This window comes from Arthrobacter sp. HY1533 (assembly GCF_027568515.1).
GTDB lineage: Bacteria > Actinomycetota > Actinomycetes > Actinomycetales > Micrococcaceae > Specibacter.
Genome location: NZ_JANKZF010000008.1, coordinates 113,440 through 170,984, shown reverse-complemented (window position 1 = coordinate 170,984; position 57,545 = coordinate 113,440). Strand labels below are relative to the sequence as shown.

Genomic DNA, 57,545 nt, shown 5'->3' with positions numbered 1-57,545 from the left:
CTCCAGCACCTGCACAAACGGCAGGACGGGGTGCGCCACCTGGCCGTCGATAACGAAGGTGCGCGCCGGGATGCCAAACGGGATGCCCGAACCGTAGATCTTCATGGCTCCACAGTATCCGGGTGCGTTCCCACAGACGGACCATCAGGGCTGCGAGCGCCAGCCGGCCAGGATCTCCTCGGTGGCGGGGTCCAGCCTTCCACCGTAGAAGCGGCCAAGCACCTCACCAAAGACGTGCCCATCCGGCGCCACAGCCTGGAACAGCGTCATGCAGGAACGCAGCTTCTGTTCGTCCGTGTGCCCGAAAATCTGCCCGGCGCTGCGGCCCGAGGTTCCCAGCAGCAGGCGGCAGCATTCCCTCAAACGGGCACCCAGGACTGGGTGTTCGGCATACGCCGCTGCTTCCTCCAGCGAACCAATCCCGTAGTACCTGGCGGTGCCACTCCGGCCCAGGCCCCCAGCCTGCGGGAACACGAACCACATCCAGTGCGTGGTCTTCAGCCCCGCGCCCAGCTCGTTCTGGACGTCGTCGTAGACGCCATCCTGCGCCACCAGAAAACGGTCCAGGTCAAAGCTCACTGTGCACCATCAGCTTCCAACATGGCCGTGGCGGCCCTGTCCAAGAACTCGGCCACCTCTCGCGGGCGCGAGATCATTGGGGCGTGGCTGGAATCGAGCTCGGTGACGGCAGCACCCATGCGGGCGGCCATCTCGCCCTGCAACACCGGCGGGACGCAGCGGTCCTGCGTTGCCACAAGATAGTGGGCCGGCAAGTCCAGCCAGGCGGGCGGGCCCACCTTGACGCGGTCGACGCCGATGCGCACCAGGCGCTGCGTGGCCGCGGCAACGGCAATGTCTGCGGGCGCGGCATCGGCGGCGAGCACTTCACCGAAATGGTCCCTGTGTATATAGGTGTAGTTTCCAGCCACCACCACGTGTTCACCCACCAGGCTGCCGGGGTATTTGCGGGACAGCCCGCTGACGGACTCCCCCTCGGCGGGCGCGAACGCTGCCACGTAGGCCAGCGCCTTCACGGAGTCAACGCCCAGGGCAGCCTCGCCCACCACCGCCCCTCCGTAGGACCAGCCGGCCAACAGCACCGGACCATCCACGGTGGCGAGGGTGCGCCGGACGGAGGCAACGTCGTCGTCCATGGTTTCCAGTGACAGCTGGGCGGCGACGGGCTCGTGGCCCATGGCGCGCAGCTCCGAGATGACCTTGGCCCAGCTTGACCCGTCGGACCACAGCCCGTGCACCAAAACCATTGCCACCATGCCAGCCTCCTCGCCATTTTGCCCCAATGTATCAGGTGGAAAACGCACTACCTGGCCGGGGCCGCCCGCACGTGCATGCGTTCGCCCTGCGGGCCAAAGAGCGTCAGGAACTCGGCGCTTTCCGTGGTGGCCCGGCCAAACCAGTGCGGCGTGCGGGTGTCGAACTCCGCCGCCTCGCCCTGCTTGAGCACAAAGTCCCGCTCCCCCAGCACCAGCCGGAGGCTTCCGCGCAGCACATACATCCACTCGTGCCCCTCGTGGACCTGGGGATCGGGCTGCGGCAGCGAAGGTCCGCCCGGCAACATGATCTTAAAGGCCTGCAGCCCGCCCGCACCACTGCCCAGCGGCACATACGTCTGCCCGTTGCGCTTGACGGGGCGCAGGTGGATCCGCGGATCGCCCGTGGCCGGGGCGCCCACCAACTCATCCAAGGGCACGGCGTGCGCGCGGGCCAGCGGCAGCAGCTGTTCCAGGTTGGGCCGCCGCTGGCCTGACTCCAGCCGCGACAGCGTGCTGAGCGAAATTCCCGTGGCCTCGGCCAGCTCCGCCAAGGTGCGCCCGCGTTGCAGGCGCAGGGCCCTCAGCCTGGGTCCAACACCGGAGAGCACCTGTTCAGTTTCATCAGCCATGGCCCCAGTTTGCCATTCCGGCAACAAAGATTGCCAGTGCCGCGGCCCGGCGCGCACGCTGGAAGCACCCCATAAACACGAACAGCAAGGTGGACACCATGCAAGACGCAATCATCATTGGCGGCGGCGCGGCCGGACTCAGCGCGGCCCTCCAGCTGGGACGCTCACGCCGCACCGTGACAGTGGTCGACGCCGGCAAGCCCCGCAATGCGCCCTCGCCGGCCGCACACGGATTCCTGACGCGCGACGGCGTTGCTCCCCACGAGCTGACCCGGCTGGGACGGGCGGACCTGGAACTCTACGACGTACGCGTCATTGACGGGACGGTGGTTTCCGCCGAGAAAATGGACGGTGTTTTTCACGTTGCCCTGGCCGATGGAACCTCCATCGAGGCGCCCCGGCTGCTGGTCACGACCGGCGTGGTGGATGAACTGCCCGCCATTCCCGGACTGGCCGAGCGCTGGGGCCACGACCTGGTGCACTGCCCCTACTGCCACGGCTGGGAAATCCGCGACCATGCCATCGGGGTCATCGGCAGCAGCTCCATGGCTGTCCACCAGGCCCTGCTGTTCCGCCAGTGGTCGCCCAACATCACGCTGTTCCTGAACAGCGCACCCGAACCGGCTGCCACGGAACGCCGGCAACTGGCGGCCCGCGGCGTCCGGCTGGTGGAAGGCGCGGTGGCCCGGATCCACAGCACGGACGGCGCCGTATCGGGAGTTGAGCTCGCCGACGGTTCACTGCACCGCGTTGACGCACTGACCGCACAGTCGCGGGTCGTGGCGAGGGCTTCCTTCCTCACCACCTTGGGGCTGGCACCCGTACCCGGCGAGTTTGGCGAGCTGCTCCAGGTGGACGGCAACGGCCTGACCGCCATTCCCGGCGTGTGGGCCGCCGGCAACGTGGCAGACATGCGGGCAACCGTGCTGGCCGCCGCCTACGCCGGCGCCATGGCAGGGGTTGCCATCAACATGGACATGATCGCGGCGGAGCTGGCCGCCGACGTGGCCGCCTTCGACGCGGCGGAGCCTCTTGTGGCTACGGGCTGAGCAGGCGGTAGACGCCCTCCGCATCCTGGGCACACAGTCCCCTGGCCACGCAGCGGTACAGGGACTTGCTCACGGCGGCCTGGATCTCCGGCCCGCTGCGGGACCAGGAGAAGACGCGGCGCAGGGCGGCTAGGACCTGGTCCGCGGAGGCGCCCATGGAATCGCGGAGCACCAGCTCCACGGCTGCATCGAACTCCTCCGGCGGAATGGCGCCGGCCCGGCGCGACACCCCGCCCGGTCCGGTGCGGCGCACGGCCACGGCACCGGGCGGGCCCAGCCGAATGAAGGAATCGTTGTCGAGGCGTGCAAATACGCCGTCGACGCTCGTGCGGCCCAGGGCCTCCAGCAGATTGGCCCGGATCCGGGTGCCGATGCTGCCAACACCCCAGGTGTCGCGCAGCCGGGCCTGCAGCGTGTCCAGGTGGAGCGGCGCCTCGAGCCCGATCACACTGGTGCAAAAATCGATGAGTTCCGGCAGGGCGGCGGGCGATCCCGGCTGGTGGGTGCCGGTGCGCGTGAATTGTGCCTGCCGGTATTCCACCGTCCAGTCGGGGGCGCCAAACAGGTCCACGTCCTCGAAGTCCAGAGCTGGCGCACCCTGCGTCTGCACGGAATCCGGGCGGACGGCGGCCGTTGTCCCGGCCAGTGCCTGTTCCAGTGCGTCCTTGAGCAGTGCGCGCTGCCCTGCGGGGTCGCGGTACCAGGCCAGGCCCCACACACGGAGCATGTTCCAGCCCAGGTTGCCCAGCACGGCGGCCCGCAGGCGGTCGCGGTCCCGTGTGGACTTGGCGGAACTGTACGTCCCGCCGTCGCACTCCACACCGAGCAGGAAGGTGCCGGGCTGGTGCGGGTGCTTCACGCCAATATCCACGCGGTAGCCGGCCGAGCCGACGCGCGGCACGGTTTCATAGCCCAGTTCTTCAATGGCCGCGCGGACCTGGGACTCCAGCAGGAAGCCGTCCTCCCCCGCGCCGTCGGCTGCAGCGTCCAGCCCAAGCGCCACGCTGCCGCGGGCGGCAAAGTCCAGGTAGTTCTTCAGGTGGCGGTTGCCTTCCGAGGTGCCCTCGCGGATCTGGGCTGCGTGGAAGGAACTGACGATCTCCACGCGGCGGCGGGCACGGGTGATGGCCACGTTGAGCCGGCGCTGCCCGCCCCTGCGTGTCAGCGGGCCGAAGTTCATGGCGAAGGTGCCGTTTTCGTCCGGGCCGTAGCCCACGCTGAAGATGATGATGTCGCGCTCATCGCCCTGCACGGATTCCAGGTTCTTGACGAAGAATCCGTGCAGGCGGTCCCTGTCATCCAGCAGCCCGGCCAGCGCCGGTTCCGCCAAGGCGCGGCGCTCAATGGCGTCGAAGATGGCGTCGGCCTGGGCGGTGGAGAAGGTGACAACACCCAGAGACAGCGAGGGGTTCTGGGTGCGGTGCGCGATGACGCGGTCCACCACGCGTTCGGCCTCGATGGGGTTTTTGGCCCCGGCGCCGCGCAGGTACACCCCGTCCACGTATTCGTGGTGCACGCCCAGCTCCGGCGATTCCTGCACCGCGCCCGGGAAGGTGTTGAGCCGCCCCTCGTAGAAGCCGTAGTTGGAGTAGGTGATGAGGTCCTCGTGCAGGCTGCGGTAGTGCCAGGCCAGGGGCAGCGAAGTGATGGCGCCGGAGGCCTTGCACAGGTCAAGGACGCTGTCGAAGGTGTCGGGTGCCTCCTCGTCCTCACCCTCGCCGGCGACCGTGGTGAAGAACGCCGTGGGCGGCAGCTGTTTTTGGTCTCCGGCCACGATGAGCTGGCTGCCGCGGTAGATGCAGTTGACGGCGTCGGCCGGCATGACCTGGGACGCTTCGTCGAAAATTACGACGTCGAAGCGCATGTTCCCGGGCAGGTACTGGGACACCGAGAGCGGGCTCATCATGAAGCAGGGCTTGAGCGCCTGGGCCACGTCGCCAGCCTGTTCCAGGATGGTGCGGATGGGCTTGTGCCGGGTCTTCTTCTCCGCCTCGCGCACAATGACGGCCGCAGCGCCAATGCTGGTCCGCGGGCGGCGGGCGGCGCAGGCCTGCACCACCGAGCTGTAGGCGGAGCGGATGAGCTTTTCATCCAGCGCGCGGAATTCCGCCACCAATGCGTCACGGTTTCCGGAGCGGTACTCGGCCAGCCTGCCATCGGCGGCGACGACCGATTCCGCCCATGGCTCCAGGGCCGCCCGCTCGAGCGCCCCGGGCACATCCTCGGCAGTGGCCCCGGCAGCCTCCAGCCCGGCGACCGCGTCACCGAGGCCGTGCGCCACGGCCCAATCCCGGAGCCGCTTGAACTCAAACCACGCGTCGATGTCCGTTGCCGCGGATTGGTGCATGGCCTGTGCCAGCTCCACGGTCTCCGGCAGGTCCCGGCCCAGTTCCGCAGCCAGGCCCGCGTGGCGTTCCGGTTCAAAGTGTCCCGCGAGCCGTTCCAGCCCTGAGTCCCATGCGGCGGCGGCCGTTGCCAGGCCGGGCCCGACGCCGGTGAACCCGCCCAGGATGCCCAGGGCGGTTGCGTCCAGCGGTGCCTGCAGGTTGCGTCGTGCCTCCCGGCACCAGGCCAGGTCATGCTCCAGCGCGGCCCAGTCGGTGGCCAGCCCGGCGAAGCGGTGGCCCAGCAGCGCGGAGTCGGCGGCAGCACAGGCGCGGTTCCTAGCATCCAGCTCCGCGAGCCGGCCGATCGAGTCCAGCGCGCCGACGGCTTCGGTGAGTGTCAGGGGCGCGGCACCCATGGCGGTGAGGCGGGCCAGGGCGGAGTCCGCAGCGGCCAGCCGGGTAGCGAAGTCCCCCGTGTGGTGCGTGAGTTCGGCCAGCGTTGCATTCGGGGCCCAGCCGCGGAAGTCGGGGCCAAGGCTGGCACCCATGAGCCGTTCGATCCGGTCAAGGCGCTCCGTGATGGCGTTGGCGATGGGCATGAGCAGGCGGTCGGGCTCGGTGTTGGTGGAGAGCTGTGCGGCCAGGCCGTCCAGCCCCACGTCGTCCCCGGCCACCACAGACGCCTCCCGGGCCAGGTCGATGGCCTGGCGGATGCGGCCAAAGTCGGTGTGCAGGCCCTGGTAGTAGCTCTTGAGCCTCGGCCCGTACGTGCGCTCGGCGGCGTACAGCTCCTGCAGGGCATCGCGCCAGGCCATGGCGGCCGGCAGGGCGTCGATGACCTCGCGGTTGACGGTGCCGCGCGGGGTGGCGGCGCGCAGGGTGTTGCGGTCGGCGCGGGCGGCGGCGGACCAGCGGCTGAAGAAGCCGTCGTGGACGTGGGCGAAACGGTCAGCCAGCCCTTCGAGGTCGAGGTTGAGGACGTCCGGGGTGAAGGTGGCCCGGAGCTGCTGTTCGAAGCGGAGCACCTTGGCCGTGGCACCGCCGAGCACCAGCACGCCCTCCTCGAGCGAGGCGTGGACGGAGGTGTCCAGCCAGTCTGCCTCGGGGCGGTTGCCGGCCTGGCTCATGGCTGCGAGCGCGCACAGCACCCGGAGCTTGCGCATGCCCAGCGCTGCCGCCTCGGTGCGGAACAGCAAGGCGATCTGTGCCGCGTCAGCTTCCAATGCCTGGATTTCCGCGGTGATGGGGCGGATTTCCTGCTGCAGTGCAGTTGCCCGCGCCACCGTGGCCTGGCCAATGCCGCCGGGCACGGGGACCGTTTCGGTGTTGCGGATGGCGAGCTTGAGTTCCGCGGCCATGGCGTGGTCCGCCGGGGTCCATGCCGTGAAGGAGGTGCCGATGGTGGTTGCCAGCTGCTTCCTCAGCTCGACGCTGTCCAGCCACCCGCGCACGCGGGATTCGACGGCGTCGAAGTCGCCGCCCAGCCACCCGTCAGGTGTCTGCGGGCGGCGGGCCAGCAGGTCCAGCACGGCGAGGCGCTGCTCCACGCCGGAGCGGCTGAGCGGAACGTCAAGGAATGGCAGCCGGCTGTCCAGGTTCAGGGCCTGGTCGTTGAGCTCTTGTGACAAATCCGCCATGTCCAGGGCGGCGCCGGCAGCGTCGCGGATCCCGCCGGCGTCGGGCTGGTCCCCGGCCAGGCCGCGCCAGGTGAAGTCTGCACCCTCCGCGGCGGGCCGCCAGGCACGGGACAGCTCCCCGGCCCTGCGCTGGATCATGCCCAGAAGCTCCGCATCGAGGGTGGCGAAGCGGGCCTGCTCCCCCGTGGGAATCTGCCCATGCACGGAGAGCTGCACCAACCGGCCCAGGACACTGTGCAGGCTGCGGCCCAGCGGCTGCCGCACCTCATTCATGGCGGCGGCGTATCCGCTCAACTCCTCCCGGGCGCTTTCCAGCCGGGAACGGTCGGTGGGGTCAAGGGTGTGCCGGCCCACAGGGCGCTGCGACAGTTCCCTGCTGAGCGCCTGCACCACGTGCTTGCGGGTGGCCTTGTGGCTGTGGAGTTCCAGCAGGAAGGGGCTGAGGTTTTGCGCCGCCAGGCGGTCCCGGACCACATCCAGTGCGGCGGCCTTCTCGCTGACAAACAGGACCGTCTTCCCCACCGCCATCAGTTCGGCGATGATGTTGGCGATGGTCTGGCTCTTGCCCGTGCCGGGAGGGCCGTCCATGACAAAGCTGCGGCCCTCCCGGGCGGCAATGATGCATTTTCGCTGGCTGGAGTCGGCGTCCAGGATGCTGTGCAGCGTTTCGGGCGGCACCAGATTGTCCAGGGACGCGTCGTCGGCCAGTTCGAAGGCAAGGTTTTCTTCCTGCCCGGCGTCGGGGCCCAGCGCCATGGCCTGGATCAGCGGGCTGGCCAGGATTTGCGCCTCGTTGTCCGCCAGGTCCTTGTACATGGCCTCCTTGTGGAAGGTGAATGTCATCAGGATGCTGCGGGCGTCGATGGACCAGTCCGGCTCGCCGGCAATGGCGTCCCGGAGCAGCGTGGTGAGTTCCTGCACGGTGAAGTCGGGATCTTCAAAGGCCGGCAGCTCGATGCCGAAGTCGCGCTGCATCTTCAGCGCGAGCGCCGAGTTCACCTGGGCCTCGTCGCGGGTGCGGTGCAGCGCGAAGGTGCTGCCTGTGCGTTCCAGCCGCACGGGCACCAGCTTCAGTGGGCTGCCGGCGGGCTTGCCGTCGGCGGGGTCAACCCAATTGAGCATGCCCAGGCCAACGTAGAGGATCCAGACGCCGCGGTCTGCGTACTCCTGTTCGGAGCGCTGGTGCAGGCGTCGGCAGGTGGCCTGCAGCGCGGCGTCGTCCTTGTCCAGGACGGTCGCGGTGCGGCTCTTGGCGGCCTTGGCCGGCTGCGCGGTTCCGGGTTCGGGTGCTGCGGGCTGGAGGTGGACGCGGCCGCGCTCCAGCCAGCGTTCGATCTCGCCCATCGCGGGCAGCACGAACTCCAGCGAACCCACCTTGGGGTGCTGGAAATACAGGAGCTTCTGGCGCCGGTCGAGCGCCAACAGGTCCTCGCGCCACGCCTTCATCTGGCTGTGCAGCCGCCCCGGCGCCGTCTGCCCGTCAACTGCAAGATCCACTGCGCTCCCCTTTGCACCGCCTTCGATGCGGCCACCCCATGCCTCTGCCGGCACGTCCGTTCAATTCTCGCACCGTGCGCCATCCGCTCTGAACTCCAGCGCACGACGCCGGGCACCCGCCGCGGGTGCCCGGGCTATCCTCCCGTGATGGCCGGGAAGAAGCGCACGACCACTGACAGGGCAACAACTACATAGATTGCCGCCACGATGGTTCCGGCCCAGGTGGTGGCGAAGGCAGTCACGGCTTTCGGGGCGGGGATGACGCCGTGGACCAGGTTGCGCACCGTGAGCAGCACCAGCAGCGGAACCATGGCCGCCCAGACCACCATGCAGTACAGGCACAGGACGTAGATTTCGAAGAGCGCCTGGCTCCACAGCCACACGGCGAACACTGCCCCGAGCACCACGCCCGCCTGCAGCCCGAGCCAGTACCACCGGGCAAGGTCTGCACCGGCGAGGACGGCCATGGCCGTGGCCAGCACAATGGCAAAGGCCACGATCCCAATCAGCGGGTTGGGGAAGCCAAACAACTGCGATTGCCAGGTGCCCATGACGCGTCCGCAGGACACCCAGGGGTTGACGTCGCAACTGGTGACGTGGCCCGGATTCTTGTACATGGCGAACCGCTCGAGGACCAGGATGGCCGAGGCCACCCAGCCCACGGCGCCCGTGACCAGCAGGACGAGGCCGAAGGCCCGTTGTTGGGCAAAGCGGGGCACGGTCAGGCCCTAGTTCGCCGCGGTTGCGGCAACGGCGGCATCGAACTGTTCCAGGCTCTGGACCTTCAGGAGCTCCCCGTCCAGGAAGAACGTGGGGGTTCCGGTGACGCCCAGGGCCTGGCCGTCTGCCTTGTCGAACTCCACGCGGGCCTTGGTGGCGGGGTCGGCCACGGCCCTGTCAAAGGCGGCCATGTCCAGGCCGAGCTCCTCGGCGTAGCCGCGGAACACGGCGCTCTTGTTGTCCGCCGATTCACCCCACTGGGACTGGGTTTCAAACATCTTCTTGTACATGGCCTCATGTGAGCCCTGCTGGGCCGCGGCTTCCACGGCCACGGCGGAGTTCATCGAGTTCAAGTGGCCGGGCAGCGGGAAGTAGCGCTGGACGAACGTGACATTCTCCCCGTACTTGCTGCGCAGTTCCTCCACAAAGGGGTAGGCCGCACCGCAGGACTCGCATTCAAAGTCCAGGAATTCGACCAGGACGGCCTTTTCGTCCTTGGCCTGGGACAGGATGTGGCTGTTCTCGCGCACCACCAAAGAGGCCTGTGAGGCTGTACCTTCCGGCGCCGCGTTGGCACTGTCGCTGGCCTTGGGGCCCGACTGGGCCATGATCACGGCAACCACGGCGGCGATGATGACGGCTGCGAGCAGGGACCAAACGATGATCTTGGACGTCTTCAGCCCGGATTCGGCCTTGGCGTTGTCTTTCACGTGGCATTCCATTCTGTGGCTGTCGCGTGGACAGGGATTCATGCACCGGTTCTTTGGCGGCCCGGTCACGGGTCACCGGATACTACCAAATGAACTTTGCAATTTGCCGGGGATGGAAACATAACCGCCGGCCGAGCGCCGTCGTGCTTTCCGGTGCAGTGGATCTCGACAGGCTCGATCACCGGCCCGGTGATTGAGCCTGTCGAAATCACGGTTTCGACAGGCTCAACCACTGGAACTACAGGCGCATGTCCCCGGTTTCGATGTAGCGCTGGTGCCAGGACAGGGCCTCGCCCATCAGGTGCGGGGTGTGCTTGCCGTAGGACTCGCGGGAGGCCCGCTCGAAGTAGTCCTCCAGCATGGGCTTGTAGTCCGGGTGCGCGCACTTCTCGGTGACCAGGCGGGCGCGCTGCTTGGGCGCGAGGCCGCGCATGTCGGCCAGGCCCTGCTCGGTGATCAGGAGCATGGTGTCGTGCTCGGTGTGGTCCACGTGGCTGGCCATGGGCACGATGCCGGAGATGCGGCCGCCCTTTGCCGTGGACGGGGACATGAAGGCGCCGAGGAAGCCGTTGCGGGCGAAGTCGCCGGAGCCGCCGATGCCGTTCATGACGTGCGATCCCACCACATGCGTGGAGTTGACGTTGCCGTAAATGTCGGCCTCGATCATGCCGTTGAGGGCAATGCAGCCCAGGCGGCGGATGAGCTCGGGGTGGTTGGAGATTTCCTGGGTGCGCAGCACAATGCGGTCGCGGTAGAAGTCCACGTTGCGGTTGAACTCCTCGATGCCGGCCTCGGACAGGGAGAAGGAGGTGGCGGAGGCGAACTCGATGGTGCCGTCCTTGATCAAGTCCAGCATGCCGTCCTGGATGACCTCGGTGTAGGCCTTGAGCCCGCGGTAGCCGCCGCGCGACAGCCCTGCCAGCACGGCGTTGGCAATGTTACCCACGCCCGACTGCAGCGGCAGCAGCTTGTCGGTCATGCGGCCGGCCTTGATTTCGCCGTCCAGGAAGTCCAGCAGGTGCTGGGCGATCATGTTGGAGGCCTCGTCCGGGGCGGCGAAGGCGGAGAGCCTGTCCGGGGCGTCAGTCTCGACGACCGCGATGACCTTGTCCACGTCCACGTTCAGGTAGGGCTGGCCGATCCTGTCCTCGGGCGAGGTCAGCATGATGGGCTGGCGGTGCGGCGGCAGGGCCGTGCCGTAGTAGACGTCGTGCATGCCTTCCATGAGCTCGGACTGCTGCGTGTTGACCTCGAGGATCACGGCGTCGGCCATGTCCAGCCAGGTCTTGTTGTTTCCCACGGACGACGATGGAATCAGGGTGCCGTCCTCGCGGATGCCCACAACCTCGATGATGGCAATGTTGATGCCGCCGTAGAAGCCAAACCAGGTGTGCTGGGCAACATGGCTCAGGTGGATGTCCATGTAGTCGAGCTCGCCGTCGTTGATCCGCTTGCGCAGCGCGGGATCGGACATGTACGGCAGGCGCAGCTCCATGCCGCCCACCTTGGCGAGCACGCCGTCGAGCTCGGGTGCGGTGGACGCGCCGGTGAGGACCTTGATCTTGAACGAATCACCCTGTGCGTGCGACTTTTCCATCTGCGCGGCCAACGCCTGCGGCACCGCCTTCGGGTAGCCTGCACCGGTGAAGCCGCTCATGGCCACGGTCATCCCGGGCTTGATCAGCGCAGCGGCCGCCTCAGCTGACATGCGCTTCTCCAACAACCCCGCATGGCGAATTCGATCGTGCACTGTGCTCCTCTTTCAAGATTAGTCATGGGACATCCCACCAATGTCGCCCAGGCCACTATAGGCGGTGACGCAAGCTACACCCAGTCGGGGATGCGGTCCACAGTTTTCCTGGACATTGAGCACGACGGCGGCACGCGGCTTGGCAGCGCAGCGGGACTTCCCGACGCGGACCGCCGTGCAACGAACTGATCATTCCCGGACATTGCTGGTAGAAATAGAGCATGACCGACACTCCCAGCCCGTCCACCCCGCACGGCGAAAAACTGCAGGCGCAGGGCTCGCAGCTCGCGGGCTCCCTTGCCGCATTGGCCGGCTGGGCCATTGCGTTTGTCCCGTTCATCCTGCTGACGCTCATGATCCTGACCGCTGTCCTGGATCCCAGCCGCAGCATCGCCGACATCCGCAACATCGCGATCATGGTCGGTGGCGCGCTGCTGCTGTTCTGCATGATTGCCGCCCCGCACCTGCTGGGCCAGGCAGTGCGGTTCAAGGAGCGGGCCATGTGGCGGGCGACGATCATCACCGGCATTCCGGCCGCGTGCGTGGTTGGGTACTTCGTTTTCCGTTTTCTGAGCAACCTGGGCTAATTCCCAAGCTGGCCCGCTGGTCGAGCCTGTCGAGACCCGGTGGTCGAGCCTGTCGAGACCCGGTGGTCGAGCCGTCCCCGGTGGTCGAGCCTGTCGAGACCATCCCCGGGCCGCCAGATAGGCTATTATCCATTCGTTGGAATAACTAGCTTCGAAGACGGGTCGACAACTCCATGTCCCAATCCATGCAGGAACCCCTGGACCAGCAAGCCGGTTCAAACGCTTCCCCAGCCACCCAGGACAAGCCCGGAAATCCCTATTTGGGCCTGTTCATAGCGGTCGGTGGCTACGCGGTGGGTGCGATTCCGATTCTGGGCATGGCCCTGCTTGGCCTCCTCAGCTGGTTCGGAGGCCCCGGCCCTTACGATTCCGGCGGCAACGGTTTTGGCGCGTTCATGTGCGTTGTCGGCATCCTGGGTCTGCTGAGCGCACCGGCACTGCTGGCGATCGCATCCACGGCTCGAAGCACCAAGATGTGGACAATCGCCACGTGTGCAGCCATTCCCGCCGTCATCGCGGCTTTCGTGGTCTACGGAACCATCGCGGGGGCCGTGGCCTAGCCAAGGCCCTGCCTGGGGGCATCCTCCGCCCTTCAGAATGTCGCGCGCTTAGAAGTTTTTCAGGCTTGCGTGGCAGGATATTTCCATGCCCCGACCCCACCGCGAGATCCCGTCCCAGCGCCTGGCCGTCGCGCGCACCAGTCTGCCCGGCGCTGCCCCGAAACCGCAACGCTCCAAGTGGTGGGCGGTCGGCATCACCCTTGCCGGCTGGGCACTCCTGGCATATCCGGCATTCCTGCTGGCCATGCTTCTGTTGATCATTGTGAGCGACTCCTCCGGCGGCGCAGAGGCGGCCCAATCAATTGCCGTCGGCTCAGCCGGATTCCTGATGGTTGCGGCCATGGCCACATTCCCGCCGCTGCTCGGTTTCGCCGTGAAGACGCGACGCCGGGCGCTCTGGATCTGGGCCATCACCACCGGGGCGCTGTCGCTGGCCGCATTCGCCTACGTGCTGTTCGGCTGGATCATCCCGTTCGCATAGGGACCCCGGCACCGGTGGTCGAGCCTGTCGAGACCCCGGAACCGATGGTCGAGCCTGTCGAGACCCCGGAACCGATGGTCGAGCCTGTCGAGACCCCGGAACCGATGGTCGAGCCTGTCGAGACCCCGGAACCGATGGTCGAGCCTGTCGAGACCCCGGCACCGGCGGTCGAGCCTGTCGAGACCCCGGCACCGGTGGTCGAGCCTGTCGAGACCCCGGCACCGGTGGTCAAGCCTGTCGAGACCCCGGCACCGGTGGTCGAGCCTGTCGAGACCCTGGCACCACTTAACTCAAACGTGCTTTATGAACGTCACTGTGTCCTGGTCCAGACGCGTGCGCATGACCTCGATCGCCTCGGGGTTCTGGTCAACCATGACGAATCGGCGCTCCAGCTCCAACGCGGCGGCGCCCGTGGTTCCGCTGCCGCCGAAGAAGTCCAGGACCCAGTCGCCGGGCTCGGTGCTCGCCTGGATGATGCGGCGCAGGATGCCGAGTGGTTTCTGGGTGGGGTAGCCGGTTTTTTCCTTGCCCATGGGAGACACGATCGTGTGCCACCAGGTGTCGGTGGGCAGCTTGCCGAGCGCCACCTTCTCGGGTGTGACCAGGCCGGGTGCCATGTACGGCTCGCGGTCCACTTCCTCGCTGTTGAAGTAGTACGTCTTGGGGTTCTTGACGTAGACAAGGATGTTGTCGTGCTTGGCCGGCCACTTCTTTTTGGCCCGGGCGCCGTAGTCGTAGGCCCAGATGATCTCGTTCAGGAAGCATTCGCGGCCGAACAACGCATCGAGCAACACCTTGGCGTAGTGGACCTCGCGGTAGTCAAGGTGCACGTAGAGGGTGCCGTCGTCGGCGAGCAGGCGCCATGCTTCCTCGAGGCGAGGTTCCAGAAACTCCCAGTAGTCACCGAACGAGTCGTTGTAGCTGAGCGTGAGGCCCTTGATGGTCTCGTAGCTGCGGCCCTGGAACCCCACGCGGGAACCGGTCTCGCTGCGCACGTTCGTCATGTTCTGGCGGGCTTGGACCTTGCCAGTGTTGAAAGGCGGGTCAATGTAGATCAGCCGGAAGCTTTCATCCGGGAGCGTGCGCAGGAAGCTGAGGTTGTCCCCCTCTGCCACCAGGTTGCCGCCATCCGGCTGCCAGGCTGCGGCCGGGGCAGCGCTCAGGGGGGCATCGCCCGCGTCCAGTGTCATGCTCCAAGGTTAACGGGGCGGCTGGCAAGCGACTAAACCAACCGCCCCTGCGCGCTTAGATGTCGGCGCGCAGCACGTCCTTGGTGGCGTGGTTGTAGTGGAAGGTGACGGGTCCGCCGTCGTGCGAGAACTCGTGGTTGGCGCCGTCGGCAATGCCAAACGCGCCGTAGTTTTCATCCCACGACCCGTTCACCACGGCCTTGTAGCTGTACTGCCCGGCGGGGAGGTCGGCCGTGAGCTTCCAGGTGCCGAGCGTGGAATCGAGCTGCATCTGGACATTGCCGTGGCTGTGGTCCCAGTCTTCGAGGGCGCCCAGAAGCGTGCCGAAGTCACCGGCGAGGGCAACGGTTGCCGGCTGCTCCCCCAGCACGACGGCGGGAGCTTCCGCCCCAGCCTTGGCCGCGGCCTTGGCGGTGCTCGCCTTGGCGGCAGTCTTCTTCGCAGCGGGCTTCTTGGCGGGGGCCTTCTTGGCCGCAGGCTTCTTGGCCGGATTGTCGGCAGGCTTTTCGGGCAGCGGCGTCTCTGCCGGAATCAAGGTTCCGTTGCTGAGGGCATCGGCAAGGGTGTCCACGGTGTTGAAGGCGACGGTGGCGCGGAGTCCATTGTCGGTGATTTCCCAGCCGGCCCGGCCCTTGGTGATCCAGCCGGCCTTGACCAGGTCTGCAGTGGCCTTGGTGAGGTTCTTGTGCCCGCGGGGAATGCCTCCGGAGAGGAGCTCGGACTCTTCCTTGGTGAACGGGACACGCTTGGCAGCTTCCGCCAGGACTTCGCCCCCGTTTGGCTTCTCATCCAGCCACGACCCCGCGGCCATGATGTCCAGAACTTCCTTGAGCCGACGGTTGGTGTTGTCTCGAATGGTCACAGTGGTCCTCCTGTAGCAGCGGGTACGGATCCACTGTGGCATGCGGGATTGTTACTGCGCAGTACGTGACGAACCGCGCAGGTTGTATACGCCAATTGACCGAGCCCCCGATGACCGCACGGATTGGGCCTTCAAGAGGTATCAACTGCTAGCCTGGTCGATTATGACAAGTCACGATTCGAACCCCAAACCCAAGAAGCGCATCAATGTTGTAGGGGCTGTTTTAGTGGACGGCGAAACTATTCTTGCTGCAAAACGTGGAAAGTCCATGTCTCTCCCTGGCATGTGGGAGTTTCCCGGCGGCAAGATCGAAGTTGGGGAATCCCCACAAGACGCCCTCCGCAGGGAGCTCAAAGAGGAGCTCCTGTGCACCGCAGAGATCGGTGATCATCTCGAGACTACTGAATACGAGTACGACTTCGGCATTGTCATCCTGACCACCTATTTTTGTCACCTGATTGAGGGCGTCCCGCAGCTGACAGAGCACGAAGACATCCGATGGGTTCCTGTACCCGACCTTCCCACGCTGGAATGGGCACCCGCTGATATTCCCGCCGTCGACCGGCTTGTAAGGGAACACGGCCAATGAGTTTCAGTTTGGCCGGTGGCGTGCGGGCTGACACCGCTTTTGGCTTCATTGACTCGGCTACCGAATCCAAACAGTTGTTCCACCCAGTCCTCATCTCAAACGAAGATGAGAACACCATGCTGCGTGCCATCCGTCAGGAACTGCAGCGCTCCGAACACTTCGTCGTCTCAGTGGCATTTGTGACAACTGGAGCCATCGCACTGTTGAAGCAGGCATTGCTGGACTTCCAGGGCTCCGGTGTCATAGTCACCTCGACGTACCTGGACTTCAATTCCCCAGAAATGTTCCGGGAACTGCTCACACTCAACAACGTTGACGTGTACATCCACCCTGGATCGCCTGGCGGATTTCACGCCAAGGGATACGTCTTTAGTCAAACAGACGCGACCACGGCAATCGTCGGGAGTTCGAACCTCACTTCCAAAGCCCTACTCAAGAACCTGGAATGGAATCTCCGGTTCTCGGCACTCCCCGGCGGCGACATCGTTGAGCAACTCCACGGTGCCATTAGGCGCCAAATCGACACCTCACAAACACTCACGGAATCATGGATTGATACATACGAAGAATCGTATGTTCAAAACTCGCAGACCCTTGCAGAGGACCACCCAACTGCGCTGGAACCCGATGTAAAACTCGGCCTACAAAAGATTTTTCCCAACACCATGCAAATGGAGGCCCTGGAGGCAATCAGCGAGGTTCGTGAGACTGGGGAACGCCGTGCCGTGGTCATCTCTGCAACAGGCACCGGTAAAACCATCCTCGCTGCCCTCGATGTTCGCGCAGTCAATCCGCAGCGAATGCTCTTTGTCGTCCACCGTGAGCAGATCCTGGACCGGGCCATGGAAGAATTTCAGCGAGTCCTTGGCGTCGACGAAACCCAGTTTGGAAAGTTCGTTGGGGCCAGACGCGAAATAGACCGGCAATACGTCTTCGCAACGATCCAGTCTCTGTCCAAGCCGGAGACCCTGGAAAGCATCAACAAGGATCATTTCGACTACATCTTGATTGACGAGGTCCACCGGGCCGGCGCCGACAGCTATCGTCGAATGATTGACTGGTTTCGCCCAAATTTCTTGTTGGGTCTGACTGCCACGCCAGAACGAACTGATGAGTTCAATGTGTTCGACCTATTCGACTACAACGTCCCCTACGAAATTCGGTTGCAGGCGGCGCTCGAAGCAGAGATGCTCGTACCGTTCCACTATTACGGCGTAACCGACTATGTGGAAGCGGACGGCACAACTGTCGATGAGACTTCCAACCTTTCGCGGCTTGTGGCACCTGAAAGAGTTGCATATTTGATCCAAGCCATCAAGACCTATGGTCATGTCGGTCCAACCCGTGGATTAATGTTCTGCAGTCGCCGCGATGAAGCGCACGAACTGTCCCGTCTACTGAACGAATACTTCGTCAATGGCGCCAAATTGCGCACACAAGTCCTGACGGGCAAAGACTCGGTCGAATTCCGAAACGAAACGGTCGAACGCCTGGAAGCAGGCGGTCTCGACTACATCCTGACAGTCGACATCTTCAATGAAGGCATCGACATTCCATCGGTCAACCAAGTGGTCATGCTGCGGCAAACACAATCAAGCATCATCTTCACACAGCAATTGGGACGTGGTCTCCGCAAAGCACCTGGCAAAGACCATCTTCGCGTTATCGACTTCATAGGAAACTACGCAAACAACTTTCTCATTCCTATTGCCTTGGTTGGCGACAGCTCGCTCAACAAGGATGTAATCCGCAAGAAGTTGATAAACGCTGACCAAGCCGGCACGATTTCCGGGCTTTCCAGCGTTAACTTCGACAAAGTTTCGCGGGATCGGGTACTTCAGTCGCTGGCCATCACATCATTGGACAGCATGGCCAATCTCAAGTCTGCCTTCGTTGCCCTCAAGCATCGGCTGGGACGCCCACCCATGCTGCACGACTTTGCCCGGTTCGACAGCGCCGATCCCGTAGTGGTTGCCACTAAAAGTAAGAACTACTGGATCCTCCAGAACAAGTTCAAAGAGGAAGCCACACTTCCCACAGAACCTGAAGCGGCGCTCCTAAACTTCCTGTCTTCAGAGCTTCTGAACGGCAAGCGCGCACACGAGCTATTGCTGCTTGAACACCTGATCCGAACCGCACACATCAGTCGCGACGACTATCGAGATCTTCTGCACTCGAAGGGTTGCACCCACGATGACGCGACCATTGATTCGGTCCAGCGCATCATGTCCCTCGAATTCTTCACGGCAGCTGAACGAAGCAAGTACGGTGCGGGACCCGTCGTTGTGACCGAAAACGGCGTCTTCAGCTTGTCTGATAGCGCCCGCTCATTGCTTCGAGGATCGAAGAAGCTCAGAACACACATCGACGACTTGGTGTCCACGGGCTTGTACCTTTCCCGCCACCGCTACCATCCATCAGGCCGCCTGCAAATTGGCAAAATGTACTCCCGCAAGGATGTTTGCCGACTCCTGAACTGGAAAGCCAACGAATACAGCACCATGTATGGCTACAAGGTAGACGCATTCTCCCAGACCTGCCCGATCTTCGTTACCTACCACAAAGCCGATCACGTTACCGAGAGCACCAAGTACGAAGACGAATTTGTGGATGCTTCAACTCTCAAGTGGTTCACGAGGAGCAAACGCACGCTTAAGAGCGGAGAAGTTCGTTCCATCGTCGACGGCGAGGTTCCACTACACGTATTCGTCAAGAAAGACGATGCAGAAGGATCCGACTTCTACTATCTAGGTCAGGCCGGCTCCAGGGATGCGGTGCAAACCACGATGTTAGGTGATGGCGGCAAGGAACTGGACGTCGTCACAATGAGTCTGGATTTCGTGAGTCCCATCGAAGACGGACTCTTTGAGTACATCGCCGCAGCACTCTAGGCTTTATGCGAGTACTTGATATCGATGCCATTAAGGAACAGCATGACGACAGCTACAGATGCGAAGTACGCGACGAGGTCTGTAAAGACGGTTCGCGGACTGGAATCAAGGATCAGGACCAAGCTGGAGAACGAGGGCTGGGAATTCGTATCTCAGACCCAAGGGAAAGTGAGGTCGGAGCTGATATTCCGGCGCCGGAAACCAGAGATCCCGTGGAAACTGGTCGGCATCGGCGGTGGACTACTTGCACTCTTGGCCATCATGATCACCATCATCACTGCACTCGGGGGCGGTGACAGCTCGGGCAATGCTGCAGAGCCCGTACCGACGCAATCTGCAACCCAAGCCGTGGTACCTGAAGCAGCTACGCCATCAGCTGTGCTGCCTGAAGCAGCCACGCCATCAGCCGCGTCAACAATTGTCTCCCCCAAAATCACAACCATTACAGTCGATGACCTGCTGGACAAACTCAACTCCGCCAAGTTGGGCGGGATCAAGAACGGGGACCAGTTTCAACTGACTGGCGAACTGTTCATGTCCGACCTTTGGACGACCGGCGTGACCGGAGAGTTCTCAGTATTGCTAAAGGCTCAAGGGGGAGCCCAGGATCTTAGAGTGTTCGTTGACAAGTCTGAGACCTCCGAGTGGCGCGACGGCACGAAGGTCCATATGGTGCTGGAGAGCGGTGAAGCGACGATCAACGGCGAGACTACAGATGGCTGGCTCCGAGCCGTGTCTGTGGAGACGATCCCGTAACCCACGCGATCTCATCCGTGTCGTGGCCAAGTTGATTGGCGACTTGGTGACCGAGGTTGTTGTCATTGGCGACAAGTCACTCAACCAGGGCAACATCACTGTGCGGATGAACGGCAAGGATTACAAGGTCAAGCCCACCAAGCCGGGCCACAAGACCAAGCCATTCTCGCCGAGCTAAAGCTGCGAGCATGTAGCCGCCGCAGAAGCGGCTGAAGGCCGGACCCGCCATGAACGTGGCGGGTCCGGCTCTTCCTTTTGCCGATCGGGTCTCGACAGGCTCGACCACCGACTGTCAGGTCTAGACGGGCTCGACCACCGGAGTGTCGGGTCTCGACGGGCTCGACCACCGAACCTTGTCAAGTTGTGACAAGCGAAAGTTTTGTAAGTCGCGGCATTCCTGCCCTTTCGGATCATCTCCCAGCACGGCGTAGACATCCGATGTTAGCCATGCCAAAATTGGCTTCGTGTCGCGCGGGTCACACTAGATCCGCACAATATGCAGTACAGACACCAGACCAATGCAGCTCAGGAGTTTCCATGTCCTTCGCATCACCCAGCCGCCGCAACTTCCTCAAGCTTGGAGGAGCGCTGGCCCTCACGCCCCTCGCCACACAGATCATTGCCCGGTCCGCCTCCGCTGCACCGCTGCAGCCCACGGCCGTCCTTGCACCCCACCCCGCCTTGTCCACCCACGCGCTCTGGTACCAGCAGCCTGCCACGGTCTGGGAATCCGGGGCACTGCCCGTGGGCAACGGCCGCCTCGGCGCCATGTTCTACGGCGACCCCACCCGCGACCGGATCCAGTTCAACGAAGAGAGCCTCTGGGGCGGCGTCAACAACTACGACAACGCCCTGGCCGGCCAGCCCGACGGCGCCTACGACACCAGCGTCACCGGCTTCGGTTCCTACCGGAACTTCGGCAACGTGGTGGTCACCCTCGGCGAACAGGCCGCCCCGCCCGTGGTCACCGCCCCCGGGGGCCCCTACAAGATCTGGGGCGCCGAGGACGTTGACGCCTCCGTGGACAACAACACGGGCACCAAGTGGTGCATCGACGGCCCGCCCTCCACGGTGACGTGGCAGATGAAGCTGTCCACCGCCGTCGTGGTTTCCCGGTACACCCTCACCAGCGCCAACGACGTCCCCGCCCGAGACCCCCAGAAATGGACGTTCTCCGGTTCACAGGACGGGACCACCTGGACCGCTTTGGACAGCCGCGAACAGGGCCCGTTCGAGAACCGCAAGCAGGCCAAGGAATTCACCGCCGCCAACACCACCGCGTACCCCTTCTACAAGTTCGATTTCTCCCCCAAGGCCGGCGTCAGCCACTTCCAGGTCTCGGAGATCTCGCTGGGCGGCGTCAGCATGGGCGCACAGTCGGCCCTGTACGTCTCCTCCCCCACCGGCCATTCCGACGGCGACGGCACGGGCAGCGACATCCTGCGCACCCTGGACGGCTCCGCTGCAACCGCCTGGGTGGCACCCAAGGCGGGTGACGGCGTCGTATGGCAGGCAGATCTGGGCAAGGCCGTGGCCCTGACCTCCTACGCATTGACCTCGGCCGCGGACAACGCCGGCGAGGACCCCACCTCATGGGTCCTGGAAGGCTCCAAGGACCGCCGCAACTGGACTGCGCTGGACAGCCGCTCCCCCGGCAAGCCCTTCGCAACGCGCGGCGAAACCGCCAGCTTCCCGCTCCCCGGCGGCTCCTACAGCTCCTACCGCCTCACCCTGCGCGGACCCTCCACACGCCTGCGCATCGCCGAAGTGGTCCTGCTGGGCAACGGCTTCGATTCCCGTGCAACCTCGGCCGTGGCCGACTACAGGCGCGCACTGGACCCCTCGATCGGCCTCCACCTGACCCAGTTCGGCACCACCGGCAACCGCGTGCTGCGTGAAGGCTTCGCCAGCAAGCTCGCAGACGTGATCGTGCTCCGCTACGAGACCGAACGCCCCGGCGGGCTCAACGGCACCTTGGGCATGACCTCCGGACAGGACGGCGTCACCACCACTGCCGACGCCGCCGCCAAGTCGGTCCGCTTCTCAGGCGAAATGGCCAACAAGCTCAAGCACGCCGCAACCCTGAGCATCGTCGACACCGACGGCAGCGTCACTGGCGAAGGTGCCACCCTGCGCGTCTCCGGCGCCTCCTTCATGACGCTCATCCTGGATGCACGCACCAACTACAAGATGGACGCCGCGGCCGGCTGGCGCAGCACCGATCCCGAACCCCGGATCACCGCCGCCATTGCCGCGGCCGGCCGCCGCAGCTACAAGGAACTGCGCGACGAACACCAGGGCGAGCTTTCCGCACTGATGCAGCGCGTGTCCGTGGATTGGGGCACGACGCCGGATGCGGTCGCCAAGGTGCCCACCGACCTCCGACTGGCAGCCTACGGCGCGGGCCAGGACGACCCGAGCCTGGAACAGACCCTGTTTGCCTACGGCCGCTACCTGCTCCTGGGCTCCTCCCGCCAGGGCGGGCTGCCAGCCAACCTGCAGGGTGTGTGGAACGAAAGCAACACTCCCCCGTGGGCTTCGGACTACCACACCAACATCAACGTCCAGATGAACTACTGGGGCGCGGAAACCACCAACATGTCCGAAAGCCACCTGCCCTTGGTTGAGTACGTGAAGCAGGTCGCCGTGCCCTCGAGGGTTGCCACGCGCAACGCCTTCGGCGCCGAGACCCGCGGCTGGACGGCCCGCACCAGCCAGAGCATCTTCGGCGGCAACTCCTGGGAATGGAACGTTGTCTCCAGCGCCTGGTACGCCCAGCACATCTACGAGCACTGGGCCTTCTCACAGGACGAGAAGTACCTGCGCGAGACCGCGCTGCCCATGATCAAGGAGATCTGCCAGTTCTGGGAAGACCGCCTGGTCGAAGACACCAACGGCAAGCTGGTGTCGCCGAAGGGTTGGTCGCCCGAGCACGGCCCCACCGAAGATGGGGTCATGTACGACCAGCAGATCATTTGGGACCTGTTCCAGAACTACATTGACCTGGAGGACGCCGCCCAGTCCGACCCCTCCTACCGGGCCACGGTCAAGGACATGCAGTCACGCCTGGCCCCGAACAAGATCGGCAAGTGGGGCCAGCTGCAGGAATGGCAGACGGACCGGGATGATCCCAACGACATCCACCGCCACACCTCGCACCTGTTCGCCGTGTACCCGGGACGCCAGATCAACCTGAAGGAAAACCCCGAGCTGGCAGCCGCGGCCCTGGTGTCTTTGAAGGCCCGATGCGGCGAGCGCGAAGGCGTGCCGTTCACGGAGGCCTCGGTGTCCGGCGACAGCCGCCGCTCGTGGACCTGGCCGTGGCGCGTTGGCCTGTTCGCCCGCTTGGGTGATGCCGAGCGTGCCCAGTACATGCTCCGCGGACTGCTGCGTTTCAACACCATGCCCAACATGTTCACCACCCACACGCCGTTCCAGATTGACGGCAACCTGGGCATCACCGGCGGCGTGGCGGAAATGCTCATCCAGAGCCACACGGGCAAGATCGAGCTGCTGCCCGCCCTGCCCGCTGGCTGGAAGGACGGCTCCTTCAAGGGCCTGCGCGCCCGCGGCGGCTACGAGCTGAACTGCACCTGGAAGGACGGGAAAGTCACGTCCGTTGAGGTCATCGGCGACAAGTCCCCCAACCAGGGCAACATCACCGTGGCCATGAACGGCAAGGATTACAAGGTCAAGCCCACCAAGCCGGGCCACAAGACCAAGCCGTTCTCACCGAGCTAGCGGTTGGGGGGACACTGATCCCCTGCTTGAACTGACGGGCCGGGCCTGCCACGCAAGTGGCAAGCCCGGCCCGTTAGCGTCCCACCTCAACGCCGCATCACCTCCTGCGCCTTTTCGGCCAACGCCGCATCACCTTGGGAGCGGGTTGCCAGCCCGTGCCCCTATTGTTGGGAGTGTCCCCGTCCGGGGTCTTGCCCAGAGCCTTGGAGGCCCGCACATGACGATGAATTCAGGCACCGCCAGCGGAATCGTGTTGATTGGCGACTTCGTCAATGTGGATGCGGCCGGCAAGGTCAACATTGTGGGCGGCGGCATCCAGTTCCTGGGCGGCGACCCCGAAACCGGGATGACGGCCCCGTTTGCCGTCTTCGTGAATGTCACGGTGAGCATCCCCGTTTTCGAGGACACCTCCGGCGCGGTGGAAGTGCTCCTGGTCGACACCGACGGGCAACCGGTAATAGTGCCCAGCCCCGACGGCGAGAACACCATGCGCTTCAGCCAGGACGTGGACTTCCGCCCCGTGTCCGGCCCCAACGATCAGCAGCCGCCCATCGGCTTCCCTGGCAGTTCCAACATTGTGCTGAACTTCCCCGGCGGGCTGCCACTGCCAATCGGCGCCACCTACGAATGGGTCGTCATGCTGGACGGCGCCCGGATTGCGGCCGCCACATTCTTCGTTCCGGGGGCTTCCTAGCAACCCCACGTGACTGTGTCAGTTGCCGCCGAGCTTCCCGGCGAGGCGGCGGCGCATCTCGGTGCTGGCCTGGTTGAGGCCCACGATTTCCACATCCTTGCCGTGGCGGCGGTACTTGTCGGTGATGGCGTCGAGGGTGGCGCTGGTGGAGGCGTCCCAGAGGTGGGAGCTGCGCATGTCGATGACGACCCGTTCGGGGTCCAGCGCGTAGGCGAACTGCGTGTAGAGGTCGTTGGAAGAAGCGAAGAACAGTTCGCCGTTCACCACGTAGGTGGCTACGCCGTCGCCCTCGATGCGCTCCACCGTGACGAAGTGGGCCACGCGGCGGGCGAACATGACCATGGCCAGCACGGTTCCAGTACCCACGCCGATGGCCAGGTTGTTGGTGGCGACCGTGGCGACGACGGTGGCGACCATGACGAATGATTCGCTCTTGGGCAGGGCCTTCAGGGTGCGCGGGCGGATGCTGTGCCAGTCGAACGTGGCCCAGCAGACGAAGATCATGACCGCGACCAGGGCCGCCATGGGGATCAGGGAGACCACGTCGCCGAGCACCACCACGAGCAGAAGCAGGAAGACGCCGGCGCAAAACGTTGAGATCCGGGTGCGGGCGCCTGAGGCCTTGACGTTGATCATGGTCTGGCCGATCATGGCGCAGCCGCCCATGCCGCCGAAGAAACCGGTCACGATGTTCGCCACGCCCTGGCCCCAGGCCTCGCGGGTCTTGCTGGAGCGGGTGTCGGTGATGTCATCCACCAGCTTGGCGGTCATGAGCGATTCGAGCAGGCCCACGAACGCCATGGCCAGCGCAAACGGGAAGATGACCTGGAGCGTTTCGAAGGTCAGCGGCACGTTGGGGACCATCGCCGTCGGCAGCGAATCCGGCAGGGCGCCCTTGTCGCCCACCGTGGGGACAGCAATGTTCGCGAGGACCGCAACGAGCGTCAGGACCACGATCGCCACGAGGGGCGCAGGGACCACCTGGGTGAAGCGGGGCAGGACAAACATGATCAGCAGGGCCGCGGCGACGAGCGGGTAGACCAGCCACGGCACGCCAATGAGCTCGGGCAGCTGCGCGATGAACACCAGGATGGCCAGGGCGTTGACGAAGCCCACCATGACCGATCGGGGGATGAACCGCATGAGCTTTGCAACGCCGGCCAGGGCCAGGATGATCTGCAGGACTCCGGCCAGGATCACGCAGGCAATGAGATAGTCGACGCCGTGCGACCTCACCAAGGGTGCGATGACCAGCGCCACGGCCCCTGTTGCCGCAGAGATCATGGCGGGGCGGCCGCCAGTGAAGGCAATGGTGACTGCCATGGTGAACGCGGCGAAGAGCCCGATCCGGGGGTCAACTCCGGCGATCACGGAGAAGGCGATGGCTTCCGGGATGAGGGCCAGACCCACAACAAGCCCGCCGAGAACCTCGGTCTTGAGCCTGCGCGGGGACTTCAACGCACCCCACACGGACTGGAGCTGTTCAGGTGTTGGGGCCGCCTGCTTTGTTGTCACTGCCATGGCTGGCTCCGTTCCAAGTTGGTCAACCGAACGGGCCTTTCCATGCAGCGGGTGCGCCTGTCCGTGCCCCTTGGCCGGGTGCAATCTCCCGGCCACGGGGCTTCTCCACCTTAACCCAGGGACGTTTCGGCAGGCGGATCCGTCCAACTGTTGGCTACGGCACCAGGCTGGCTTCCGCGTTGGCCAACTGCTTCATTTCGTAGGCGAGGTTCTTGCCGTGCTTCCACAGGACCACGTCCATGATGCGCAGCGCGGAGGCGTCTGCGGCGACGCCGGAGAGTTCCTGGATGGTTGCCAGCCGGTCTTGGAGCATCGTGTCCCCGCTGAGGGCCTGATGCCAGACGGTCCACTGGCGCAGGGAGTTCTCCAGGCCCATGAGTGAACCGCCCACCGAATCGTAGATGGGGATCAGCCGCGGGCGCTTCCGCGCCATGATCTTGCTGGCTGTTGTGGGGCCGATGCCCCAGCGGTCGCTGGTGTCCCCGCGCAGGAGCTGCCACAGCTCCTGCGCGGGGCCGCAATCACCCAGCAGTTCATCGAACTTCTCCTGCGGGAGCGTGCCAAGATCCACGTCTGCCGGCAGTTGTTCCAGCAGTTCCGAGATCCGTTCCTTGTATGTCTCCAGAATTCCTATGGCGGCCGCGGCGGGAATCTCCACCGACAGAAATGTCACGGCAATCAGGTCGTCCGCTGTGATGGTGTTGACGGCCTGGCCGTTGTCCCCGCCGCCGGCCCATGAATCGAAGCGTGCACCTGTCATGGGGGCGCCGTGCCGGTGGATCTGTGTGTAGTAATCCCTGACCAAGCTTGCAGCTTCGTTGATGTGGTGTGCGTCAAGAATTTCCGGAATGCTCATGCTTCAAATCAACCACATGGCCGGAACAAAGTGGCGCTGTGACACAGGCATCCGGTGACAGGCGGGTGAACCTGCCGCCGACCATCCATTCGGTCAGCAGGATGTGGCCACCTTGCACGGCAATGCCGTGGGGGCTGTTGAACACTCCGGGCGGGGTCGAAGCCCTGGTGACGTTGCCGTCGTGGCTGCGTTGGTTGGGCCACCCTTCATCGGCAGTGTTGCGGCCGCTTTGCCCCGCATGGCCGCGGAAGTCGTCGCCGTCGAACATGGCCAGTGCGCCGGAAAGCTCGGTCACGAGCAGGATTCCGTCCAGTTCGGCCAGGCTCGAGGGGCTGCTGAGATGGCCGACGCCGACCACCCGGCGGAAGGCGCCGTCGAGCCCGTAGACCACGATCCTCCGGTTGCCTCGATCGGCAACATAAACCTCCCGCTCTCCCCCGCCCAAACGGATGTGGATGCCGTGCGGGCTGGCAAAGTGCTTGCCCGCCTCGGTGCCGTCCAGGGTGAACCGCAACTGCCCGGCAGCGTCGAAGCAGTGGACCAGGCTGGCACCGTAGCCGTCGCCCACCCAGATGTCGCCTGTCTGTCCGTCCACTGCAACGGTTGTGGGCCGCCAGCCGTTTTCTGCGTAGGCCGGCAGGTCCGGGCAGTGGATTTCCTGGCGGATCGCGCCGTCCATGTCCAGTGCCGCCACGCGGCCCACATTCAGTTCCTCGTGGTAATCGGGCGTGCCGTGGCAGTAGCGTGATCCGTTGTCGGCCACCCACAGGGCTTCCCGGCCCGCCAGCGGCGCCGCGACAATGGCGTGCATTTCCGTCAGCTCGGTGTGGATTTCCTGGGCTTCGCCGCCGGGAAGCACCCGCACCAGCCTGTGGCCCTCCGGATGGGCGAAAACCACCGAACCGTCCTGCAGGGCGGCAATGCCGGAATGCGACCAGCCGGTCCCCTCATAGCCAGCCCAAATGTTGTCCCAGCGGTAGCTCTTGTCCCCGACGGTGAGGTGGTGTCCCGCCTCGAATTCAGTCCCGCCCCGGGGTGCGTCCTGCTTGGCCTGCGTCAAATTGCTGCTCCAGACATTGTTGGTTCCTGCTCTTGCTTGATGAATTGTTTACAAGCCGTCGGCGTAGTGCCAGTGGTCCTGCCAGCGCCAGTCGATGGGCTCGCTGTTGCGTTGGTAGCGGATGTCGGTGGACAGGCGCATGATGCCGTCGGGATCCTCGTTGTCGGTGCCGGCGTGGACGATGTGCGCGGAGTGGACCACGACGTCGCCCGCCTCGTAGTCGGTGACGAGCCAGCGGGTGTCATGCTCCTCCGCCAGGCCGGGCAGGTCCGCCGTAATGGAGGCGGCGGGCTGCTGCAGGCGCCCCTCCCGCTCCTGGGCCAGGACCCAGAGGTGACTTCCCTCCAGATACGCCAGTCCCCCGCGCTCTACGGGGCAGTCCCCCAGCGGGATCCACATGGACAGGACCCGGTCGCTGCCGCCGCGCAAATAAACCAGGTCGTAGTGGGCCTGGGTGGAGGTGCCAATGCCCGTTTCGCCTGCCCTGGTGTGGCGGATGATCTTGCGCTTGTGCAGGTGGATGTCATCCTCGAAGAACCAGCTGAACCAGTCGGCAATGGCCGGCGTGCTGCAGAGGTCCGCATATTCGGCTCCGGGCACAACCGTGTCAAAAAGTGCGCGGCGCATTTCGGCGCGGTCGATGGGCCCGTCCGCGGAGATGCCGAGGGACGGATCCGTGCCGGGCCTGGTCACGTTGGCGTTGGCGAGCGCCGCAAAATAGTAACTGCGAAAGCTGTTGACCAGGTCCGCTGACAGCTGGCCCTTCAGGTACAGGTAGCCGTCGCGGCGAAGCCGGCCCCAGAGCGCATCCTTGTCATGGCGTTCCTCAGTGGGTACCGGTTCGAGGCGGCCGAGGCGGCGCTCGGACTCATCGAGAACATAGCCGTTTGATGTAAGCATTCCACCAGTTTTCCCAATGCCGGCCGTCAAGCCAATGGACTAATTTCAGCCGTTCTTGGACTTTTCTTACACTGTAGATTGGGTTCATGGAAAACTGGTCAACATACCGGCCCATTGCCCCGGCGCTTCGCGACCTTGGCTTGGGCTGCCTGGGCGCCGGCGAACAGGGCGGGCACCTTCCATCCTTCAAGAACCGGCGGCTTTCCTCCCACGCCATGGTCTACATCAGCGAAGGACGTCGATGGATGGAGCATGCCGGAAGCATGCACCCCGTCCAGTCCCCTGCCCTGATCTGGATCCACCCTGGGATGGAACACGGCTACGGTCCCGATGCCCGCGGGTGGACCGAACATTGGGTTCTGTTCTCAGGTGCCGGCGTACGTGCCTATGAGGAACTCGGCTGCTTCAGCCGCGGGCAGCCCTTGGTCCACATGTCAGGCCCGGATCCGCAGCTGCTGGACTCGTTCGTGGTGCTCCGCAAATGCCTGCGGGCAGAGGGTCCGCTGGCAGACCTGCAGGCTTCCATCCACACCCAACAACTCCTGGCCATTGCCGGGAGGCACAGCAGCGGCATCAGGAACGGCAGCAAGTCCGAGGACACGCTGCAGAAACTTGGAGAAATCGCCTACCAGCCTCTTGCCCTGCCCCAGCAGGCCGCCCAACTGGGGCTCTCGGAGTCCCAACTGCGCAGGCATGTCCAGCGGGCAGCCGGGATCGGGCCCAAGGAATTCGTCCTGCAGATGCGCATTTCACGGTCCCAGTCCCTGCTGGCCGAGTCCAGCCATGCCGTCGAGCGGATCGCCCGCCTGGTGGGGTACGAGGACCCCGCCTACTTCAGCCGGCTCTTCTCGCAGCGGACCGGCATGCCGCCGTCGCAGTTCCGGCGGGAGCAGAGCCGTTTTGGCGGAGGATAGCGGCCGTGGCCGCCCTAGCTGTGGGCCAGTTGGGACACTGCGGCCCTGGCCTGGGCCACGAGTTCGGAACTGGTCCAATCCAGCTCCTGCGCGCCGCCGCCCGGCCCGGCGGGGTACGGGTCAAGGTGCGGGACCCGCGCAGACAGGTGGACGGCATCCACCCCCAGGCCCACCAGTGCCGGGATGTCGGGGATGCGCACCCCACCGCCTGCCATGATCTCGATGCCCGCCGGGCCCTGCTTCACCATCGCCCCAAGGACGCTGCTTCCGTCAATGCTGTTCACGGCACCGCCGGAGGTGAGAACTCGCCCCACCCCAGTCCCGGCCAACCGCGCCAGTTGCACCAGCGGATCCGCGGTGGCGTCGATGGCGCGGTGGAACGTCACAGGCAGGCCGTCTGCGGCCGCAACCCACTGTTCCAGGGCGGCGAGGTCGATGGCGCCTTCGGCCGTCAGCGCGCCCACAACAACGCCGTGGACTCCGGCGTTCTTCAGGTGCCGAATTTCCCGGGCCATGGTGGAGATCTCCTCGTCAGAGTAGACATACCCTCCCCCACGGGAACGCACCAGGGCGTGGACAAAGTTCGGATGCCCTTGCACCCGATCCAGGACGGCCTCAACGCTTCCCTGCGATGGAGTCAGCCCGCCCATCCTCAGTGCCGTGCACAGCTCCACGCGGGTGGCGCCGCCGGAAAGGGCAGCTCCAGCTCCGGTTGCGTCCTGCACAGCTATTTCCAAATCAGTCATTGTTCAGCTTCCTGCCGGTTGCCGGCGGTGAATGGTTGCGCGCAAGGCAGGAGCCTCTTCCGGATTCGCAAAGGGGAAAACGCCGTCGGCCAGGTGCGAGTGTCCCAGGCGCAGCAGGTCCTGGTCGACGCCGCCCGGGGTCAGTGCCAGTTTCCAGCCGGCCGCGGCTTCGAAAAGTTCGGGCTCGAGGTAGCCGATCTTGACCACGATGATCCCAAACTCCGCCGGGTCCAGGCCCAACTGGGTGAAGTCTGAAACGTGGTGGAACGGCTTGCGGCGCTCCGTGACAATGGCGAAGACATTGCCCACCTGGATGACGGCCTGCGTGCCGGCCACCGGATCCCCCTCGGTGATTGAATACACGGTTCCGCGCAGCCGGACGGGGCCGTGGGCGTTGTGGTCCACGCGGGCCCCGGCCTCCACGTCCACCGCGGTGCCCACCCCGGCCGCAACGGCCTGGGCCACTGCGCCGGCGTCGAAGATCGAGGCGTGAACCAGCCGCACCGGGGCAGCAGCCAGCGGTTCGCTGGCCAGTAACTGGGCCAGGGTCCACGTGACGTCACCTGCGCCACCGGCCGTGGGGTTGTCCCCGGTATCGGAGAGGAAATAGGGGCGCGGGGCTTCCGGGGCAATGGCCGCCTCGATGCCGTCCGCCAGGGTTGCCGTCTCCGCTACGAAGGCAAAGTCCTCCCGCGCGTCCCAGTACAGGCGTGCCAGCCGCTCCGCCTCGCGCGTGATGACCGTTTCGTCGTCGCCTGTCACCACCACGTACGCCTGGCAGCGGGGTTCATCGGCCCACGCATAGCCCACCCAAATAGCAGCATCCACCACACCGTCCAGAGCGGCGACGCCGGGCACCTGGTCGTAGATGCACTTGGCCGGTTCAATCCTGGTGCTGGTCTTCTCGCCGGGCAACAGCACGGGCACCGGCACCCAGGCCTTGAGCGGGCAACGCTTGTGCACATCAGCGCCGTCGGCGGAACGCAGCCGGGTGAGCAGGTTGTGGACGGCCCGCTCCTTCGTGTTCACCTCGTCCTCGTGCGGGGCCATCCGGTAGCACGTGATCAGGTCGACGCTTTCCAGCAGCTCCCAGGAGACGTTGCCGTGCAGGTCCATGGAGGTTGAAACCAGCACGCCGTCACCGAGGGCTTGGCGCACATGCTGGGCCAAGTCGCCTTCGGCGTCCTGGCGGCCCAGCACGCTCATGGCTCCGTGGATGTCGAAGAACAGGGCATCCAGGTGGCCGGCGCCCTTGATGCGTTCCACAATTTCACCCCGGAAAGCCTCGTACAGCTCCGGGTCCGCGGCACCGCCTGGCAGGGACCGGGCGTGCATGAGGGGAACCCATTCGGCGGCGTCGCGCAGCTCCTGCCCTTCCTCGAGGAACGGGTAATAGGCGGTGAGTTCCGCCCCACGCCGCACGGTGAATGCCTCGACGCCGCTGATGTGGGGCGAGAACGTGCTGGACTCAATGGCAATGCCGGCAATTCCGATGCGCGGCCGGGCCAGGCCGCCCTCCTGCACCGGTCCAAGCGGCGGGCACCACACCTCCGACTGGTCAGGAAGTGGGGTGCTGTGGGTCTGGGTGGTCATCGTGTTCCTCGCTTGAATCCTGTGGAGCGCTCAAAAGTGTCAATCATGGCCGCGGCCGTGCCGGCATTGGCGGGCCACAGGTTGGTGGTCTCCGCAGGATCGCGGGCAAGGTCATAGAACTGGCCCGGTCCGTGCCCGGTGTCATCGGGAGCCCCCACGGGTTCGGAGAAACCTCCCGATCCCGTGCCAAAGATTGCCTTGCCCAAACCGCTGCGCAGGACCAAAGTCCCGTCGTAGGCCTGGTGGCCCAGCACCCGCCCAGATTCACGGTCGACGCCGGGCCCGCCACCGGGGCCGCTGTCTGCACCCCCGGGTTCCGCACTACCGGGTTCCGTTGCCGGCGCCAGCAGCGCCGGGGCGAAGGAGACACCGTCCCCTCGCCGCTCAGCGTCCGCGGCAGCCAGCACACCTTTTGCATGTGTCAGCTGGGCCAGTGTTGCCCTCAGGTCCATAAGGCTGACCAGTTGGGCGCTCACCGCCCCTTCTGTGATGCCGGGGCCTGCCACTATCAATGGGACCCGGTGGCCGGCTTCCCAGGCATCTGCCTTTTGCCCGCGCCACGGGCCGTTGGGCCGGTGCACGAGCACGTCGCCGTCTTCGGGGAACATGGTGGGGGCCCCGTTGTCGGAGGTGAACACAAAGATGGTGTTGGCCAGGTCGTCGCCAAGTGCCTCAAGCAGTTGGCCCACCATCCAGTCGACCAGCACCACGCCGTCGCCGCGTGGCCCGGCCTGGGAGCTGCCCTGAATGAATTCCGGTGGCACGCACGGACGGTGCGGGGCCGCCGTGGCCACATAGGCAAGGAAGGGTTTGGTGCCCTGGCGCTGCTGACGAATCCAGTCCGACGCCCGGGCCACCACAGTGGTGTCCACGGCGTCGTCCTGCCAGCCGGGGCTTTGCAGGCCCGGACGCTGCGAGGTCACGAGGTCCAGTTTTTCCTCAAGTGGCAGGCCGGTGGCCCGGTCCTGCTCCAGGAAGCAGTACGGGGGCATGTCCAGTGAGCCGGCAATGCCAAAGTAGCGTTCAAATCCAAGATCCACGGGGCCGCCGGTAAAGGGGACCTGGTAGTCGATCTCCCGCCCGTTCCCCTGCATCTGCGCGGCAAAGCCCGGTTCAAAGGCATCGCGCCTGTACCCGTCTAGGTTGCTCCAGTTCAGCCCCAGGTGCCATTTCCCGAAGGCCCCCGTGGCGTAGCCTTCCTGCTGGAAATCCCGCGCCAGGGTCTGCGCACCAGGGCCGATGATGGCCGGGTCCAGCCCGCCGAGCACGCCGCTCTTGAGCGGGCTGCGCCACGGATACTGCCCCGTCATGAGGCTGTACCTGCTGGGCGTGCACACGGCCGACGAGGCGTGCGCGTCGGTGAACCGAACCCCGCCTTCAGCCAGTTTGTCCAGGCTGGGGGTGTGGATCCGTTCCGCGCCGTAGCAGGACAAATCGCCCCAGCCCAGGTCGTCTGCCAGCACCACAACAACGTTGGGTTGGGCCGCCACGGGACCCACCTGCCTTTCTTGGTTCATGCTTCTTCCAGTTCAGCGTTCCGTTGCCAGCATGGCGCCCTGCCCCAGGGCGGCAGAGGCGTGGTCTGCCGCGTAGGCGGCAGAGGCGTGGTCTGCCGCGTAGGCGGCCGCGCCAATAAACCCGGCGTCCGGGCCCAGCGCGGCGGTGCGGACCAGCGGCGCGGTGTCGCGCCCGTGTTCGGCCAGCAGTTGGGCCAGCCTGCTGCGTGTTGGCTGGGCCAGTGCCTCTCCGGCCGCACTCACGCCGCCGCCCAGGAGCACCAGGCCGGGGTCCAGGAGCATGGAGACCTGACTGAGGCCGAATCCGAGCCAGTGGGCAATCTGCGCAAAATCCTCTGCCGTGCGGGCCTCTTTTTCCAGGGCGCTGCCGCTGGCGTACCTGTCCAGGCAGCCGCGGCTTCCGCAGCCGCAGGCCCGGCCTCCGGGGTCCACCACCATGTGCCCAATTTCCCCTGCCCAGCCGTTCTGGCCCACCACAAGCTGGCCGTTGACAAGCAGCCCTCCGCCGATGCCGGTGCCCACCGTCACCATGGCAACATTCTGCTCACCCCGGGCGGCACCGAACCTGTGCTCTGCCCAGAGTGCGGCGTTGGCATCATTGATCACCAGGGCATTGATGTTCACCCTGGACTCCACCAGGTCCGCCAGCCGGGTGTTTTGCAGCTCCAGATTGGCCGCGTACAGCACCGAGCGGTGGTCCGTGGAAACGTAGCCGGGCACGGCGATGCCCACCACGGATCCGTCGCCGGAACCGTTGAGTTCCTCAATGAGCGCCGCGACGGTCTGGGCAATGGCCGTTTCCCCCTCAGGGGTTGGCCGCTGGGCCCGGGCCAGCACACGGCCGGCCGAGTCCACGGTTCCTGCGGCAATCTTGGTGCCGCCAATGTCCACCCCCGTCCACAGCTGCGCGGTCATGGCTGCGCCCCGGCAAGGTGCGGGATGGCCAGCACGGCCACGGGCTGGCCATCCAGTGCGGACGGAACGTCCAGGGTTTCGCCGGCAGCAATGCCCGTGCCGAGCCAGGATCCCCCGGCAAAGCCAAGGGGCGCCGGCGGAAGCTGCGCGTCCGGGGTCAGGACGCACAGGTAGGTGGCGTCCCTGCCCACGGTCACGGCATAGTGCTTAGCCTGCAGTTCGGTGAGTGCCCCGGCCCAGGGCCTTGTGGCGTAGATCGCGTCACCGTTGATTGCCAGCCAGGCGCCCAGGCCCAGCAGGCGTTCGCGGTAGATCTGCGGGACCGTGCCGTCGGCGGCCAGGCCAATGTTCAGCAGCAGGTTTCCGTTGCGGGACACCACCGAGACAAGGTGCTGGACCAACTCGGCCACGCTGAGGACGTCCGCAGCAGTCTCCTGCTGGTTGACACCGAAGGATCGGCCCAGGCCGCGGCAGCTTTCCCAGTGCTGTTCGGAAAGCCCGCCAATGTCACTGTACTCACGGGTCAGGTAGCCGTGTGAGGGCACACCCCACCTGTCGTTGACGATTCCCCCGGGCACTGCACGCAGGTACTGCGTGAACAGCGCCGCCACCCCAAAGTCGACGTCCGACTTTCCTGCGTCCGGCCACTCAATGTCGTTCCACAGGATGTCCGGGGCGAACTTTTCAATGAGCTCGGAGGCCTGGGCGTGGGAGTAACGGGCAAAGTCCTCGTCATTGCGGCGCAGGCGGAAGATGTCAGGATCGGCATCGATGGCGCGGAAGTCACTGACATGCCAGTCCAGGGCGCCGGAATAGTACGCCCCAAACTTGAGCCCCGCAGCGCGGCTTGCCGTGGCAAACTCCGCCATCAGGTCCCGGCGTGGGCCGCGGGCTGCGCTGTTGAACGGCGTGGTGGCCGTGTCCCACAGGCAAAAACCGTCATGGTGCTTTGCCGTTGGCACAACGTACTTGGCACCACCCTGACGAAACAACTCAAGGACCGCACCGGCGTCGAACTTCTCCGCCGTCCACACATCGGCGAGATCCTCGTAGCTGCTCCCGGGGCCAAAATTGGCCCGCTGGTAGGCCTGCGCGCTGCTGCCTTCGATCCGCACAGTGTTGCCGTACCACTCCGCATACTGGTGGTCGCGGTAGGCGTCCTCGACGGCGGTGGGCGAACCGGCAACCTCGGCCCAGGCGGGCACCGAGTACAGGCCCCAATGGACGAAGATGCCAAATTTTGCATCCGCCAGCCAGGAGGGGAATTCCCAGTCCGGGTAGCTGGGGTTGTGTTCACCAAAATCTGGCCCAACACGGTCTTCAAAGTTGATCATTGCTTGCCTTTGTGTGTTGAAGAGAGGTGGGGTTAGCGTCCGGCCAGGCCGACGGTGGCGATTCCCTTGACCAGGTGCTTTTGGAGAATGATGACAAGGATCAGTGTGGGCAGGATGGCAATGACGGATGCCGCCATGACCAGGTTCCACGAGTTCCCGTGCTCCCCGAAGAAGGTCTGCAGTCCCAGGGAAACATTACCCAGTTCATTGACGTCGTTGACCACAATGAGCGGCCACAGGAAGCTGTTCCAGAACGTGATGAACGTCCAGACACCCAGGACTGCCAGCGACGGCTTGGCCAGCGGCAGGATGATCCGGGTGAAGGTCCGCCACTGGCTGCAGCCATCCACGCGGGATGCCTCCACCAGTTCGTAAGGGATGTTGATGAAGAACTGGCGCAGCAGGAACACACCGAATGCGCCGAAGGCCCACGGCAGGATCAGGGCCTGCCAGGTGTTGATCCAGCCAAGCTTTTGCATGAGCAGGAACATGGGGATGACCAGGACTTCCTGGGGGATCATCATGGTGGCCAGGTACAGCAGCATGAACTTGTCACGGCCGCGCCACTTCAGGATGCCAAAGCTGTAGGCGGCCAGGGAGGAAACGGCCACCACAATGATGGTGCCGGCGAGGGAAACAACCAAGCCGTTGAAGATGAAGCGGAAGAACGGCGTGTAGTTGAAGACCTCAACAAAGTTCTGCCACCGGATTTCCGAACCGATGAGTGACGGCGGCTGGGCAAAGATCTCGCCGTTGGGCTTCAGGGCCGAGAAGAAGGTGAAAATGATGGGGAACAGGAAGAGTAGCACCACGATCCCCAACAGGACTTCACTGCCCAGTTTCAGGGGGCGGAAGCGGCCCGTGGCCTTGCCGGCAGCTTCCGCTCCGTGCAGTGCCTGCTGTCGGGTGGTGCGTGCCTGGATCTGCTTGCTAGTCATAGTGGACCCATTTCTTCTGACCGATCCACTGGATGAGGGTGACGATCAGGATCAAGACAAAGAGGATGATGGCAGGTGCCGCGGCGGCACCGAGTTCGCCGTCCTGGAATGCGGTTTGGTAGACGTTCATGACGACCGTCACCGTGGAGGTTCCGGGCCCGCCGGCCGTCATGACGAATGGCTCCGAGAACAGCTGGAATGCCGAGATCATGGTGACGGTCGTGGCGAAGAAGATGGCCGGTGTCAGCAGCGGAATCTTGATGCGCATCAGCTGGGTGAGCCCGTGGGCGCCGTCGAGCTTGGAGGCGTCAATGATGTCCTGGGGCAGTTGGTCGATCGCGGCGGAGAAGATCAGCATGTTGTAGCCAAAGCCCTGCCAGACGATGACCACCACGACGGCGATCAGGGCGGTGCTGCTGTCGCCCAACAGGTTTGGCAGGTGAATGCCAAACAGTGAGTTCATGGTGGAGTCGACAATGCCGTTGGGCTGGTAGATCAGCTTCCAGATCACGGCCGTGGCAACCGTGGGGGTGACCACGGGCAGGAAGAACAGGACCCTGTACAGGCGGCTGAACCGGCTGCTGGCGACCCAGAAGGCCGTGGACAGTGTCAGCACCAGGTTGATGGGGACGATCAGCAGCGTGAAGACAACTGTGTTGATGAGCGCGGCGGTGAATTGGCTGCCCGGGGCGAAGAGATTGCGGTAGTTGTCCAGGCCCGCAAAGCTGATCTCGCCAAAGGTGGGCCAGTTGAAGAAACTCGTGGCGATCGCCAGGATGGTGGGCAGAAGGATGAACACCGTCATCCCCACGGCGCTGGGGGTCAGGAACCCCAGCGCCGCACGGGAGTCGTTCTTCTTCCGCTTTTTCGGCGCAGCCGGGTCAACGTCCCGCCGGGGCACGGTGTTAGTGGTTATTGCCGTCAAGGGAGTGCCTTTCTGCTACGGCCGGGGTCTGCGGAAGGAACGTCAAGAGCTACTTCGCTCCGCTTTGCTGCACGTTCTTCAGGGCGTCTTGCGGCGAGCTCTTGCCGGAGTAAGCCTGCTGGAACTGCTGGGCCATCAGCTTGGTGACCTTGTCCCAGTTGCTGGTGCTGATGAAGGGAACGGCCTTGGCCGAGGATGCCTTGGTGACGGCGGCAACCTGCTCGGAGTAGCCGGGGTTCTTCGGGTCAATGTCCTTCTTCAGGCCATCGATGAAGGCCGGGATGGCGGCCGTGCGGGCGGGCTGGTTGCCCGAGTTTGCGGATGCCATCTGTGAGGTGGCGTCGGTGAGGACACCGATGGCCTGGGCGGCCTCCGTCTTGCTCTTGCAGGTTGAAGAGATGCCGAAGCCTGAGTTCGCCGAGAAGGTTCCCGCCCCGTCCGGGCCCTGCGGCAGGGTCACCACACCCACCTTGAAGCCGGCGGCGTCAGTGACGTTGCTCTTGACGTTCCAGGAGCCATCCACTGCCATGGCAACGTTGCCTGCAACGAACTGCTGCTCACCCCAGGGGACGTCTGCCGAGCTGGCCGGAATGCTGCTGATCTTCTTGTCGGTGGCCAGGCCCGTGTACCAGGTGAAGGCGGATTCGAAGGCCGGGTCCGTCATCTGCAGCTCACCGGAGTCGGAGACCGGCTTGGCGCCGTTGTAGGCCAGAAGCTGTGCCGACATGTGGAGGTCGGAGAAGGTCTGGCCAAAAGCGGGCTTGCCCGTTGCCTTGGTGATCTTCTCGGCAGCCGAGACGAACTCGTCGGTGGTCCAGCCGTCCTTGGGCTCGTCTACACCGGCCGCCTTGAAGGCGTCCTTGTTGTAGTACATGAGCATGGTTGAGAGGCCGTAGGGAAGCGCGTACTGCTTGTCGCCGTTCTGCAGGGCCTTCAATGCCCCGCCGTCCCATTCGCTCTCGGTGAATCCGGCAGCCTTGGCCAGGTCTCCGTCGATGGGGGTCATGGCCTTGGCGAATGCCGGCAGGCGAAGGCTCTGCATGCTCACGATGCACGGGGCCGTTCCGGAAGCCAGCTGCGACTGCAGCTTGGTGAAGTAGTCGGCAAAGGGTGCCGTGGTGAGGTTGATGGTGATGTTGGGGTACTTGGCGGTGACCTGGGATGCCAGGTCCTTCCAGGTCTTGTTGCCCTCGTCGCCCTGGGCCCAGAAGGACCAGTCAAGGGTGACGTTGCCGGCTGCGGCACCCTCTCCCCCGCCGGAGGGTGTGGATGCCCCACATGCCGAGGCACCCAGCACGAGGGCCCCGCCAAGGGCGATGGCCGTTAGCTTCTTTGCTAATTTCATGTCAATCCTTTGTCCGGACCAGAGGCCCGGGGGCCTGGGGTTTACAATTAATTCGGCGCCGAATTAATGGCGCAATGTTAGGATAATCACACTTGCTGGTTGCGGTCAATAGGGGGCGTCAATTTCATCTGCACGGGTTAGACCACACACCAGTCCAACGCGCGACGCCGTCAGCCGCGCCGAAATCCTTGGCATTCTGGGCCAAACCGGCCAACTGAGCCGCAGCGAAATCGCCAAAAAACTCGGCCTGGGGCCTGCCACTGTTACGGCGCAGGTCCGGAAATTGATGACCGACGGCTATGTGCGGGAGCTGGCTGCTGACTCCCGTGCCGGGGCCGGGCGCCCGCGCGTTCCCGTGGAGCTGGTTCCCGATGCGGCCGTGGTGCTGGGCATCAGTGTCACGCCCACAAGCCTGCTTGCCGTGACCATGCTCATTGACGGCACCATCGTGGGCACGCAAACGTTGACCTTTGACCCCTCTTCGTCCGTTTTGGCCCAATTCACCGACGTCATTGGGCGCCAGCGCGCGGAACTTGCCCACCCCGAGCGCGTGGTGGCCGTTGGCATCTCCGTCTCTGGGGCCGTGGACCAGGCACTGTCCACAGTGCGTATTTCCACGACACTGAACTGGCAGGACTTCAACCTGGGGGCCGGTCTGCAGCGTGCCGTGAACTTGCCCGTCTTTGTCTCGAATGACCTGTTTGCCCAGTCCACGCGGGAAGTCAGCTTTGGGCTGGGCCGCAACAAGGACGATTTCCTGTTGCTGGGCCTGGGCTACGGCGTGGGCCTGGGCATTGTGAACCGCCGCAGGGTCTTTTTCGGCGCAGGCGGCTCCTCCACCGAGTTTGGCCACATGTCCGTTGATCCCAACGGACCGCTCTGCGTTTGCGGAAACAATGGCTGCCTCCAGGTGTACGCAGGCCTGGATGAGGTCTTGGCCTCCGCACCCGGCCCAGGGGGTCCGCAATCACTGGCCGGCCTGCAGCAGGCCGTCGCCGGCGGCGACGCCGAACTTTCAGGGTTCCTGGATGGCATTGGATACCGGCTGGGCCGCTCTGTAGGCGGCGTGGTCAATTTGCTGGGCATTGGCACCGTCATTGTGGCCGGCCAAACCACCTCCTTGTGGCAGGAACTCAGCGGCGGGTTCAACCGCGGGCTCGGCGAAACCGTGCTGAAGTTCCTGCTGCCCCTGGACATCACGGTCAAGGCCTGGACCGAGTCGGAGGATGCCGTGGGCGCGGCAGGGCTGGCGCTGCACAACGCCATCAGCCTCAATGTGCCCCTTGCGGACAGGGCAGGAATTGTTGTTTCCGCCCTGTCCGATGCAGAACCGCACCCGGTCCACTGACCTGCCGCGGGCCTTGCCCTAGGCGGACTTGGGTTCCAGTTCAACCACGAAAACGGGGACAAGAGCACCTTTCTCCAGGCCGGACACGTCAATGCTGAGTTCGCCCAGCGGGTCGCTGAGGAAGCGGTCGTCCAGGGTGGTCCTGTGGCTGAACGGCAGTTCGGTCCCGGACCGGAGCAGCCGCACACTCTTGACCCGCCGCACGGGAATGCTGCGCACAGTCACAGTCTCCACGGGTTCGGCGAGCGCAAACAAGTACACATTGTCGTTTGCGGCGGTGCTGGGTCCGTAGTATTGCCACGGTTCCATCCCGGGCTGGACCCCGTGCACCGACGCGCTGTTGCCCTGCATCCAGGCAGCAAGGCCGTCCAGCAGCCGGGCTTGTTCCGGCGCCAGGCTGCCATCTGCACGGGGGCCAATGTTGAGCAGCAGGTTGCCACCCTTGGCGGCCACCTCCACGAGGGTCCGGACAATCTCATGCAGGGTCTTGTAGTTCTGGTCTTCCGGGACGTAGCTCCAGGTGTCACACATGGTCATGCAGCATTCCCACGGCTCCGCGAGCGGCTGAGCAGGAATGAACTGCTCCGGCGTGCGGTAGTCGCCGCGGCCAATCAACCTGTCGTTGATGACAATGTCCGGGGCCAGCGAACGGATGTGATTCTCCAGCCCGGCGGTGTCCCACTCGTCGGCGGTACGTTCCCACTCGCCGTCGAACCACAAAAGGTCGATGGGCCCATACCAGGTGAGCAGCTCGGTGAGCTGGTCCTTGAGGTACTGCTGGTACCGCGCCCACTCGCCGGGGCCAGACCGTGGATAGCCGCCGTGCTGGTACGGGCGCATCTCATCCGTGAAGGCAGGGTAGGCCGGGTGGCCCCAGTCTGACAGCGAGTAGTACAGCCCCACGCGAATGCCGGCTGCCCGGAATGCCTCCGTGTATTCCTTGACCAGGTCTCCGCCGCGCTGCCCGTACGGAGAAGTCGCGATGGTCCTGTCGCTGGCGTTCGACGGCCAGGACGACCATCCGCTGTGGTGCCTGGCCGTGAACACGGCGTACTGCATTCCCGCCGCTGCTGCGTGCCGGGCCAGCTCCGCCGGGTCCCAGTGTTCCGGATCGAAGGTGGCAGCGGAGCGGTGGTAGTCGGCCACGGCGGCGGTGGGACTGTAACCGAGGCCGGCGACACCGCCGAGCAGGGGCCACGACGCCTCCAGGCCCTGCTGGCTGGCATGGTCGTAGTGGATAAACATGCCCAGGCCGGCGGCGCTGAACCATGCGGCCGTGTGTTCCTTGGCCTGGGGCGAGAGCGGCGCATCGGCCTTGGGGTCGTGGACCTTTTCGTCTGCCCAAACCACTTCGTCTGTCATGTCAGCTACCTTATTCCTCTGTTTGTTCGTGTTGGCGGGGCGGGGTCTCGACAGGCTCGACCACCGGGTGCGGGGTCTCGACAAGCTCGACCACCGGGGCCAGCTCGGCCACCGGGTGCGGCTCGACCACCGGGGTCTCGACAGGCTCGACCACCGGGGCCGAGTCGACCACCCGGTCCGGGAGCTCGTACACCGGCTCGGCGTCGTCCCACTGCTTGCACGCGGCGATGGCGGAGGGCAGTGGCTGCTGGCAGGGGTCTGTCAGCTTCCACCACTCTTGCGTCGCCGGGTCTGCAGCCATGGCCGCCATATCGGCGTCGAAGTCGCTGCCCGTGTATTCGAAGTAGCCCAGCAGCAGGTCCCCGTGGTTGAAAATGGTGTAGTGTTCCAGGTTGCTGGCGCGCAGCCGGGCCTCGACCTCCGGCCACACCTCACGGTGCAGCCGGAGGTATTCCTCCCGGTGTTCTGGCTTGAGCCCAATGATCTGCAGGTGTTTCTGGCGCATGCCGACCCTTTCCTAGACCAGGGCCTTGGCGTGAATCAAACGAATCACGTCCTGGCTCATGGTGTCGTAATGGTGGGTGTTATCCACGGTTCCAGCCAGGGTGAACGAATCCATGACGACAATCCGGTCCGCCAGCGTGATCATCTCGGCCAGGTCGCTGGAGATGAGCAGGATGGCCAGGCCCTTCTCGGCCAGGCCCCAGATCAGCTCGTAGAACGACCTCTTGGTGCGCACGTCGATGCCAATGGTGGGCTCGTCAATGATGAGGATCCTGGGATCCGCCGCGAGCCACTTGGCCAGCGAAACCTTCTGCTGGTTGCCGCCGGAAAGCTGCCCCGCCAGCTGGTCCTGCGAGGAAACCTTGATGCTGAGCTCGTCAATGTACTTCGCCACGAGCTCGCGCTCCCTGCCGGCACCGACCACACCCAGCGGCCCGGCCAGCTTGCCCCACGTGGTGGCGGCGACATTGCGGGTGATGTTTTGGTCAAGGAACACGCCCTCTTCCTTGCGGCTTTCGGTGACGTAGCCAATCCCGTGTTCGTGCAGCGCATCGCGCACACTGCGGATCTTGGCGGTATGGCCGTTGACCAGCAACTCTCCCTCGGTGATGCGTTCGCGGCCAAGGATGGCGTGCGCCAGCTCGGTCCGCCCGGCACCCACCAGCCCGTACAGGCCCAGGATCTCCCCCGGGCGGACCTGCAGCGAAATGCCGCCGTGGCCGGCCGTGGTGGTGACGTTGCGAAGTTCCAGGACGGGTTCTTGCGTCGAATCCACCGTCCGCTCCGGCGTCACCAAGGACGCGAGTGAGCGGCCCACCATGACGTTGACGATTTCATCCTGCGGGTGGTCGGCCAGCGCGGCGTCGCTCAAAACAGTCTTGCCGTCGCGGAGCACCGAGACGGTGTCGCAGTGCGCGTACACCTCGTCGAGCTTGTGGCTGACGAACAGGATGGCGGCGCCGTCGGCCTTCAGGCGGTGGATGACCTTGAAGAGCTTGGCGGCCTCGGCGTCGCTGATGGAGGCGGTGGGCTCGTCCAGCAGCAGCACCTTGGTTTCGGTGTAGAGCGCCCGGGCAATTTCCACGAGCTGGATCTGGGCCGAGGACAGCGAGGAGATCGGCGTGCCGGGGTCGATGTCCAGGTCCATGAGGGCCAGGCACCGGGCCGCCTCCGAGTTCACCTTCTTCCAGTCGATGAAGCCGCACTTTTTGGGTGTGCGGCTCAGGACGATGTTCTCCGCCACGGTGAATTCGCGGATCACATTGCGTTCCTGGTGCACCACGCCCACGCCGGCGGCCGTCGAATCGGAGGGGTTGGCGAAGTTCCGCTCCTCCCCTCCAATGAGCAGGGTGCCGGAATCGGCCTGGTGCACGCCGGTCAGGTACTTGATCAGGGTGGACTTGCCCGCACCGTTTTCCCCCAGCAGGGCGTGGATCTCACCCGGCATGAGCGTCAGGTTGACGTTGTCGAGTGCCTTGACGCCGGGGTAGCTCTTGGTGACGTTGCGGGCCTGGAGGATGGGGGTGCTCATAGTTTGACCTCTTCGGCAGCAGTGTTCTCAACGGCGGCGGCGTTGATGCGGTGGTTGGCCACCCGGGCGCGGAGCATGCCGGCCTTGGCGGTTTCGCGGGTTTCGCGCAGGCGGCCCAGGGCCACCGTGCCGAGAATGACGGCGCCGATCACCAGGTTCACCCAGGCCGGGGCCAGCTGGAACTCGGCGCGGGCGCTGTCCACGAGCCTGACCACGAACGCGGCCAGGACCGTGCCGAACACGGCCACTGTGCCGCCGGTCAGCGAGACGCCGCCAATGATGGGCGCGGCAAAGCTGGAGAGCAGCCAGTCGCCGCCCACGCTCTGGTTCACGCCGGGCAGCGAAGTGAAGGAGATGAAGCCGGCGAACCCGGCAATGAGGCCCGAGGCGCCGTGGGCAATCGTGAGGCTGCGGTCGTTGGAGATGCCGGCCAGGGTGGCGGCATGCTCGTTGTCGCCGGACGCCAAAAGGTGACGTCCCGTCGTCGTGAATTTGAAGGCGAGGCCCACCATGACTGCCACGATGATGGCGATCACGAAGATGGCGGGCAGGCCAAACCAGCTGGCCTTGCCGAGCGCCGCGACGGACTTCCAGTTGTCGGCCGAGATGGTGCGGGTGTTGACCAGCGCGTACTGCACGCCGAGCAGCACCGTCATGGTGGCGAGCGTGACGATGAAGCCGTTGATCTTGGTGACCACCACCAGGATGCCGTTGGCAATCCCGGCGACGGCGCCCACCACCAGGGCGACCAGGCCGCCGAGCCAGGGGTTGAAGCCCCAGTCGGCCACCATGACGGCAGCCAGGCAGGCCGCGACGCCGCCGATCGCGCCGATGGCGAGGTTCAGCTGGCCCACCGCGAGCGTGATCATCTGGGCCAGGCCGATCAGGATGGGCACGGCCAGGAACTGGAAGAACGTCTGCATTGAGACGGGGCCAAAGAAGTTGCCGCCGGAGGAGACCCCCAGGAGGATGGCGCCGAGGACAATGGTGGCGATCAGGACAAGGTATTGGGAGCCCATGGTTGCGGGCAGTTTGAATTTCATGCGCTGGCTCCGCTCGGGATGGCTTCTTTTTCACTGGGTGTGTCCGGCGGCGTTTCGGCGGGTACTTCGACGGGACGACGGCGGCGCACCGTGCGTATGCGCTCTGCCGAAAGCGCCACGAGCAGGATCAGGCCCAGGAAGATGTTGAGCATCTCCACGCCGGCGCCGAACAGCTCCAGGCCGCGGCGGATCAGCAGGGCCAGGGTGATGCCAAGGAACGTGCCGGTCACGGAGATGTAGCCGCCAGCCAGCAGGGTGCCGCCCAGGATCGGCCCCAGGAAGGACTGCAGCATGAACTCATTGCCGATGGCCGGGGTGAAGGAGCCGGTGCTGGTGGCGAGCAGGATGCCGGCGAAGGCGGCCAGGGCGCCGGAGATGGCGTGGACCAGGACCACCCGCTTGTTCGTGGGGATGGCGGAGAGCTCGGCGGCCTTGATGTTGGCGCCGGTCAGCAGGATCTCGCGGCCCAGCTTGGTGCGCGCGTAGAGCCCGCCCACAAAAAGGACCACAATCAGCACGGGCACCACCATGACGGGGATGGCTGCGGGGCCGCAATAGCCCACCATGCACACATCAAGGAAGGTGCCGCGGCCCAGGAACTCCATGCCGTCGGGCTTGCTTGTGAAGGCGGATCCGGGGCTGAGCATGGAGTAGACGGTGGGGACCAGGCCCAGCAGGGCGAAGCTCATGGCGAGGGTGACAATGAAGGAGTTCACGCCGGTCCGCGCGATGATCCAGCCCGTCAATCCGCCAATGATGGACCCGGCCACCAGGCCCACAAGGAGCCCCACCAGGAACGGCATGTCCCACAGGTCAAAGGCCATGCCCGTGAACATGGCGCCGAATGCGGCCATGTTTCCCACGGCGATGTTCATCTGGCCGATCGAGAGCACCATCATCTGGGCCAGGCCCACAATGGTGAAAATGGCGATGCTGGTCAGCAGCGGCGCCACAACGAACGCCCCGTTGAAGGCATTGGGCTTGGCCGCGCCAATGACGCCCACCAGGACCAGGATGATTAGCACCAGGAAGGACTGCGGCGAGGTGAGATATCGCCTGAAGTTGATGCCCTGCCGGCGCTTTTCCGCGCCGGCAGGGCTTGCGGCGTGTGTCATGCAACCACCCGCTTGTCGATCGCGTCCATGTCCCAGTCGATGCCCAGGCCCGGGGTGTTCGGCGCCAGCGCGCGCCCGTCGGCGATGGTCATCTCGCTCTTGGTGATGGCGCGCAGCTGCGGGATGTGCTCCACATAGCGGCCGTTCGGGATGGCCGCGAGCAGGCTCACGTGCAGTTCCATGAGGAAGTGCGGGCAGACGGCCACGTTGAATGCCTCGGCAAGATGGGCCACCTTCAGCCACGGCGTGATGCCGCCAATGCGTGCCACGTCCACCTGGACGATGCCGGCGGCGCCGCGCTGGAGGTACTCGCGGAACTGCGCCACGGAATACATGGACTCGCCCACGGCCACGGGAATCGAGGTGGCCTCGGCCAGGCGCACGTGTCCGGAGACGTCGTCGGCGGGCATGGGCTCCTCGATCCAGAAGATGTCCAGCGGCTCCAGCGCCCGCGCCCGGCGGATGGCCTCGGGGCCCGTCATGGACTGGTTGGCGTCCACCATGATGTCCATGCGCGGGCCGACGGCGTCACGCACCGCCCGCAGCCGCTCCACGTCCTCGGACACGTGCGGTTTGCCGATCTTGACCTTCAGCCCAGGCCAGCCGGCGGCCTGCGACGCCTTCGCCGAGCTGACAAGTTCCTCAGTGCTCAGGTGCAGCCAGCCGCCCTCGGTGTCGTACAAAGGCACGTCCTGGCGGAAGCCTCCGGCCACCTGCCACAGCGGCGCCGCGGCCCGCTTGGACTTCAGGTCCCACACGGCAGTGTCCACGGCGGCCAGTGCCAGCGAGGTGATGGCCCCTGTGGTCGTGGCGCGGGTCGAGGCGAACAGGTCCATCCAAATCTGCTCAACGTTGGCGGCGTCCATGCCCACCAGCCGCGGAACCAGGTGCTCGCGCAGCATCGACAGGACGGCGGCGCCGCCCGTGCCAATGGTGTACGAGTAGCCGAGGCCGGTCAGGCCGTCGTCGGTCTTGAGCTCAACAAAGATGGTCTCCTGCTTCAGGAAACTCTGGACGGCGTCGGTCCGCACGGTCTCAACCTCAAGGTCGACGAGGTAGGCGCGGGCGTGGGTGATGCGGGGCATGGTGGCCTTTCGAAAAGCGGGTGGTGGGTGCTACTTGCAGTTCAGGTACTTCGAGTCGAAGTCCTTCTGCAGCTCGGCGGACTTGGCCGTGCGCTCGGCGTCGTAGGTCTTGACGTTGTCCTTGGTGACAATGAAGGAGCCGGAGTCGACGATCTGGCCCTTGGTGGCCATGGTGCAGGACTTGCTGGCGAGCTTGGCCAGTGCGTAGGAGCCCACGAAGGCCTGGCCGGCGGGGTTCTGCACGACTGTTGCCGAGACGGAGCCGTCCTCGATCGCCGAGACGATCGTGGCGTCGTCGTCAATGGCAACGAGCTTGATGGGGAGCTTGGATTCCTTCACGGCAGTGGCCGCGGCGACGGCCGGGTTGTAGGCGGTGGAGACGATGCCGTTGATCTGGCTGCCCTTGGAGGCGAGGAGGTCGGCGACGGCCTTTTGGGCCGTGGTGAGGTCGGTGTCGATGTCGGTGACGTCGGGCAGCAGGGTGACGGCGCCGCTGGTCTCGGCCACGGCCTTCTTGACGCCGGCGATGCGGCGCTGGGTGTTGGAGTCGACGTTGACGCCGGTCAGGTGCGCCAGGATGCCCTTGCCGCCCATGGCGTCGATGGCTGCCTTTGCCGCCTTGTAGGCTGCTTCCTCCGTGTCGGTGGAGAGGCAGAAGTCGGCATCGTTGGTCTCGCCGGCGGGGCAGGAGCCCAGGGCCGCGGTGGCCACGCCGTGCTTGGCCAGGTTGCTGAAGGTGGAGTTGATGTCCGTGGGCGAGACGCCGAAGACCCCGAACGCGTTGAAGCCGTTGGCCACCATGGAGTTGATGACGTCGTTCTGCTTGGTCTGGTCCCATTCGGCGGTTTCGTTGAACGTTACCTCGCCGAGCTTGAACTCGGTCTTGGCCTCGGCACCCGCGGGGGCCCACGGCTGGAAGTAGGGGTGCGCGCCGCCTGAGATCAAGCCCACCTTGACGGTATCCATGGCGGCCGGGGCTGCTCCGGCGTCGCCATCCTTGGCGGCCTGCGGGGTGCAGGCGGTGACGGCGAGGGTTGAAACGGCGAGGACTGCCAGGGTGGTGGTCAGTGTTTTCAATCTCATCTTTGAGTCTCCAGTCAACTTTTTGGGTGGTGCCAGAATCCTATAGGATATAGTGATATTCAATTATCTGGACGGTTATACTTTCTGTCAAGGACTTTGATCGGAGATGCGTTTGGAAGCGTCATACTTGACTTCGCTGCATGGCATGGCACCGCGCCAGGAGCTGGCGGATGAGGTGTACGGGCTGTTGCGCAGCCACATCATGCGCGGCAGCATCCCTCCCGGCGTGCGCATCAACATTGAGGATGTGGCCCGCCAGCTGAACGTCTCCCCCACGCCGGTCCGCGAAACCCTGGCCCGGCTCGAGTCGGAGGGCCTCGTGGACCGCGAGCCGCGCCGCGGCTACCGCGCCACAGAACTGCTGGGCCGCGACGACGTTCGCGAACTGTACGAACTGCGCCTGCTGCTGGAGCCCCATGCCGTGGAACGCGCCGCGGCCCGCGCCGATGCCGCACTGCTCAAGCTCATCACCACGGAGCTGGAGCACGGCAACGAGCTGACCCGGGACAAGGCGTCCATCTCGCCGGCGGAACTCTCAGCGCATGACGAGCGCTTCCACGACCTCATCTTCCAGGCCGCCGGCAACGAGGTGATCCGCCAGTCCTACGCGCGCACCCACTGCCACCTGCACATCTTCCGCCTGGCCTATTCAGACACCTACGACGACCACACGATCATCGAGCACGGCCTGATCGTCGACGCCCTGCGCGCCGGCGATTCCGCCACGGCGGTCGAGGCCATGCGCAGCCATGTGGTCTCCTCAGAGGCGCGCGTGCTGAGCTACTTCGAGCGCCAGCAGCAGCCGCGCCAGTCCGGCTGGCGCAACCCCGGGACGGCGCTGGCCTAGGTCCGCCCGTGTCGTTTCCCCTTTGGCCCACCACCGTGGCTGAATCGCGGGGGCCGCTATTGCCATTCGCTGCCGTTTGGGACGCGAACCAGGGCTGAGGGGGGGGGGGGGGGGGGGGCGGGGCCGGGGGCTGGGGTGGTGGTCGGGTGGCCCCCCCCCCCCCCCCCCCCCCCCCCCCCCCCCCCCCCCCCCCCCCCCCCCCCACAGCATTGATGCCGGCCAGCTGAAGCGCGTCCGCCGGGGCCGGTACCTGCCGATTGATGCGCGGACTTCCCTGCCCGCGCCGGCATTGGCGGCGCCCGGACCCAGCCGTAGCCACACAGCAGCTCCAGGTCTATCGTGGCTCTCATGAGGAACAACCCAGATTATGACGACCGGGACCTGGTCCACGAGCCGCGCGACCTCGACCCGCTGGGCGAGATCTACTCCGAGCTGGTGACCCCGGACATCGAGGAAATGAACGACCACGCCGCGGCGCTGGCCGAGGAATCCGAAACAGAGTCCGACTCCCTGTAGCGCGGCGGCCGGCAAGCCGCCCGGGTCGGGTGCCGGCGTCGAGTTTGCCCAAGAGTGCCCATTTTGACGTCGAAGCCCACAAAATCCCCAACGGAGCGGCAAGCGGCCAAACGATCAGCCCGCAGGCCAGAAAGTCGCGGATGATCATTTCCGCAATTTGATTGACGTGAGCCATATTACCCAATATGTTTGTGAACAGAACTTATTACCAAGCTCTGTTTCGCTTACTTATTGGAGACCCCCCATGGCACTGCAGCCAACCCGCGAAGACAAGTTTTCCTTTGGTCTTTGGACCGTTGGATGGGAGGCCCAGGACCAGTTTGGTTCGGCAACCCGCCCCAAGCTGGACACGGTGGAGGCCGTCAACCGCCTCAGCGACCTGGGCGCCTACGGCCTCACGTTCCACGACAATGACCTGTTCCCGTTCGACGCCACGGCAGCCGAGCGCCAGCACGAGATCGACCGCCTCAAGGGCGCCCTGGACTCCACCGGCATGATCGTGCCCATGGTGACCACCAACCTGTTCAGCCACCCCGTCTTCAAGGACGGCGGCTTCACCTCCAACGACCGCGGCGTGCGCCGCTTTGCCCTCCGCAAGGTCATCGAGAACATTGACCTGGCCGCCGAGCTGGGTGCCGAAACCTTCGTCATGTGGGGCGGCCGCGAAGGCAGCGAATACGACTCCGCCAAGGACATTCGCGGTGCGCTGGAGCGCTACCGCGAGGCCGTGAACCTGCTGGGCGACTACGTCACCGACAAGGGCTACAACATCCGCTTCGCGATCGAGCCCAAGCCGAACGAACCCCGAGGCGACATCCTCCTGCCCACCCTGGGCCACGCCATGGCGTTCATCGACACGCTGGAACGCCCCGAAATGGTGGGCATCAACCCGGAGACCGGCCACGAGCAGATGGCCGGGCTGAACTTCACCCACGGCATCGCCCAGGCCCTGTACCAGGGCAAGCTGTTCCACATCGACCTCAACGGCCAGCGCTCCATTAAGTTTGACCAGGACCTGGTGTTTGGCCACGGCGACCTGCAGAACGCCTTCTCCCTGGTTGACCTGCTGGAAAACGGCGGCCCCAACGGCGGCCCGTCCTACTCCGGCCCGCGCCACTTCGACTACAAGCCCTCACGCACCGAGGACATCAACGGCGTGTGGGATTCGGCCGCCGCCAACATGCAGACCTACCTCCTGCTCAAGGAACGCGCCACCGCGTTCCGCGCCGACCCCGAGGTCCAGGCCGCATTGACCGCATCCCGCGTGGATGAAATCAACCAGCCCACCCTGAACCCGGGCGAAGGCTGGGAAGCCCTCCGCGCCGACAAGGCCTCTTACGAGGACTTCGACACGGAATCCTACTTCGGCGGCAAGGGCTTCGGCTTCGTGAAGCTGCAGCAGCTCTTCATCGAGCACCTGCTGGGCGCGCGGTAACCCCATGGCGCTGGTTGCCGGGATCGATTCCTCGACCCAAAGCTGCAAGGTTGTCATTCTCGATTCCGGCACCGGAGCCACCATCCGCACGGGGCGCGCCACCCACCCGGACGGGACTGAGATCCATCCGTCCCTGTGGTGGGAGGCCCTGCTTGTTGCACTGAACGACGCCGGCGGGCTGGCCGATGTTGCGGCCGTCTCCGTCGCGGGGCAGCAGCACGGGATGGTCCTGCTGGATGCCGCCGGGCACGTTGTCCGCCCGGCCCTGCTGTGGAACGACACCCGTTCCGCGGTCTCCGCCGACGCCCTCGTGGCGGAGTTTGGCGCGGCCGCGCTGGCCGCCCGCTGCGGATCCGTCCCCGTGGCCTCATTCACCATCACCAAGGTCCGCTGGGTCCGCGACAATGAGCCGGACAACGCTGCCCGGGTCGCCGCGGTGGCACTCCCCCACGACTGGTTGACGTGGCGGCTGCGCGGCTACGGCCCTGCCGGCGAAAGCCCGCTGGGCCCCGATCTTGACCAGCTCACCACCGACCGCTCCGATGCGAGCGGCACCGGCTACTGGTCGCCGCTGCACGATGCCTACGATCTGGAACTGTTTGAGCACGCGTTCGGCCGCCCCGCAAGGGAAGCGTCGCCGGGCGGCGCCACTGCGCCGGGCGACGCCGTCATCCTGCCCCGCGTGGCAGGCCCCAGTGATTCCGTGGGCACAGTGCACCCGGACCTCTTTGAAGGAATGCACGACGGCGTCCGGCTGGCGGCGGGTGCCGGCGACAACGCTGCCGGGGCCCTGGGTCTCGGCGCGGCCCAGGGCGATGTGGTGGTGTCGGTCGGCACCAGTGGAACCGTCTTTGCCGTGGCCAGCCAGCCCACCAGCGACGCTTCCGGAACCGTGGCCGGTTTCGCCGACGCCTCCGGCGCATACCTCCCCATTGCCGTGACACTGAACGCGGCGCGGATCCTCAGTTCCGTGTCCACGCTGCTCAACGTCACCTTTGACGAGTTCGCCGAACTGGCGCTGGCCGCCGAACCCGGCAGCGCCGGCGTCGTGCTGGTGCCTTATTTCGAGGGCGAGCGGACCCCCAACCTGCCCCAGGCGAAGGCCAGCTTCCATGGCCTGAGCATCGCCTCGACCACCCGGGAGAACATGTCCCGTGCCTCCATTGAGGGGATGCTGTGCGGGCTGGCCGGCGGGCTGGCTGCCATCACGGAAACCGGCATGGACGCGCGGCGGCTGCTGCTGATTGGCGGAGCCGTGCAAAACCCGGCTGTGCAGGTGGTGGCCGGGCAGGTCTTTGGCGTGCCCGTGGTCATTCCGGCGCCCGGCGAGTATGTGGCCCGCGGCGCCGCCGTCCAGGCCGCATGGATGCTGCACGGGACCCTGCCGGATTGGGACCTCGAGACGGCGGCCCCTCCGGCGGCAGACCACCGGCCGCAGATTCTGGCCAACTACCTGGCGGCGGCCGCTGCCAGCAACCCAACAACACCCAACAGAGAGGTTTTCCATGACTGACTCACCACGCCCGCTGCGGGTCGCCATGATCGGGGCCGGCTTCATGGGCGCCGCGCATTCCCAGGGCTGGCGCGTTGCGCCGCGCTTCTTCGAGCTGGGCGCCAACCCCGAGATGGCGCTGCTGGTGGGCCGGGACCAGGCCCGGACGGAAGACGCGGCCCGCACGTGGGGCTGGGCGGAAACGTCCACGGACTGGCGCGAGGCAATTGCGCGGGACGACATTGACGTGGTGGACATCGTGACGCCCGGCGATTCCCATGCCGAAATTGCCATTGCGGCGCTCGACGCCGGCAAGCACGTCCTGTGCGAAAAGCCCCTTGCGAACACGGTTGCCGAGGCGCAGGAAATGGCAGCCGCCGCCGAGCGCGCTGCAGCCCGGGGCGTCTTCGCCATGGTCGGATTCACCTACCGCCGGGTTCCCGCAGCCACACTGGCGCGGGACATGGTGGCTGCGGGCCGTGTGGGCCAGGTCCGCCAGGTTCGCGCAGCCTACCTGCAGGATTGGCTTGCTGATGAGAACAGCCCCCTTTCCTGGCGCCTCCAAAAGGACCGGGCCGGATCAGGCGCACTAGGCGACATTGGCGCCCACGCCGTGGACCTGGCCCAGTTCATCACCGGCACCGCCCTCACCTCGGTCAGCGGGACCATGGAAACCATCGTTGCCGAACGCCCGCTCGCGGCCGAGTCGACAGGGCTCTCCGGCACCGCCGCCGAGGGGCGCGGCGCCGTGACCGTTGACGACCTGGCCCTGTTCACGGGCCGCTTTGGCGAACCTGGCGCCGGTTTCCTGGGCTCTTTCGAGGCGACGCGCTTCAGCACGGGTCGCAAGAATGCGCTGCGGATCGAGATTTCCGGGTCCAGGGGCGCCATCAGCTTTGACCTTGAGCGCATGAACGAACTGCAGTTCTTCGACGCCACCGCGCCCGCCGCGGAACAGGGCTTCACCACCATCCTGGTCACCGAACCCGAACACCCCTACATCAGCGCCTGGTGGCCGGCCGGGCACATGCTCGGCTATGAACACGGCTTCTCCCACCAGGCCCGCGACTTCGTGGAGGCGGTTGCCGCCGGAACCCAGCCCACGCCGTCGTTCGCCGACGGCCTGGCAGTGCAGCAGGTCCTGGCCGCAGTGGAGGGCAGTGCCGGCAACGGCAGCGCCTGGACAGCCATCGAAAACAACACACCGAGCCGCACCAACAGTGAAGGAATCTGACATGAGAGCCATTACCCTCTTTACCGGCCAGTGGGCCGACCTTCCCCTGGAAGAGGTGGCCAAACTGGCCTCCGGCTGGGGCTACGACGGACTCGAAATTGCCTGCTGGGGAGACCACCTGGACCCCTGGCGCTGGGACGACGAAACCTACATCGCGGAGAAGCTGGCGTTGCTGGCCAAGTACAACCTCAAGGTCTACGCGATTTCCAACCACCTCAAGGGCCAGGCCGTGTGCGATGACCCGATCGACCAGCGGCACCGCGACATCCTGCCGGACATCGTCTGGGGCGACGGCGACCCGGAAGGTGTCCGCCAGCGCGCCGCCGAGGAAATGAAGAACACGGCACGCCTGGCAGCCAAGCTTGGCGTGAAGACAGTTGTCGGTTTCACGGGCTCCAGCATTTGGAAGTACGTGGCCATGTTCCCGCCCGTGTCGCAGGAGCTTGTGGACGCCGGCTACCAGGACTTTGCCGACCGCTGGAACCCGATCCTGGACGTCTTTGACGAGGTGGGGGTCCGCTACGCCCACGAGGTGCATCCGAGCGAGATTGCCTACGACTACTGGACCACGCGGCGCACGCTGGAGGCCATTGGCCACCGCGACGCGTTCGCCCTGAACTGGGATCCCAGCCACTTCATGTGGCAGCAGCTGAACCCCGTGGACTTCATCCTGGAATTTGCCGACCGCATCATCCATGTGGACTGCAAGGACGTGAAGCTGCGCCTGGGCAACGGCCGCAACGGAGTCCTGGGCTCGCACCTGGCCTGGGCGGACCTGAACCGCGGCTGGGACTTTGTCTCCACGGGTCGCGGCGACGTCCCCTGGGAGGCCAGCTTCCGCGCCTTGAACCAGATTGGCTACGACGGCCCCATCTCGGTGGAGTGGGAGGATGCCGGCATGGACCGGCTGCTGGGCGCCCCGGAGGCCCTGGCATTCGTGCAGAAGAACGCCTTCGCGGCCCCCGAAGCCGCCTTTGACGCGGCATTCAAGGCACAGTAGCGTTTCACGGCCCGCCCTTGCACTTAGACTGCTCAGGTAATATGGGGCGGGCCGCTTGCCAGTCATTGCCGAACGAGCGAGTCGAAAGAGGTGGATACAGTGTCAATTCCGGAGCTTCCAGCAACCAGGACAATCCGCAGGGGCAACAACCTCGATGACGTCCGCCGGAACAACCTGGCCGTCGTCTTGAACCTTGCGCATGTGCAGGGCCGGCTCTCGCGAGCAGAGGTCACCCGGGCCACCGGGCTGAACCGTTCCACCGTGGCCGGCCTGGTGGGCGAGCTCGTGGAATTGGGCCTGGTCGAGGAGCAGGAACCGGGCATGACGCACCATGCCGGCCGCCCGAGCCCCATCATTGTGCCCCGCGAGGACGTGGTGGCCATTGCCGTCAACCCCGAGGTGGACGCCGTGACCATCGGCCTGGTGTCCCTGTCGGGCAAGGTCCTCAAGCGCATCCGCTACGACACCGCCCGCGTGCCCAGCCCTGACGAGGTGGTCAACATTGTCAAGGCCGTGGTGGCCGGCATGCGCGGGGAGCTGGACAGTTCCTTCCGCACGGTGGGAGTCGGGGTTGCTGTTCCCGGCCTGGTCCGCGCCCACGACGGCGAAGTCATCCTGGCCCCGCACCTGGGCTGGCGCAACGTTCCGCTGTCCACCATGCTCAATACGGCCCTGGAACTTCCCGTCCTGGTGGCCAACGACGCATCGACCGGCCTGATCGCCGAGGGTACCTTCGGGGCAGGACGAGAAGTCCGCGACCACATCTACCTCAACGGCGGTGCCAGCGGGATCGGCGGCGGCATCTCGGTGGGCGGCGCGCCACTGACCGGCGCCAACGGCTTCGCCGGGGAAATCGGCCATGCCCTGGTCAATTCCAGTGGCGGTGAATGCCATTGCGGCCGCCGCGGATGCCTGGAAACGGAAGTCCGCCAGGCGCCCCTGCTGGCTGCCCTGAAGCTGGGCAGCACGGACATTGAAAATCTTGATTCGACGCTGCTGGCCCAATTCCAGCGCGACGGCGGCCCGGATCCGGAGCTGGCGGCACTTGTGCACCACCAGGTCGATTTCCTGGCCGAGGCCCTGAGCAGCGTGGTCAACATTTTCAACCCCGAGCTCATCATTCTGGGCGGCTTCCTGGGCACCCTGTACGCCACCGACCCGGCCCGGATGGAAGAGGCCGTGGCAGCCAAGGCCATGCACGGCCCGCGCGAGGACGTCCGCTTTGCCCGGGCTTCCATGGGCCTGGACCTCCTGCTGGTTGGTGCCGCCCAGCAGGCCTTCGCCGCCGTGCTGGCGGACCCGGCCAGCTTTGCCGAACCAGTGTCACTGCTCGGCTGACAACTGCTCGGCGTGGCCGGTGCTTGCAGGTGGCTTGCTGTTTTCGGCGACTGATTCTGGCATTCTTGGGGAACCATGGAAACACCATCAAGCACCCCGCGCCCCGTCTCCGTCCATTCCCGGCCCACCCGGGCATTGGCCGTGGTGGCGTGGGCCATTTGTGCCTTCCTCAGCGTGAACCTGGTCCTTGCCGGGACTGCGGCGGAGATGTGGCAGTTCCTGCCCTGGATGCTGTTCATTGCCTGGGGCCTGTATGTGCTGCTGTGGCGGCCGCAGCTGCTGGTGCACGCAGACGGCCTCTCGGTCCGCAACCTGCTGCGCGACCATGACATCCCCTTCAGCCAGCTGAGGGCCGTGCGCGTGGTCCAAAGCGTCAGCTTCGACACCGCTGCCGGGCGCATCGCCAGCTGGGGCGCGCCCGGGGCCTCAAAGCTCGGCCGCAAGCTGCCCTCCGCGCCCGGAATCCCGGACATTGCCTCAGAGCCGGCCACCAGGACAGCGGTCCAGTCGGCGTGGGACGCCTGGGAGCGCAACCAGCCCAGCCCAGGCATGCCCGACGCCGGCACCTCCTCCGCCGGAGCGCCCTCCTCCCAGCCCGGCCACCCCGGGAAGGTGGAAACGCGCTGGAACGTGCCCACCGCCGTCGTCGGTGCCATTGCGGTGCTGCTGGTTGTGGCCAGCCTGCTCACATAGGGTCTCGACCACCGGACGGCGAAGGGCCCGGCCCCGGGGTCTCTGCAAGAGAAACCACCGGGACCGGGCCCTTGGGTTGCTGCCTAGCCCTTGAAGCCGACGGCAGTCCAGTCCATTGACTGGAACTGGGCGGCACCGTAGTTGACCAGGCCCTTCTTGACGCCGTAGGTGTTCGGGGTGGGCGTCAACGGGATGACGGGGGTGTAGGCGAAGATCGCCTTGTCAATGTCCTGGGCAAGTGCCAGGCGCTTCTCGGGATCGAGCTCCGCATTGGCCGCGGCCCACATGTCGCCCAGCTTCGGGTCCGTGATGCCGGAGAAGTTCTGGCCGGCATCAGCGGGGTAGAAGATCGATTCCGTGGAGGCGATCGGGTACGGGGTGCCCGACCAGGCGAAGCCGGTCATCTGGAAGTTGGACTTGAGCACGTAGTCGGAGAAGAACTTGTCTTCCGGCACGGTGTCATTCTTCAGGGTGATGCCCACAACTTTCAGGTTGGCCTGGATCTGCTTGAAGATCTGCTCTGACACTGGGTTGTTGGCATCGAGGGTGTAGGTCAGTTCCAGCTTGGCGCCGTCCTTTTCCATGACCCCGTCGGTGCCCTTGGTGTAGCCGGCTTCCTTCAGCAGTGCCTCGGACTTGGCGGTGTCGTAGCCGATCACCGCGGAGGCATCGTCCGTGTAGCCCTTCTGGCCGGGCATGAAGATGTAGTTGTTCTGGCTGGAGACCGGGGCACCAATGGGGCTCAGGCGGCTGGCCGAGATGGTGTCGCGGTCAATGGCGCGGCCCACGGCCTGGCGGACCTTGACGTCGGCCAGGGGTCCCTTGGAGCCGTTGATCGTGACGTGGTTCCAGGTCAGGCCGCCCGACTGCTGGACGGTGCCGTCCTCGCGCTTCTTGGCGGTGTCGTAGTTGTTCTTGTTGGTGCCGATGCTGAAGGCGTCAAGTTCCTTGTTGGCGTAGGCCTGGGCCAGTGCGTCGCGGGAGACCACCTTCATGATGATTTTTTCCAGCTTGGGCTTCTGCCCCCACCACTTGTCGTTCGGCACGAGCGTGATGACCTGGCCTGCGGTGTCAACAGTGCCCACCTTGAAAGGGCCGGAGGAGGGCAGCGGCTTTGACTTGTAGCCTTCGTTGAAAGCCTTCACATCCGAGGCAACTGCCGCAGGCAAGACGGCGGCCGTGGCCGTGCCGGCCGTGCTGGCACCCAGAATGGAGGACCAGTCGGCGTTCTTGTTCTTGAAGGTGATCTTGAAGTTGTAGTCGGTGTCTTCCTTCGTGACGGACCCGATGTCCTTGAAGACGTTGTCGCCCACAATCTGGTAGTCCTTGTTGCTGCCGTCATTGGCCTTGAAGGTGGCCTCGTAGTCCTTGTACGTGATGGGCGTGCCGTCCTCCCACACGGCCTTCGGGT

At 65.2% G+C, this 57,545-nt stretch carries 51 protein-coding genes (2 of these 51 only partly in view); 21 read left to right on the top strand and 30 right to left on the bottom strand.

Annotated elements, in window-relative coordinates; translation table 11 throughout:
• The 4 genes in view from PCK14_RS08715 to PCK14_RS08700 are tightly spaced (at most 47 nt apart) and all read right to left on the bottom strand, a layout consistent with a single transcriptional unit that may run on beyond the window.
• Positions 1-105, bottom strand: the 5' portion of a protein-coding gene (locus tag PCK14_RS08715) for a hypothetical protein (protein WP_269938084.1). 360 nt of this gene lie to the left of the window's left edge; 105 of the gene's 465 nt are visible here — the first part of the coding sequence; the start codon lies at positions 103-105; the stop codon falls past the left edge of the window.
• 39 nt (positions 106-144) lie between these two features.
• Positions 145-579 carry a DUF1810 domain-containing protein gene (locus PCK14_RS08710; protein WP_269938083.1) on the bottom strand — a complete coding sequence of 145 codons (435 nt, stop codon included), beginning with the start codon at positions 577-579 and terminating at the stop codon, positions 145-147.
• Positions 576-1,274, bottom strand: a complete 699-nt coding sequence (locus tag PCK14_RS08705; RefSeq protein WP_269938082.1) for an alpha/beta fold hydrolase — start codon at positions 1,272-1,274, stop codon at positions 576-578. The genes PCK14_RS08710 and PCK14_RS08705 overlap by 4 nt, the downstream gene beginning before the upstream one ends.
• 47 nt (positions 1,275-1,321) lie before the next feature.
• A complete protein-coding gene (locus PCK14_RS08700; protein WP_269938081.1) occupies positions 1,322-1,903 on the bottom strand; it encodes a helix-turn-helix domain-containing protein in 582 nt (193 codons plus the stop codon).
• Positions 1,904-2,001: 98 nt separating this feature from the next.
• Here PCK14_RS08700 and PCK14_RS08695 point away from each other — a divergent pair, with 98 nt between their 5' ends.
• Complete coding sequence (locus PCK14_RS08695; RefSeq protein ID WP_269938080.1) at positions 2,002-2,952, top strand: NAD(P)/FAD-dependent oxidoreductase; 951 nt, start codon at positions 2,002-2,004, stop codon at positions 2,950-2,952.
• Here the strand turns inward: PCK14_RS08695 and PCK14_RS08690 are convergent.
• From PCK14_RS08690 to PCK14_RS08675, 4 genes are all read right to left on the bottom strand, one after another.
• Positions 2,942-8,413, bottom strand: a complete 5,472-nt coding sequence (locus PCK14_RS08690) for a DUF4011 domain-containing protein (protein ID WP_269938079.1) — start codon at positions 8,411-8,413, stop codon at positions 2,942-2,944. The two genes, PCK14_RS08695 and PCK14_RS08690, sit on opposite strands and share 11 nt — an antisense overlap.
• A 134-nt stretch (positions 8,414-8,547) precedes the next feature.
• Positions 8,548-9,132, bottom strand: coding sequence for a vitamin K epoxide reductase family protein (locus PCK14_RS08685; RefSeq protein ID WP_269938078.1), 585 nt, complete (start codon positions 9,130-9,132; stop codon positions 8,548-8,550).
• 9 nt (positions 9,133-9,141) lie between these two features.
• Positions 9,142-9,843, bottom strand: a complete 702-nt coding sequence (locus PCK14_RS08680) for a DsbA family protein (protein ID WP_269938077.1) — start codon at positions 9,841-9,843, stop codon at positions 9,142-9,144.
• 238 nt (positions 9,844-10,081) lie between these two features.
• Entirely contained in the window at positions 10,082-11,593 is a 1,512-nt protein-coding gene (locus PCK14_RS08675) for an acetyl-CoA hydrolase/transferase family protein (protein ID WP_269938076.1), read from the bottom strand.
• Between the two features lie 24 nt (positions 11,594-11,617).
• Between PCK14_RS08675 and PCK14_RS08670 the strand changes: the two genes are divergently transcribed.
• The 4 genes from PCK14_RS08670 (at position 11,618) to PCK14_RS08655 (ending at position 13,221) form a co-directional block, all read left to right on the top strand.
• A complete protein-coding gene (locus PCK14_RS08670) occupies positions 11,618-11,782 on the top strand; it encodes a hypothetical protein (protein ID WP_269938075.1) in 165 nt (54 codons plus the stop codon).
• A gap of 32 nt (positions 11,783-11,814) precedes the next feature.
• Entirely contained in the window at positions 11,815-12,180 is a 366-nt protein-coding gene (locus tag PCK14_RS08665; RefSeq protein ID WP_269938074.1) for a hypothetical protein, read from the top strand.
• A 173-nt stretch (positions 12,181-12,353) separates the two neighbouring features.
• Positions 12,354-12,740, top strand: a complete 387-nt coding sequence (locus PCK14_RS08660; protein WP_269938073.1) for a hypothetical protein — start codon at positions 12,354-12,356, stop codon at positions 12,738-12,740.
• Between the two features lie 85 nt (positions 12,741-12,825).
• The gene (locus PCK14_RS08655; protein WP_269938072.1) at positions 12,826-13,221 is read left to right on the top strand and encodes a hypothetical protein; all 396 of its coding nucleotides are present in this window, start codon (positions 12,826-12,828) and stop codon (positions 13,219-13,221) included.
• 290 nt (positions 13,222-13,511) lie between these two features.
• Here PCK14_RS08655 and PCK14_RS08650 read toward each other — a convergent pair whose 3' ends face one another.
• Entirely contained in the window at positions 13,512-14,411 is a 900-nt protein-coding gene (locus tag PCK14_RS08650; protein WP_269938071.1) for a DNA-methyltransferase, read from the bottom strand.
• A gap of 55 nt (positions 14,412-14,466) precedes the next feature.
• Entirely contained in the window at positions 14,467-15,273 is an 807-nt protein-coding gene (locus PCK14_RS08645; protein ID WP_269938070.1) for a pullulanase X25 domain-containing protein, read from the bottom strand.
• A 163-nt stretch (positions 15,274-15,436) separates the two neighbouring features.
• Between PCK14_RS08645 and PCK14_RS08640 the strand changes: the two genes are divergently transcribed.
• From PCK14_RS08640 to PCK14_RS08615, 6 genes are all read left to right on the top strand, one after another.
• Entirely contained in the window at positions 15,437-15,862 is a 426-nt protein-coding gene (locus PCK14_RS08640; RefSeq protein WP_269938069.1) for a (deoxy)nucleoside triphosphate pyrophosphohydrolase, read from the top strand.
• Positions 15,859-18,753, top strand: a complete 2,895-nt coding sequence (locus PCK14_RS08635; protein ID WP_269938068.1) for a DUF3427 domain-containing protein — start codon at positions 15,859-15,861, stop codon at positions 18,751-18,753. The genes PCK14_RS08640 and PCK14_RS08635 overlap by 4 nt, the downstream gene beginning before the upstream one ends.
• A 42-nt stretch (positions 18,754-18,795) precedes the next feature.
• Positions 18,796-19,509, top strand: a complete 714-nt coding sequence (locus tag PCK14_RS08630; protein WP_269938067.1) for a hypothetical protein — start codon at positions 18,796-18,798, stop codon at positions 19,507-19,509.
• A 22-nt stretch (positions 19,510-19,531) separates the two neighbouring features.
• Positions 19,532-19,687 (top strand): hypothetical protein, encoded by a 156-nt coding sequence (locus PCK14_RS08625; RefSeq protein ID WP_269938066.1) that lies wholly within the window; start codon positions 19,532-19,534, stop codon positions 19,685-19,687.
• 359 nt (positions 19,688-20,046) lie between these two features.
• Positions 20,047-23,250, top strand: a complete 3,204-nt coding sequence (locus tag PCK14_RS08620; RefSeq protein ID WP_269938065.1) for a glycosyl hydrolase family 95 catalytic domain-containing protein — start codon at positions 20,047-20,049, stop codon at positions 23,248-23,250.
• Between the two features lie 217 nt (positions 23,251-23,467).
• Positions 23,468-23,944: a hypothetical protein gene (locus PCK14_RS08615; protein WP_269938064.1), complete on the top strand. Its 477-nt coding sequence runs from the start codon at positions 23,468-23,470 to the stop codon at positions 23,942-23,944.
• An 18-nt stretch (positions 23,945-23,962) separates the two neighbouring features.
• Here the strand turns inward: PCK14_RS08615 and PCK14_RS08610 are convergent, their stop codons facing one another.
• The 4 genes from PCK14_RS08610 to PCK14_RS08595 form a co-directional block, all read right to left on the bottom strand.
• Positions 23,963-25,465 carry a SulP family inorganic anion transporter gene (locus tag PCK14_RS08610; protein WP_269938063.1) on the bottom strand — a complete coding sequence of 501 codons (1,503 nt, stop codon included), beginning with the start codon at positions 25,463-25,465 and terminating at the stop codon, positions 23,963-23,965.
• Between the two features lie 154 nt (positions 25,466-25,619).
• The gene (locus tag PCK14_RS08605) at positions 25,620-26,321 is read right to left on the bottom strand and encodes a DUF6308 family protein (protein ID WP_269938062.1); all 702 of its coding nucleotides are present in this window, start codon (positions 26,319-26,321) and stop codon (positions 25,620-25,622) included.
• Positions 26,299-27,381: a hypothetical protein gene (locus PCK14_RS08600; protein ID WP_269938061.1), complete on the bottom strand. Its 1,083-nt coding sequence runs from the start codon at positions 27,379-27,381 to the stop codon at positions 26,299-26,301. Before PCK14_RS08600 ends, PCK14_RS08605 begins: the two co-directional genes overlap by 23 nt.
• A gap of 48 nt (positions 27,382-27,429) precedes the next feature.
• Positions 27,430-28,281, bottom strand: coding sequence for a phytanoyl-CoA dioxygenase family protein (locus tag PCK14_RS08595; protein ID WP_269938060.1), 852 nt, complete (start codon positions 28,279-28,281; stop codon positions 27,430-27,432).
• Between the two features lie 86 nt (positions 28,282-28,367).
• Between PCK14_RS08595 and PCK14_RS08590 the strand changes: the two genes are divergently transcribed.
• Positions 28,368-29,195: a helix-turn-helix transcriptional regulator gene (locus PCK14_RS08590; RefSeq protein WP_269938059.1), complete on the top strand. Its 828-nt coding sequence runs from the start codon at positions 28,368-28,370 to the stop codon at positions 29,193-29,195.
• Between the two features lie 14 nt (positions 29,196-29,209).
• On the opposite strand, the gene PCK14_RS08585 is transcribed toward PCK14_RS08590, so the two are convergent.
• Genes PCK14_RS08585 through PCK14_RS08550 form a run of 8 tightly spaced genes read right to left on the bottom strand, consistent with a single transcriptional unit; the run spans position 29,210 to position 38,508 of the window.
• A complete protein-coding gene (locus PCK14_RS08585) occupies positions 29,210-29,941 on the bottom strand; it encodes a copper homeostasis protein CutC (RefSeq protein WP_269938058.1) in 732 nt (243 codons plus the stop codon).
• Between the two features lie 3 nt (positions 29,942-29,944).
• Positions 29,945-31,534, bottom strand: coding sequence for a M81 family metallopeptidase (locus PCK14_RS08580; protein ID WP_269938057.1), 1,590 nt, complete (start codon positions 31,532-31,534; stop codon positions 29,945-29,947).
• Entirely contained in the window at positions 31,531-33,051 is a 1,521-nt protein-coding gene (locus PCK14_RS08575; protein ID WP_269938056.1) for a sulfatase family protein, read from the bottom strand. Before PCK14_RS08575 ends, PCK14_RS08580 begins: the two co-directional genes overlap by 4 nt.
• Before the next feature lie 12 nt (positions 33,052-33,063).
• Positions 33,064-33,966, bottom strand: a complete 903-nt coding sequence (locus PCK14_RS08570) for an ROK family protein (protein ID WP_269938055.1) — start codon at positions 33,964-33,966, stop codon at positions 33,064-33,066.
• Positions 33,963-35,300, bottom strand: coding sequence for an alpha-L-fucosidase (locus PCK14_RS08565; protein WP_269938054.1), 1,338 nt, complete (start codon positions 35,298-35,300; stop codon positions 33,963-33,965). The genes PCK14_RS08570 and PCK14_RS08565 overlap by 4 nt, the downstream gene beginning before the upstream one ends.
• A 32-nt stretch (positions 35,301-35,332) precedes the next feature.
• Complete coding sequence (locus PCK14_RS08560) at positions 35,333-36,238, bottom strand: carbohydrate ABC transporter permease (protein WP_269938053.1); 906 nt, start codon at positions 36,236-36,238, stop codon at positions 35,333-35,335.
• On the bottom strand, positions 36,231-37,163 hold the full coding sequence (locus PCK14_RS08555; RefSeq protein ID WP_269938052.1) for a carbohydrate ABC transporter permease: 933 nt from the start codon (positions 37,161-37,163) through the stop codon (positions 36,231-36,233). The genes PCK14_RS08560 and PCK14_RS08555 overlap by 8 nt, the downstream gene beginning before the upstream one ends.
• 49 nt (positions 37,164-37,212) lie before the next feature.
• The gene (locus tag PCK14_RS08550; protein ID WP_269938051.1) at positions 37,213-38,508 is read right to left on the bottom strand and encodes an ABC transporter substrate-binding protein; all 1,296 of its coding nucleotides are present in this window, start codon (positions 38,506-38,508) and stop codon (positions 37,213-37,215) included.
• 121 nt (positions 38,509-38,629) lie between these two features.
• On the opposite strand from PCK14_RS08550, the gene PCK14_RS08545 reads away from it, so the two are divergent.
• Positions 38,630-39,856, top strand: a complete 1,227-nt coding sequence (locus PCK14_RS08545) for an ROK family transcriptional regulator (protein ID WP_333474353.1) — start codon at positions 38,630-38,632, stop codon at positions 39,854-39,856.
• A gap of 18 nt (positions 39,857-39,874) precedes the next feature.
• Here PCK14_RS08545 and PCK14_RS08540 read toward each other — a convergent pair whose 3' ends face one another.
• Genes PCK14_RS08540 through PCK14_RS08510 form a run of 7 tightly spaced genes read right to left on the bottom strand, consistent with a single transcriptional unit; the run spans position 39,875 to position 47,579 of the window.
• Positions 39,875-41,218 (bottom strand): alpha-L-fucosidase, encoded by a 1,344-nt coding sequence (locus PCK14_RS08540; protein ID WP_269938050.1) that lies wholly within the window; start codon positions 41,216-41,218, stop codon positions 39,875-39,877.
• 10 nt (positions 41,219-41,228) lie between these two features.
• Positions 41,229-41,723 (bottom strand): L-rhamnose mutarotase, encoded by a 495-nt coding sequence (locus tag PCK14_RS08535; RefSeq protein ID WP_269938049.1) that lies wholly within the window; start codon positions 41,721-41,723, stop codon positions 41,229-41,231.
• A gap of 12 nt (positions 41,724-41,735) precedes the next feature.
• The gene (locus tag PCK14_RS08530) at positions 41,736-43,253 is read right to left on the bottom strand and encodes a sugar ABC transporter ATP-binding protein (protein ID WP_269938048.1); all 1,518 of its coding nucleotides are present in this window, start codon (positions 43,251-43,253) and stop codon (positions 41,736-41,738) included.
• Positions 43,250-44,296 (bottom strand): ABC transporter permease, encoded by a 1,047-nt coding sequence (locus PCK14_RS08525; RefSeq protein WP_269938047.1) that lies wholly within the window; start codon positions 44,294-44,296, stop codon positions 43,250-43,252. The genes PCK14_RS08530 and PCK14_RS08525 overlap by 4 nt, the downstream gene beginning before the upstream one ends.
• Positions 44,293-45,411, bottom strand: coding sequence for an ABC transporter permease (locus PCK14_RS08520; RefSeq protein WP_269938046.1), 1,119 nt, complete (start codon positions 45,409-45,411; stop codon positions 44,293-44,295). Before PCK14_RS08520 ends, PCK14_RS08525 begins: the two co-directional genes overlap by 4 nt.
• Entirely contained in the window at positions 45,408-46,496 is a 1,089-nt protein-coding gene (locus tag PCK14_RS08515; RefSeq protein ID WP_269938045.1) for a mandelate racemase/muconate lactonizing enzyme family protein, read from the bottom strand. The genes PCK14_RS08520 and PCK14_RS08515 overlap by 4 nt, the downstream gene beginning before the upstream one ends.
• Positions 46,497-46,526: 30 nt before the next feature.
• Positions 46,527-47,579 (bottom strand): sugar ABC transporter substrate-binding protein, encoded by a 1,053-nt coding sequence (locus tag PCK14_RS08510; RefSeq protein WP_269938044.1) that lies wholly within the window; start codon positions 47,577-47,579, stop codon positions 46,527-46,529.
• Positions 47,580-47,706: 127 nt separating this feature from the next.
• Between PCK14_RS08510 and PCK14_RS08505 the strand changes: the two genes are divergently transcribed.
• From PCK14_RS08505 to PCK14_RS08470, 8 genes are all read left to right on the top strand, one after another.
• The gene (locus tag PCK14_RS08505) at positions 47,707-48,426 is read left to right on the top strand and encodes a GntR family transcriptional regulator (RefSeq protein ID WP_269938043.1); all 720 of its coding nucleotides are present in this window, start codon (positions 47,707-47,709) and stop codon (positions 48,424-48,426) included.
• 348 nt (positions 48,427-48,774) lie between these two features.
• Positions 48,775-48,942, top strand: a complete 168-nt coding sequence (locus tag PCK14_RS08500; RefSeq protein ID WP_269938042.1) for a hypothetical protein — start codon at positions 48,775-48,777, stop codon at positions 48,940-48,942.
• A gap of 244 nt (positions 48,943-49,186) precedes the next feature.
• Positions 49,187-50,377 (top strand): xylose isomerase, encoded by a 1,191-nt coding sequence (gene xylA / locus PCK14_RS08495; RefSeq protein ID WP_269938041.1) that lies wholly within the window; start codon positions 49,187-49,189, stop codon positions 50,375-50,377.
• A gap of 4 nt (positions 50,378-50,381) precedes the next feature.
• Positions 50,382-51,890 (top strand): xylulokinase, encoded by a 1,509-nt coding sequence (gene xylB / locus PCK14_RS08490; protein ID WP_269938040.1) that lies wholly within the window; start codon positions 50,382-50,384, stop codon positions 51,888-51,890.
• Positions 51,883-53,103, top strand: a complete 1,221-nt coding sequence (locus PCK14_RS08485) for a Gfo/Idh/MocA family protein (RefSeq protein WP_442864684.1) — start codon at positions 51,883-51,885, stop codon at positions 53,101-53,103. The genes xylB and PCK14_RS08485 overlap by 8 nt, the downstream gene beginning before the upstream one ends.
• Before the next feature lies 1 nt (position 53,104).
• Positions 53,105-54,103 (top strand): sugar phosphate isomerase/epimerase family protein, encoded by a 999-nt coding sequence (locus PCK14_RS08480; protein WP_269938039.1) that lies wholly within the window; start codon positions 53,105-53,107, stop codon positions 54,101-54,103.
• 99 nt (positions 54,104-54,202) lie between these two features.
• Complete coding sequence (locus PCK14_RS08475; protein ID WP_269938038.1) at positions 54,203-55,441, top strand: ROK family transcriptional regulator; 1,239 nt, start codon at positions 54,203-54,205, stop codon at positions 55,439-55,441.
• Between the two features lie 75 nt (positions 55,442-55,516).
• Positions 55,517-56,134 (top strand): PH domain-containing protein, encoded by a 618-nt coding sequence (locus tag PCK14_RS08470; protein WP_269938037.1) that lies wholly within the window; start codon positions 55,517-55,519, stop codon positions 56,132-56,134.
• An 83-nt stretch (positions 56,135-56,217) separates the two neighbouring features.
• On the opposite strand, the gene PCK14_RS08465 is transcribed toward PCK14_RS08470, so the two are convergent.
• A protein-coding gene (locus tag PCK14_RS08465; protein ID WP_269938036.1) for an ABC transporter family substrate-binding protein crosses the window boundary here: on the bottom strand, positions 56,218-57,545 show its 3' portion. It continues 400 nt past the right edge of the window; 1,328 of the gene's 1,728 nt are visible here — the last part of the coding sequence; its start codon lies off the right edge, out of view; the stop codon is at positions 56,218-56,220.

What these genes read in the sequence shown, in the direction of transcription:
- PCK14_RS08550 (WP_269938051.1), bottom strand. Translation starts at nt 38,508, where the DNA reads ATGAAATTAGCAAAGAAGCTAACGGCCATCGCCCTTGGCGGGGCCCTC.
- PCK14_RS08665 (WP_269938074.1), top strand. Translation starts at nt 11,815, where the DNA reads ATGACCGACACTCCCAGCCCGTCCACCCCGCACGGCGAAAAACTGCAG.
- PCK14_RS08540 (WP_269938050.1), bottom strand. Translation starts at nt 41,218, where the DNA reads ATGACAGACGAAGTGGTTTGGGCAGACGAAAAGGTCCACGACCCCAAG.
- PCK14_RS08515 (WP_269938045.1), bottom strand. Translation starts at nt 46,496, where the DNA reads ATGCCCCGCATCACCCACGCCCGCGCCTACCTCGTCGACCTTGAGGTT.
- PCK14_RS08580 (WP_269938057.1), bottom strand. Translation starts at nt 31,534, where the DNA reads ATGACCACCCAGACCCACAGCACCCCACTTCCTGACCAGTCGGAGGTG.
- xylA (WP_269938041.1), top strand. Translation starts at nt 49,187, where the DNA reads ATGGCACTGCAGCCAACCCGCGAAGACAAGTTTTCCTTTGGTCTTTGG.
- PCK14_RS08525 (WP_269938047.1), bottom strand. Translation starts at nt 44,296, where the DNA reads ATGAAATTCAAACTGCCCGCAACCATGGGCTCCCAATACCTTGTCCTG.
- PCK14_RS08565 (WP_269938054.1), bottom strand. Translation starts at nt 35,300, where the DNA reads ATGATCAACTTTGAAGACCGTGTTGGGCCAGATTTTGGTGAACACAAC.
- PCK14_RS08560 (WP_269938053.1), bottom strand. Translation starts at nt 36,238, where the DNA reads ATGACTAGCAAGCAGATCCAGGCACGCACCACCCGACAGCAGGCACTG.
- PCK14_RS08485 (WP_442864684.1), top strand. Translation starts at nt 51,883, where the DNA reads ATGACTGACTCACCACGCCCGCTGCGGGTCGCCATGATCGGGGCCGGC.
- PCK14_RS08640 (WP_269938069.1), top strand. Translation starts at nt 15,437, where the DNA reads ATGACAAGTCACGATTCGAACCCCAAACCCAAGAAGCGCATCAATGTT.
- PCK14_RS08650 (WP_269938071.1), bottom strand. Translation starts at nt 14,411, where the DNA reads ATGACACTGGACGCGGGCGATGCCCCCCTGAGCGCTGCCCCGGCCGCA.
- xylB (WP_269938040.1), top strand. Translation starts at nt 50,382, where the DNA reads ATGGCGCTGGTTGCCGGGATCGATTCCTCGACCCAAAGCTGCAAGGTT.
- PCK14_RS08700 (WP_269938081.1), bottom strand. Translation starts at nt 1,903, where the DNA reads ATGGCTGATGAAACTGAACAGGTGCTCTCCGGTGTTGGACCCAGGCTG.
- PCK14_RS08590 (WP_269938059.1), top strand. Translation starts at nt 28,368, where the DNA reads ATGGAAAACTGGTCAACATACCGGCCCATTGCCCCGGCGCTTCGCGAC.
- PCK14_RS08630 (WP_269938067.1), top strand. Translation starts at nt 18,796, where the DNA reads ATGACGACAGCTACAGATGCGAAGTACGCGACGAGGTCTGTAAAGACG.
- PCK14_RS08635 (WP_269938068.1), top strand. Translation starts at nt 15,859, where the DNA reads ATGAGTTTCAGTTTGGCCGGTGGCGTGCGGGCTGACACCGCTTTTGGC.
- PCK14_RS08470 (WP_269938037.1), top strand. Translation starts at nt 55,517, where the DNA reads ATGGAAACACCATCAAGCACCCCGCGCCCCGTCTCCGTCCATTCCCGG.
- PCK14_RS08570 (WP_269938055.1), bottom strand. Translation starts at nt 33,966, where the DNA reads ATGACCGCGCAGCTGTGGACGGGGGTGGACATTGGCGGCACCAAGATT.
- PCK14_RS08695 (WP_269938080.1), top strand. Translation starts at nt 2,002, where the DNA reads ATGCAAGACGCAATCATCATTGGCGGCGGCGCGGCCGGACTCAGCGCG.
- PCK14_RS08520 (WP_269938046.1), bottom strand. Translation starts at nt 45,411, where the DNA reads ATGACACACGCCGCAAGCCCTGCCGGCGCGGAAAAGCGCCGGCAGGGC.
- PCK14_RS08615 (WP_269938064.1), top strand. Translation starts at nt 23,468, where the DNA reads ATGACGATGAATTCAGGCACCGCCAGCGGAATCGTGTTGATTGGCGAC.
- PCK14_RS08510 (WP_269938044.1), bottom strand. Translation starts at nt 47,579, where the DNA reads ATGAGATTGAAAACACTGACCACCACCCTGGCAGTCCTCGCCGTTTCA.
- PCK14_RS08655 (WP_269938072.1), top strand. Translation starts at nt 12,826, where the DNA reads ATGCCCCGACCCCACCGCGAGATCCCGTCCCAGCGCCTGGCCGTCGCG.
- PCK14_RS08480 (WP_269938039.1), top strand. Translation starts at nt 53,105, where the DNA reads ATGAGAGCCATTACCCTCTTTACCGGCCAGTGGGCCGACCTTCCCCTG.
- PCK14_RS08660 (WP_269938073.1), top strand. Translation starts at nt 12,354, where the DNA reads ATGTCCCAATCCATGCAGGAACCCCTGGACCAGCAAGCCGGTTCAAAC.
- PCK14_RS08705 (WP_269938082.1), bottom strand. Translation starts at nt 1,274, where the DNA reads ATGGTGGCAATGGTTTTGGTGCACGGGCTGTGGTCCGACGGGTCAAGC.
- PCK14_RS08585 (WP_269938058.1), bottom strand. Translation starts at nt 29,941, where the DNA reads ATGACTGATTTGGAAATAGCTGTGCAGGACGCAACCGGAGCTGGAGCT.
- PCK14_RS08620 (WP_269938065.1), top strand. Translation starts at nt 20,047, where the DNA reads ATGTCCTTCGCATCACCCAGCCGCCGCAACTTCCTCAAGCTTGGAGGA.
- PCK14_RS08500 (WP_269938042.1), top strand. Translation starts at nt 48,775, where the DNA reads ATGAGGAACAACCCAGATTATGACGACCGGGACCTGGTCCACGAGCCG.
- PCK14_RS08530 (WP_269938048.1), bottom strand. Translation starts at nt 43,253, where the DNA reads ATGAGCACCCCCATCCTCCAGGCCCGCAACGTCACCAAGAGCTACCCC.
- PCK14_RS08670 (WP_269938075.1), top strand. Translation starts at nt 11,618, where the DNA reads ATGGGACATCCCACCAATGTCGCCCAGGCCACTATAGGCGGTGACGCA.
- PCK14_RS08595 (WP_269938060.1), bottom strand. Translation starts at nt 28,281, where the DNA reads ATGCTTACATCAAACGGCTATGTTCTCGATGAGTCCGAGCGCCGCCTC.
- PCK14_RS08535 (WP_269938049.1), bottom strand. Translation starts at nt 41,723, where the DNA reads ATGCGCCAGAAACACCTGCAGATCATTGGGCTCAAGCCAGAACACCGG.
- PCK14_RS08610 (WP_269938063.1), bottom strand. Translation starts at nt 25,465, where the DNA reads ATGGCAGTGACAACAAAGCAGGCGGCCCCAACACCTGAACAGCTCCAG.
- PCK14_RS08575 (WP_269938056.1), bottom strand. Translation starts at nt 33,051, where the DNA reads ATGAACCAAGAAAGGCAGGTGGGTCCCGTGGCGGCCCAACCCAACGTT.
- PCK14_RS08605 (WP_269938062.1), bottom strand. Translation starts at nt 26,321, where the DNA reads ATGAGCATTCCGGAAATTCTTGACGCACACCACATCAACGAAGCTGCA.